The sequence below is a fragment of the Ramlibacter sp. 2FC genome, assembly GCF_005503345.1.
Classification (GTDB): domain Bacteria; phylum Pseudomonadota; class Gammaproteobacteria; order Burkholderiales; family Burkholderiaceae_C; genus SCMQ01.
The window spans coordinates 1-54,691 of sequence record NZ_SCMM01000010.1 but is presented as its reverse complement, the minus strand read 5'-3'; the positions used below and the strand labels follow the sequence as shown (position 1 = coordinate 54,691).

The window sequence follows — 54,691 nt, the reverse complement described above, 5'->3', positions numbered from 1 at the left end:
AACCTGGCGGCCGTCTACATGCTGGTGCTGATCAACGACTGGAACCGGCTGTTCTACGACGCGCTGCAGAACAAGGACCAGGCCGTGTTCTGGACCCAGCTCGGGCGCTTCACCTACCTGGCCTTCGGCTACATCATCATCGCCGTCTACCGCTTCTACCTGACCCAGCTGCTGGAGATGCGCTGGCGCGCCTGGATGACCGAGCATTACCTGCAGCGCTGGCTGGCCAACCAGGCCTTCTACCGGCTGGAACTGGCGCGCTTCACCGCCAGCGGCGAGGGCCGCTCGCCCGACAACCCCGACCAGCGTATCCAGGAAGACCTGCAGCTGTTCACCAACTACTCGGTGGGCCTGAGCATGGGCCTGCTGAACGCCGCGGTCACGCTGGCCAGCTTCGTCGGCATCCTGTGGGGCCTGTCGGGCAGCTTCGCCTTCAGCGCCGGCGATGCCAGCTACAGCATCCCGGGCTTCATGGTCTGGATGGCGGTGCTCTACTGCCTGGCCGGCAGCGTGATCACGCACTACATCGGCCGACCGCAGATCCCGCTCAACTTCCAGCAGCAGCGCCTGGAGGCCGAGTTCCGCCACCACCTGGTGCGCGTGCGCGAGTACAGCGAGGCCATCGCGCTGGACCGCGGCGAGGCCGTGGAGCGCGCCCAGCTGGGCACGCGCTTTTCCAGCGTGCTGGGCAACTACCTGCGCCTGATCAAGGCACAGAAGAACCTGACCTGGTTCACCGTGGGCTTCGGCCAGGCGGCCGTGGTGTTCCCGTTCATCGTGGCGGCGCCGCGCTTTTTCAGCGGGGCGATCCAGCTCGGCGAGCTGATGCAGATCGCCTCGGCCTTCGGCCGGGTACAGGACTCGCTGTCCTGGTTCGTCGACAACTACAGCAGCCTGGCGGCCTGGCGCGCCACCACCGACCGCCTGACCAGCTTCGAGGCCAGCATGGCGCGGCCCGCCCCCACCTTCCCAGTCACCCAGCTGCGCCCGACGCCCAGCCCGGCCGGCACCCTGGAGGCCGAGAGCCTGACGCTGTCGCTGCCCGGCGGCGCGGTGCTGCTGGACCAGGCCCGGCTGCAGGCCGCGCCCGGCGACAGCGTGCTGCTGCAAGGCCCCTCGGGCAGCGGCAAGTCCACGCTGTTCCGCGCCCTGGCCGGCATCTGGCCTTACGCGCGCGGCGCCGTGAGCGTGCCGGCCAACGCCATGTTCATCCCGCAGCGGCCTTATTTCCCGCACGGGCGGCTGCGCGACGCTCTGGCCTACCCCGAGCCCGCCGGCCACTACAGCGACGCCCAGCTGCGCGAGGCGCTGCAGCAGGCCCTGCTGCCGCAGCTGGCGGTGCGCCTGGACGAGGAGGACAACTGGAGCCAGAAGCTCAGCGGCGGCGAGCAGCAGCGCCTGGCCATCGCGCGTGTGCTGCTCAAGCAGCCGGCATGGATCTTTGCCGACGAGGCCACCAGCGCGCTCGACGAGGCGGCCGAACGCCAGCTCTACCAGCGCCTGGCCGATCAGGTGCGGCGCGCCGGCGGCGCCCTGGTCTCGATCGCGCACCGGCCCACGGTCGCGGCATTCCACGGCCGGCGCTGGAACCTGGCCCCGCAGCCCGAAGGCGCGGGTGCGCGCTACCGGTTGGAGACGGGCACGGTGTAGCGGGGATTCAGGGCGAGGGCACGCCGGCCTCCAGCCAGCGCTGGTGGCCGCGCGCGCGCAGCTCGCAGGCCGGGCACTGGCCGCAGCCATAGCCCCAGGGGTGGCGCTGCTGGCGCTCGCCCAGGTAGCAGGTGTGGCTGTGCTCGACGATCAGCTCGACCAGGGCCTGGCCGCCCAGATCGTAGGCCAGCTGCCAGGTCGCGGCCTTGTCTATCCACATCAGCGGGGTCTCGATCAGGAAGCGCCGGTCCATGCCCAGCGAGAGCGCCAGCTGCATGGCCTTCATGGTGTCGTCGCGGCAGTCGGGGTAGCCCGAGAAGTCGGTCTCGCAGACCCCGGTCACGATGACCTGCAGGCCGCGCCGGTAGGCCAGGGCCGCGGCCAGCGTGAGGAACAGCAGATTGCGCCCCGGCACGAAGGTGTTGGGCAGGCCCGAACTCTCCATCTGGAACGCCATGTCGCGCGTCAGCGAGGTCTCGCTGACCTGGCCCAGCACCGCCAGGTCCAGCAGGTGGTCCTCGCCGAGCTTGGCCTCCCAGGCCGGAAACTCGCGCCGCATCTCGGACAGCACGGCCAGGCGGGCCTGCAGTTCCACGCTGTGGCGCTGGCGGTAGTCGAAGGCCACGGTCTCTACGCGCTGGTACTTCGTGAGCGCATGGGCCAGGCAGGTGGTCGAATCCTGGCCGCCGGAAAACAGGACGAGGGCGGTGCTGTGCATGGGCCGATGTTAGGCCATCCTGCGCGCCCGGTCAGCCGCCGCCGAGCACCGACACATAGGCCTCGGGCGCCGGGCGCGCGCGAGCCGGCCGGCGCTCGCGCACCGTGCCGACGCTGATGAAGCACAGCGCCTGCTCCTCGGGCGACAGTCCGAACAGGGAGCGCAGGGCGCGCGAACCCAGGGCCTTGCCGCTGGTCAGCGCCGCGCCGAAGCCCAGGGCATGGGCGGTCAGCAGCATGTTCTGGATCGCGCAGCCGGCCGAGACCAGGCGTTCGCCGGCCTCAATCTCGGGATCGCCGCCCGACAGGCGGCCGATGGCCAGCATCAGCAGCGGCGCGCGGTGCGCCTTCTCGCGCGCCTGGGCCAGTTGCTCGGGCGTGGCCTGGGCGTCGCGCTCCAGCAGCGAGGCGGCGAAGGCCTCGGCCAGGCGCCCGCGCTGGTCCTCGGGCACGATCACGAAGCGCCAGGGCGTGAGCTGGCGGTGGTCGGGCGCGGCCGCCGCGGCCTGCAGAATCATGGCCAGCTGCGCCGCATCCGGGCCCGGAGCCAGCAGGCGCTTGGGCAGCACGGTCTGGCGCGAATGGATCAAGGCCGCCACCCATTCCGCGTGTTCCGCGGCTGCCATGCGGGGCAGGTCCGTGTCAGCCGGCTTGGTCATCGATGCGCGCAGTTCCATGGCCGCCAGCATAGCGCCACCCCAAGCCTTCCCCTCACCCGCAGGTCCCCAGATGCCCGCACTGCGTGCAGTAGTCGCAGCCGTCCTTGCGGATCACGGCATGGGCGCCGCACTCGCTGCATTTCTTGCCGGCCATGACCGGCGGCAGGCCGGCGGGCAGCGGGGCCTCGGCCACCGGCGCCTGGGCGGGTGCGGCCGGGCCGCTGGCGCGGCGCGCGATCAGGTTCTGGATCGCGTAGGCCATGGCCGCGACCTCGGACTCGTGCCACAGCGGCACGCGCGTGCCGTCGGCCTTTTCATAAGTGCCCAGGCGCACAGGGCCGCGGTCCCAGGCCACCTTGCGCATGTCGCTGAGCGCGCGCTCCAGGAAGCCGCCGCGCGCGGCCAGCGAGAGCAGGCGCATGCTGGAGGTGATCCACTGCTGCGACTCGCCGCTCTGGCCCACGGGCATGAAGAACTCGATCGCGCGCTCGCGCGTGCCAGAGCCGTCGGCCGCCGGCACGGGCAGGAAGGAGACCACCAGGTACAGGGTCTTGTGGCCCTCCTGGGTCCAGTACTCGATCTTCTCGGCCACGGCCGACAGGGCGCCCTTGGGCCGGCTCTCTATCACCTGGCGCATCGGGTCCGCGGGCGGGCCCTCGGGCGCCGCCGGGGCCGATGCGGCGGAAGGAGCGGTCCCGGTGTCCAGCACCGCGCCCAGGATGCTGTTGGGCCGGTAGGTCGCCAGGCCCTTGAGGCCGGAGCGCCAGGCCTGCTGGTACAGGCCCTTGAAGTCCTCGTAGGGGTAGTCGGCCGGGATGTTCACGGTCTTGGAGATCGCCGTGTCGACGAAGGGCTGCACCGCCTCCATCATCGCGATGTGGTCGCCGGCCGTCATCGCGAGCGCCGACACGAAGTAATCGGGCAGCGGCTCGGTGCTGCCGCCGAGCTCGCGCCACAGGCGCCAGGCATGGTCCTCGACCTGGTACTCGCTGACGCTGCCGTCGGCCTCGCGCTTCTTGCGCCGGTAGGTCCAGGAGAACGGCGGCTCTATGCCGTTGGAGGCGTTGTCGGCGAAAGCCAGGCTCACGGTGCCGGTGGGCGCGATCGACAGCAGGTGGCTGTTGCGCAGGCCATGGGCACGGATCTGATCCTGCAGTGCCTGCGGCAGGCGGCTGGCGAAGCCGCCCGGTGCGAGATAGGCCGCGGCGTCGAACTTGGGGAAGGCGCCCTTCTCGCGCGCCAGCGCCACCGAGGCCGCGTAAGCCGTGTCGCGCATGCGCTCGGCGATGCGCGCCGCCATGGCGCGCCCGTCCGCCGCGTCGTAGCGCAGGCACAGCATGGCCAGGGCATTGCCCATGCCAGTAAAGCCCACGCCGATGCGGCGCTTGGCCGCCGCCTCTTCGCGCTGCTGCGGCAGCGGCCACCAGGTCAGGTCGAGCACGTTGTCCAGCGCGCGCACCTGCAGCGCGACCGATTTCTCGAAGGCCTCGAAGTCGAAGGCCGGCACGCCGTCGACGCCGAAGGGATGGCGCACGAAGCGCGTGAGGATGATGGGACCGAGGTCGCAGCAGCCGTAGGGAGGCAGGGGCTGCTCCGCACAGGGGTTGGTGGCGGTGATCTGCTCGCAGTAGCGCAGGTTGTTGTCCTCGTTGATGTGGTCGAGGAACAGGATGCCGGGCTCGGCGAAGTCGTAGGCCGAGCGCATCACGGTGTCCCAGAGCTCGCGCGCCGAGACGGTCTGGTAGACCCAGAGGCCGTCGTCGCGCTGGAACGCGCCCTGGTCCAGCAGGGCCGCGCCGGGACGGGCGCGGTGCACCAGCGGCCAGGGCTGGTCGTCCTGCAGGGCCTGCATGAAGGCGTCGGGCACGGCCACCGAGACGTTGAAGTTGTTCCAGCGCCCGGGCTGGCGCTTGGCGGTGATGAAGTCCAGCACGTCGGGGTGGTCCATGCGCAGCACGCCCATCTGGGCGCCGCGCCGCGCGCCCGCGCTCTCCACCGTGGCACAGGACTGGTCGAACACGTTGATGTAGCTGCAGGGGCCGGAGGCCAGCGAGGCCGTGGCCTTGACCTCGGCGCCGCGCGGGCGGATGCGCGAGAAGTCGTAGCCCACGCCGCCGCCGCGCCGCATGGTCTCGGCCGCCTCGCGCAGGGCCTCGTAGATGCCGGGGAAGCCCCCGTCGTCCACGCCCTGGATGCAGTCGCCCACCGGCTGCACGAAGCAGTTGATCAGCGTGGCCTGCAGCTCGGTGCCGGCAGCGCTCATGATGCGGCCCGCGCCTATGGCGCCGGCATGCAGGCTCTCCAGGAACAGCGCCTCGTACCTGGCGCGCAGCGGCTCGGCCTCGACCGAGGCCAGGGCGCGCGCCACGCGGCGGTACAGGTCCTCGACGCCGTTCTCGCCGGGCTTGAGGTATTTCTCGCGCAGCACGTCGAGGCTGATGGGCTGGGTGGCCGTCACGTCCTGTGCGCGGCTGATCGGGTCACGTTTCATGCTGCGGCCTCCATCGCCAGGGCTGCCGGGCGGATACCGCCGAGCAGCCATTGCATCAATTCTTGCACCGACAGTATCCTGTCGCCAAACGGCAGCCGCCCCGCCCCTCTGAAGAACAGGCCCTTGCGCTGGTCGCCGGCCATGGCGTGGCCCAGCTGCTGGTCGATGCAGAACTGGCCCATGGCGGCCTCGCCGTCGCGCAGCCCGCAGCGCGCCAAGCAGTCGAAAGCCATGTTGCAGCGCTCCTTGACATGGGCCACGGCCTTGAGCTTGGGCTCCACGCGCAGGTACTTGTCGAGCCAGGGCGTGCGCACCGCGCGCGCCGGCAGGCCGGCCACGCTGACGAACTCGACCAGGTCCTCGGGCCGCGCCGCGGCCAGCACCTGCTTGAAGGCCGGATCGGCGTCGCATTCCTGGGTCACGGCGAAGGCGGTTCCGAGCTGCACCGCCGAAGCACCGAGCGCCTACAGGCGCAGTATGTCCTCGCGCGAGGCGATGCCGCCCGCCGCGATCAGCGGGATCTCGCGCTCCATGCCTGCGCTGCGGAAGAACTGCAGCACCTGCGGAATCGCGACCTCGAAGTCGAAACCAGCGCGTCGACGCCGCAGGCCAGGGCCCGGCGCACATAGGCCGGGTACTCGCTGAGCGCCTTCATCACGTTCACCGCGATCAGGCCTCGGCCCTCGGAGAGCAGGCGCGCGCGCGCTATCTCGCGCGCCAGCGCCTCGAGGTTGGCCGCGTCGATGCGGGCCTTGGCATCGGCCTCCTTGCACAGCGATTCGGTCTCGGCCATCAGGTCGGGATGCAGGCGCCGCAGGTCCACCGAGGAGATGGTGCCCACACCGCCCAGCCTGGCCACCGCGCCGGCCAGGCCGCCGGCCGAGACCGCCACGCCCATGCCGCCCTGCACCACGGGCACCAGGGTGCGGCTCGCCAGGCGCCAGGGGCGCAGGCCGGAGTCGGCGCAAAGGGTTGCGAGCCGCGCGGCCAGCGCCGCCGCGTCCGCGCCGCCGGCAGGGGCCGGCTCAGTCGGAGAGGATTTGTCCATCGTGTTCCAGATCAGGTGGGGGCCGCTGCGCAAGCCTATCGAAACGCGCCCCTGGCCGCCTTGCCATGGATCAACGCGGCGGCCTGCGCGCTCATTGCACCAGGGGCGAATCAACCCCTTCCAGCGCGACGCCCTCGATCCGCGCCTGGCCGATCACGAACTGCGACTTGTTGGCCTCGTAGTAGCGGCGGTATTCGGACTCGGTCGGCTCGGGCGCGGCCACGGCCTGATCGAGCATCTGCTCGATCACCTGCTGCTGCGCCGGCGTCAGCTCGGGCGCGCGCAGTGACGGACCGGCTCCGCCTCGTGCGCGACGATGGGAATCACCCGCGTGCGCGCATCGGCCCGGAGGTTGCCGCAGGCGCAGGCGCCGGCCAGCAGGCTGGCGCCGATACGGATCAGCTTGGTGGACAGGGAGGCGGATTTCAGCATGGCCCAAGGGTAACCGCTCCGCCGGGCCATCACCACCCGCGCCCCCGCCAAGACTCGGGTTTACCCTCGGGTGTTTTGTGCACCATTTTGTATACACTCCGTTGCCCCAAAAAGGTGCGCAACGTTCATAAGGTATTGCATATGCTGGGTCTGGTCTTGCTCTACGTGGGCGCGGTGCTGTTCATCAACGGCTTGGCCATGCTGGGCAAGATCGCGACCAAGGAGGCCGCGGTGATGAACCTGTTCGCCGGCGGCGTCTCGCTGTTCGCCAGCCTGCACCAGGCCGCCAGCGGCCATGAGCCCCTGATCCGCGCTGCGGCCTTCGGTCTGCTGTTCTCCTTCACCTACCTCTGGGTGGCCTATGCCCACCTGACCGGCCAGGACGGGCGCGGCCTGGGCTGGTTCAGCCTGTTCGTGGCCGTCACCGCCGCCCTGGTGGCGCGCGACGCCTTCGCCACGGCGAGCAGCCTGACCGACCTCTGGCTCGCCGCCTGCTGGGCCGCCTGGACCCTGCTGTGGCTGTGCTTCTTCGTGATCGGCGCCCTGCGTCGCGTGCACTGGACCCGGCCCGTGGCCTGGCTGGCGATCGCCCAGGCGGTGCTGACGGCCTGGCTGCCGGGCTACCTGCTGCTCAGCGGCTACCTGCAGGCCTGACTTCGACCCTACACGGCGCCGCGCGTGTTGACGTAGAGCGCGTAGACCGACTGGCTGGCCGCCATGAACAACCGGTTGCGCCGGGGGCCGCCGAAGCAGAGGTTGGCGCAGCGCTCGGGCAGTTGGATGCGGCCTATGGCCTGGCCCTGGGGCGAAAACACCATCACGCCGTCCAGCTCGGGACTGCCCATGCCCCAGCCGCACCAGAGGTTGCCGTCCTCGTCGCAGCGCAGGCCGTCGGGCGTGCCCGGACCGGCCTCGATCAGCACGCGCTTATGGGTCAGCCGGCGGCCGCCCTCGACGTCGAAGGCCAGGATGTGGCGCGGCTTGGAGCGGCTCTCGACCACGTAGAGGCTCTTCTCGTCGGGCGAGAAGGCCAAGCCGTTGGGCGAGGCGATGTCGGCGCAGGCGACTTCGGTGACGCCGGTTGTCGGGTCGTGGCGGTACAGATGCGTCGGCAATTCCGCCGGGGCGCGGTGGCCCTCGTAGTCGCCCGAGATGCCGAAGGCCGGGTCGCTGAACCAGACCGCGCCATCCGAGGCCACGACCAGGTCGTTGGGCGAGTTCAGGCGCTTGCCCTCGAAGCGGTCGACCAGCACCGTGATGGCGCCGTCGTACTCGGTGCGCGTGACGCGCCGCCCGCCATGCTCGCAGCTGAGCAGCCGGCCCTGGCGGTCGCGCGCGTGGCCGTTGGCGAAATTGGACGGCTTGCGGAACACGCTCACGGCGCCGGTCTCCTCGTCCCAGCGCATGACACGGTCGTTCGGGATGTCGCTCCACAGCAGGAAGCGCCCGTCGCCGAACCAGACCGGTCCCTCGGCCCAGCGCATGCCGGTGGCCAGGCGCTCCACGGCGGCGGAGACCAGCCGGTAGCGCTCGAAGTCGGGGTGCAGGACCTGAACGGCCGGGTCGGGGTAGCGGGGGCTGGGTTGCCAGGACGAGTGTTGCTGCATGGTCTTGATTGGAAACAGGAGACCGGCGGCCGCCCGGCGTCGGCGACACGGGCGGCTCATCAGGAGAACGACGAATGATAGGCGCGGCAGCCAGGGCATAACCGCAGGGGCTCGCAGCAGGTCGCAAAGCCGTCGCCGGAACGATAATCGGACCTGACCACCAAGGACACGCGAAACCGGGCACCGAGGAGGCTTCCGATGGCTGAGAACGGAACAAGAAAGCCTGTTTCCCTGGCCCTGCAGGGCGGCGGCATGCACGGCGCCTTCACCTGGGGCGTGCTCGACCGCCTGCTCGAGCAGGACAGCGGGCTGGAGATCGAGGGCGTGAGCGCGACCAGCGCCGGCGCCATGAACGCGGCCGTGCTGGCCCAAGGCCTGCGGCAGGGCGGCCCGCCGCAGGCGCGCCAGGCGCTGCACGACTTCTGGCGCGCCATCGCGCACTCGGTCGAGAGCTACACCCCCTTCCACCAGGTGCCTTGGATGACCGGCCACCACAGCTTCTGGCTGGACCATTCTCCGCTGCACGCCATGGCCGACATCGTGCTGCGCATCTTCTCGCCCTACCAGTTCAACCCGTACAACCGCAACCCGCTGCGCGAGATCCTGCTCGCGCATGTGGACTTCGACGCGCTGCGCCAGGGCTGCCCGATCCAGCTGTTCCTTTGCGCGACCAATGTAGAGACCGGCAAGATACGCCTGTTCTCGAGCCAGGACATCTGCGTGGAGGCGGTGCTGGCCTCGGCCTGCCTGCCCACGCTGTTCCAGGCAGTGGAGATCGAGGGCGAGCATTACTGGGACGGCGGCTATGTCGGCAACCCGGCGATCTTCCCCCTGATCTACCACTGCCGCACCAGCGACGTGGTGATCGTCCACATCAACCCCATCGTGCGCCGCGGCGTGCCGACCACGGCGGCCGACATCCTCAACCGCGTCAACGAGGTGAGCTTCAACTCCTCGCTGATGCGCGAGATGCGCGCGATCGCCTTCGTCACCTCGCTGATCCAGCGCGGCAAGGTCGAGCGCGGCGAGATGAAGGAGATGTGGATCCACTCGATCCGCTCCGACGAGACCATGGCCGCCCTCGGCGTGTCGACCAAGTACAACGCCGACTGGCATTTCCTCTGCGAGCTGCGCGACAAGGGGCGGGCCGCGACCGAGGCCTGGCTGCGCGACAACTACGCGCACATCGGCCAGCGCTCGAGCATAGACATCGACAAGGAGTTTCTCTGAGCGCCCTCAGAACTCGATGAGCTGGCCGTCCTCGAGCGCCCTGGCCCGGTCGGCGCCCAGGGCGGCGGCGACTTCAGCGAGCGTCAGCGCCCGGTCGCCGGGCTTGAGGTGGGTGATGAAGATCTCCGCGGGAACGCGCAGCTTGCCCAGTTCCTCGGCCAGCAGGCTGGGGCACAGGTGGCTGGCGGCCACGGCGATCGCCTTGTCGCGCTCGCAGAAGGCGGTCTCTATGAGCAGGTAGCGCAGGTTGGCGATGGCGTTGACCTGGTCCCACAGGGCATCGTTGGGGCCGGTGTCGCCGGTGAACACCAGGCTGGCGGCGCCGCTGTCGAGCCAGTAGCCCACGGCGGGCACCCCGTGCTCGACCGCCAGCGCGGTGATCCGGCGTGCGCCCAGCGTGACGGTCTCGCCCGGGACGATCACGCGCCAGCGCAGGTAGGGCGCCTCGGGCCGCGGCAGCCGCGCGAAGTCGGGCCAGATGTTGTCGTTGAACACATGGGCGCGCAGGGCCGCGATCACCGGCGCGATCGCGTGGACGGTCAACGGCGCCTGGCGCTGCGGTCCGACGCTGTCGGCCAGCAGCGGCAGGCTGCACACATGGTCCAGATGGGCGTGGGTGACGAAGACATGGTCGATGCGCCGCATCGCGTCCAGTGCCAGGTCGCCGACACCGGTGCCCGCGTCGATCAGCACATCCTCGTCGAGCAGCAGGGCGCTGGTGCGCAAGCCCGCGCCTATGCCGCCGCTGCACCCCAGCACTCGGACTTTCATTCGGGACCTCCTGATGGTCGCGGGCCCTGGACCCTGGCTGCAAGTATCGTGGCCGCCGCCCCATCCGGCAAGCCGCGTCCCGCCGGGCAGGTGCGCGACGCGACGGCCAGGCCTACAATGAACGCATCGTTCAAGCTCCAGGCCATCCAAGGCAAAGGTGGGCCCCATGCGCTGCATCGGCTGCGGGTTCGAGAATCCGGCAGGCGCCAAGTTCTGCGAGGAATGCGGCGCCGGGCTGGTCCATGTCTGCCCGGCCTGCGGCCACGAGGTCGGCACGAGCGCCAAGTTCTGCAGCGAATGCGGCGCCCCCTTGCGCGGGCACCCCGCCGGAGCGGCGTCCGCTTCCAGCGCCCCGGTCGACTACACCCCGCCCCACCTGGCCGAGCGCATACGCGCCGCGCAGGCCGCGATGCAGGCGCGCGGCGCGGCCGACGGCGAGCGCAAGACCATCACCGCGCTGTTCGCCGACATGGCCGGATCGACCGCCCTGATCCAGGACCTCGACCCCGAGGACGCGCGCCGCCTGATCGACCCGGTGCTGGCCCTGATGATGGACGCCGTGCACCACTACGAGGGCTATGTGGCCAAGTCCATGGGCGACGGCATCCTGGCCCTGTTCGGCGCGCCGATCGCGCACGAGGACCATGCGCAGCGCGCCCTGCTGGCGGCGCTGCGCATGCAGGACGACATGCGCCGCTATGCCGACCAGGTGCGCGTGACCCAGGGCATCGCGCTGCAGATCCGCGTGGGCATCAACTCCGGCGAGGTGGTGGTGCGCGCCATCCGCACCGACGACCTGCACACCGACTACGACCCGGTGGGGCATTCCATCCACATCGCCTCGCGCATGGAGGGCATCGCCGTGCCCGGCTCCATCGTCGCGAGCGAGCACACCCACCACCTGGCCGAGGGCTATTTCGCGTTCAAGGCACTGGGCGCGACGCCGATCAAGGGCCTCACCGAGCCCCTGCCGGTGTTCGAGGTGCTGGGCCTGGGCCCGCTTCGCACCCGGCTGCAGGTCTCGGCCAGCCGCGGGCTGGCGCGCTTCGTCGGCCGCGTGCGCGAGCTCGAGCAGCTGCGCGAGGCCCGCGCGCGCGCGCATGCCGGGCATGGGCAGATCGTCGGCGTGGTCGGCGAGCCCGGGGTCGGCAAGTCGCGCCTGTGCCACGAGTTCAGGCTGCTCGCGCCGCGCGAGGCCCTGGTGCTCGAGACCTTCTCGGTCTCGCACGGCAAGGCCTACCCCTACCTGCCGCTGATCGACCTGCTGAAGAACTACTGCCAGATCACGGCGCAGGACGACGAGCGCCGGCGCGAGGAGAAGCTGACCGGCAAGGTGCTGACCCTGGACCGCGCGCTGGAGGACAGCCTGCCCTACCTGTTCTACCTGCTGGGCATCGCCGAGCCGGACGCGGCGCTGGCCCAGATGCCGCCCCAGGTGCGCCGCCAGCGCACCTTCGAGGCGATCAAGCGGCTGCTGGTGCGCGAGAGCCTGGCCCAGCCGCTGGAGCTGATCGTCGAGGACCTGCAGTGGCTGGACACCGAGACCGAGGCCTTCCTCGGCTTCCTGGCCGAGAGCGTGGCCGGCGCCCGCATGCTGCTGCTGGTCAACTACCGGCCCGAGTACCGCCACGACTGGGGCAACAAGAGCTGCTACACCCAGCTGCACCTGGACCCGCTGGGCGAGGCCGAGGCCCGGGAACTGCTGCGCGACCTGCTGGGCAACGGCCCGCAGCTCGCCCCGCTCGAGCGGCTGATCCTGGCCCAGACCGAGGGCAACCCCTTCTTCATCGAGGAGCTGGTGCAGACCCTGATCGAGGAAGGGGCGCTGCGCGGCGAGCGCGGCCAATACCGGCTCGAGCGCTTCCCCGCCCGCCTGCACATCCCGAGCACGGTGCAGGGCGTGCTCGCCGCGCGCATCGACCGGCTGGGCGCGGCCGAGAAGGCGCTGCTGCAGACCCTGGCCGTGATCGGCAAGAGCTTTGCCTGGAGCCTGATCGCGCGCGTGGTCGACCAGCCCGAGGAGCAGCTCAAGAGCCTGCTCGCGCGGCTGCAGGCCGGCGAGTTCATCTACGAGCAGCCGGCCTTCCCCGAGGTGGAGTACAGCTTCAAGCACGCGCTGACCCAGGAGGTCAGCTACGGCTCGCTGCTGCTCGAGCGGCGCCGCGCGCTGCACGAGTGCACGGGCCAGGCCATCGAGTCGCTGTTCGCGAACCAGCTCGAGGCGCACTGCAACGAGCTGGCCCACCACTTCAGCCGCAGCGGCAACGCGCCCAAGGCCGTGGCCTACCTGCTGAGTGCCGGGCGCCAGGCGGTGCAGCGCTCGGCCGACGCCGAGGCGGTCAACCACCTGACCCAGGCCCTGGCCCTGCTGCCTTCCCTGCCCGACACGCCCGAGCGCGCGCGGCTGGAATTGCAGCTCCACATCAGCCTAGGCCCCGCCCAGATGGCCACGCGCGGCCCGGGCTCCCCGGCGGTCGAGGCGACCTACGCACGGGCCGTGGCGCTGTGCCGCGGGCTCGACGATACCGGCCAGCTCTTCCCTGCCCTGCAGGGGCTGCGCACCTACTACCAGGTCAGCGGCCAGCTGCAGACCGCGCGCGGCCACACCGAGCAGTTGCTCGCGCTGGCCGAGCAGGCCCAGGACCCGGCCTGGCTGGTCACGGCCCACCGGGCCATGGGCGCCAACCTGTTCAGCATGGGTGAACTGCGAGCCGCGCGCACGCACTTCGAGCAGGCCCTGGCCCTCTACGACCCGCAGCGGCACCAGTCGACCGACTACTACTACGGCTCCGAGCCCGGCCTGCTGGGGCTGGCCTTTCTCGCGCTGGACCTGTGGCTGCTCGGCCATCCGGACCAGGCCCTGACGCGCAGCGAGGCCATGCTGGCCCTGGCCCAGACCCTGGGCCACCCGCCCGCCTCGGCCACGGCCCTGATCTTCGCGGCCGAGCTGCGCCTGCGGCGCCGCGAGGTCCACAAGACGCGCGAGCTGACCGACGCCCTGCTTGCCATCGCGGGCGAGCAAGGCCTGCCGTTCGCGCTGACCTGGGGCACCGTGCTGTCGGGCTGGACCCTGGCCGCCCTGGGCCAGCCCGAGCAGGGCATCGAGAAAATGCGGCAGGGCATGGCCGCCTACCGCGCCACCGGCGCCGAGCTCTGGCGCACGCATTTCCTGGGCCTGCTGGCCGATGCTTGCGGCAGGGCAGGCGAGGCCGAGGCCGGGCTGCAGACGCTGGCCGAGGCCATGGCGCAGGTGGAGCGCACGCAGGAGCGCGTCTACGAGGCCGAGCTGTACCGGCTCAAGGGTGAGTTAACGTTGCTGCAGCCAGCCGACGCGGCGCAGCAGGCCAGCCGGCGGGACGAGGCCGAGGCCTGCTTCCTGCAGGCCATCGCGATCGCCCGCCGCCAGGGCGCCAAGTCGCTGGAGCTGCGCGCGGCACTGGGCCTGGGCAGGCTGTGGCGGGAGCAGGGCAAGCCCGTCGAGGCGCGCCAGATGCTGAGCGAGATCTACAACGGGTTCACTGAGGGCTTCGACACCCTGGACCTGCAGGAGGCCAAGGCACTGCTGGATGCGCTGGGCTGAGGCTGGAACAGCCGCCAGCGGAAGCTCGTGGTGCGGGCAAAGACGACGTTGTCGATGAGTGCACCCCGCCTGCCGGCCATCTGCTATCTATGGCCTCACGAGGTGCCCCCAATGCCGCGGGCGCCTGTCTCGGAATCCGAGACGCCGGGCAGTGCTTGACGCGAACCCTATGCCGGCGGAGTGCCACCGACCATGACGCTTTCTTCCAGCGGCGTCAGTTGCGGGCCATCCAGGGTGACGCTCGAGTCATCGTGACGAAACCGCGCAATGACGGGCTTGAGCTCCTCCTTGACGTGCTTTTCGCTGTAGCCGTTGAACAGGTGGCCCAGCAACCCGCGGCGCAGGTCGGTGGTATCCATGAACCAGTCGGCGATCGGGAAGGTGAGGTTCATGTTGTACTTCATCATGATTCCCATGTTGTGGTGCGCCGTATGGTGGCGGCGTATGGTGTTGATGAAGGGCATGTGACGCACGAACCAGTTCTCATGCACGTGGCAGCAGTAATGGAAGGTCTCGTAAACCAGGTATTGCCCGACCATCGTGATGAACACCACATAGCCCAGGTTGGGGCTGAGGAACCTCGAGGCCAGGTAGCCCAGAGGCAAGCCGGCCACGCCCAGCGTGATCAGGACTCGCCACGGGAAGAACACGATGCGGAATTCGCGCGTGGTGTCGATGGTGGGCTCGACGTCGCTGAAGTACTGGTGGTGCTGCCGGGTGTGGCGCTCGTAAATGGCTCGCAGCGCGAACAAGTCGATGCGCTTGTGCATCACATAGCGGTGCATGAACCACTCCACGAAATTGCCGGCGACGAAAACCGGCAAGGCTATCAGCCACTCCCAGCCTGCGTCGCGCAGTTGCCCAACGCAGTACCAGATGGCGGCGATGCCTACCCCGTAGAGCACCGCAATGTGCAGCACCCCGTTGTAAAGGGGGCTGATATCGGCCTTGTACTGCTCGCGGAACGTCCGCTGGCGCTCGGTCATCATCTGCAAACTCCAATTCAACTAATGTCCATCAAATATATCAGTAGCTCTTTTTTTGTCAAGACGAAGCCCGGCCCGGCGCTTGTCATACGATCTAAACTGTTCGAAAAGGAGAAAACTTGACTGCCACCCAGCGTGTTGCCGCGCGCAAGACACGGGCCGCGACCCCGGCGCGCCGGCCTAAGGCCCCGTCGAAGGCGCCACAGATCGTGCCCAAGGCGAGCCTGACGGAACAGGCTTACGAGATGATCGAAGAGGCCATCGTCACGTTGCGCCTCCCGCCGGGCGCCGCCGTGTCCGAGCAGGCCCTGAGCGAAATGACCGGCATAGGCCGCACCCCCGTGCGGGAAGCCATCCAGAGGCTGGCCCGCGAGCACCTCATGCAGGTGCTGCCCCAGCGCGGTCTGCTGGTGTCACACATCGATGTGGCCAAGCAGTTGCGGCTGCTGGAAACGCGTCGCGAGATCGAGCGGCTGATCTGCCGCAGCGCGGCACGCCGAGCCACGAACGATCAAAGGGAACGGTTCGCCGCGCTGGCAGCCGAGTTCATGAAAGCGTCCGCCAAGAATGACGACGTCCGCTTCATTCGCGCCGACCGCGAATTCAATGACCTGTGCCTGGCCGCGGCGCGCAACGAATTCGCCGAAGGCGCCATGCGCATGCTGCATGGCCTGTCGCGCCGCTTCTGGTACCTGCACTACAAGCAGGCGGCCGACATGCCCGAGATGGCCAGGCTGCACGCTGACGTCGCGGTCGCGATCTCCAAGGGTGATTTCGACGGCGCCGGCAAGGCTCTAGACCGTCTGATCGACAACCTGGAGGGCTTCGCTCGCTCGACCGTGCTGGGCTGAGCCTGGGCGCTAGATCGAGCTGGCCAGGCCCTTGCGCCAGGTGATGGCACGCGAGATTCCGCCCAGTTCGCACCACTCGCCGGTGATGCGCCGCGATTCGGCCCAAAGCAGGTTGATCAGGTCCTGTTCACGCGATTCGCTGAACCGCTCCAAGGTGGTGGTGATGCACAGCGAGGCCAAGGGCCGCCAATGCGGGTCGAACACCGGCACCGCGGCCGCAGCCATGCCCTGGTTGCCCAGGTTGCGGCTGGAGGCAAAGCCGCGCGTGCGGGTCAGCCGGACCTGGTCGCGAATGTACTGGGGCGTGATGTCCTTCTGCGCGCCGAGGTAGCGCGAGTTGTGCTCGATGATCGCCTCGACCTCGTCGTCCGGCAGGAAAGCCAGCAAGGCGATGCTGAAGGCGCCTATGCCCAGCGGCCAGCACTCGTTGGCGCGCAGGCGCAGCTCCGGCATCCGGTTCGCGCCCTCGCGCAAGTCCAGGCACAGGCCGTCGTAATGCGTGCGCACGGCGAGGTAGACCGCGTCGCCCGTGGCCTCGGCCAAGCGGTCCAGCACCCCCTTGCCGATGATGCGCAAATCGAACTGCTGGCCCATCACCGCATTGAGCACGGAGATCTGCGCGCCGAGCCGGTAGTTGCGCGAGGCCGCGTCCTGCTCGACGAAGCCCTCGCTCAAGAGCGCGCACAGGATGCGGTGCGCCGTGGCCTTGTGCAGCTTGCTCAGCTGCACGATCTTGGTCAGCGACGCGCCGGTGCGCCCCACGCTGCTCAGCACGTTCAGCACCGTCACGGCACGATGGATGCTGCGCACCCCTTCGGAGGCCGTCTTGCTGGGCCCGTAGGCACCGCCGCCGCCAAGCTGCAGCGGCTTGTCGGCGAAGGTCCAGAGGTTAGAGCCCATGTCCGCCAGGGGAACAGGGCTGCGCCGGAGCGCGGCGGGGCGTGGTGCGAGCATCACATGATTGGCGGCCAGATGCGCACGGCGGGCATGGGCGAGCCCGGCGCGTGGACCAGCTGGTCCATAGGCAGTTGGTGAACCTCGCCCTCGGGCGGCCCCTTGGCCAGGGCCGTTTCCTGCGGCTCGAAACTCCTGGCACGCGCATCGATCGACTCGAATTCATACAGCACCGCGATCTCCGGCCAGCCGCAGAGGCAGGAGTACACCCGGGCCGAAATCGCGCCGGGCATCCCCGCGATCAGCGGGAGCCGGCTGTTAGCGTACCACTTTCCCACGGCGTGTTCAGCCTCCACGTTCTTGATGCGCAGCATGCCCATCTGTATGCCGGGGCCGGGCGTGGTGCCGGGCGGGCGCAGGCGCAGTTCGGGGCCGTTGACGCGGTAGGTCTCGTTGAAGATATAGCTCTGTGGGCCGACGCGAAGATCCAGCATCTGCCGGCTGCGGCCGGTTTCGGCCGCTTCCTGGTCGATCACGCTGGGCGCGAACAGCAGCATCGGGTCCACGGCGCCCACCAGTTGCACGAACTGCGTGCCCGCTCCGGTTTCCGACGCGGCGGGGCGCTCGAACACCTTGTGCACCGAGTTCAGCATCGCCGGCCCGGTGGCATTCCTGTAGTGCGCGACCCAGGCGATGCCGGGCCGCTGCCGGATGGAGGGCAGGTACTCCTGATGCGCCCAGGCCAGATACTCCTCGGTCCTCTCGGCCGGCAGGTCGTACCAGATTGCCCATATTGCTCTGTCCATGCTCTGACTATCCTTTCCTGTGTAAATGACAATGCTTCGCTGCACCGCAGGCAGCGCCTTCAATCCAGCTTGGCCCCGGTCTCGCGCCACAGCCGGGTGATGCCGGCCTCCTGGCCGCCCATGAATTCCCGGAACTCGGCCACCGACATGGCCTCGGGCTCGAGCCCCGCATTCACCAAGGCCTGCGACACGGCCGGGTCCTTGATCGCCTTCGCAAGCGCCTTGTTGACCTGGTCCACCACCGCGGGCGGCGTGCCCGCCGGCGCGTGGATGCCGTACCAGGTCAGCAGGGTCAGCTGCGGCAAGCCCTGCTCGGCCACCGTGGCGACCTCGGGCAGGGCGGCCAGGCGCCGGGTTCCGGTGACGGCGATGGCGCGCAGCCGCCCTTCCTTGATGGCCGAGATCGCCGCCACGGCCGTATAGGTCACCTGGACGCGGGCCGCCATCACGTCGAGCAGCGCCGGCCCCACGCCCTTGTAGGCCACATGGGTGATGTCGGCCTTGCCGTAATGCCTCAGCATCTCGCAGGCCAGGTGCGAACTGCCCCCGATGCCGGCGGACGCGCAGTACACCGATTGCGGCTTGCCGTTGGCATAGGCGATCAGCTCGGGGATGTTCCTGACCGGCAGGCTTGCCGGCACCACCACGATCTGCGGCGCCGTCCCCAGCAGGCCGACCGGCGTGAAGTCACGCCCCATGACGAAGGGCGGAGGGTTGCGCGCCGCCTGGTTCAGCAGGTAGGCCCCGGTCGAATTGAGGAAGGTGTAGCCGTCCGGCTGCGCCTCTTTCACCGTCTTGGCCGCGATGATCCCGCCCGCCGACGGCAGGGGCTCCACGTTCACCTGCTGCTTCCAGCTCTGGGTGAGGAAGTTCGCGACCACGCGCGCCGGCACGTCGGAGCCACCGCCCACCACGAGGCGCACAGGCCGGCCGGGATAGTCAGACGCCGCGGCGCCGTCGGCCAGCACGAGCAAGGCCGGCAGCAGGATGCTGAGAAAAAGCTTGGCTTTCAACATGATCGTCTCCTGTCAATTTTGCGAGTTTGCGATTGCCGATACGGCAGGTCAGTCTTCCACCTTGATGCGGCTGCGCTCGGCGACCGCCTTGTACGCGTCGATGCGGCCTTCGACGAAGGTCCGGAATTCCTCCGGCGAGCTGCTGGTCTGCTGCTGCATGAACAGGCCCTTGTACTGGGCCGCCACTTCCTCGCGGCCCACGGCCTCGACGAACAGCGCGTGGATCTTCTTCAGCAGCTCCGGCTTCATCCTGGCAGGGGCGAACAGACCCACCCAGGTGTTGATCTCGAAATCGTCGGGCAGGCCCACCTCGCGCAGCGTAGGCACCTCGGGAAGTTCCGCAAGCCGGCCGGGACCCGTGACGAACAGCGCGCGGATGTCACCCTTGCGGATCTGCCCGACGAAGCTGGCGAGCGGAACGTAGGCGTAGTGCACCGAGCCCTCGTACATCAGCTGCAGCCCCTCGCTGCCACCCTTGACCGGCACGAACAGCAGGTCCAGGGCCTGCCGCTCGATCAGCTTGGCGAACCAGATGTGGCCGAAGCTGCCGACCCCCGCCGCGAAGTACGCGTACTTGCCCGGGCTGGCCTTCCACAGGGTCACGGCCTCCTTGAAGCTGGCCGGCTGGCTGCGCGCCGCCACCAGCGCGCTGGGGCCATCGGACAGCAGCGTGACCGGCTGTATGGCGGCCTTGACGTCGAAGGCGTACTTCTTCGCGTGCAGGGCCGGCGCCAGCCCGTTCGAGTTGATGTTGCCCACCAGCAGCGTGTAGCCGTCGGCCGCCGTGCGCGCCAGCTCGCTCAGGGCGGGAATGCCGTTGCCCCCCGCCTTGTTCTCCACGACGTAGGACATGCCCGTCTTCTTGCGCAGCTGCTCGGCCACGATGCGGGCGGTCAGGTCGGGCGTGCTGCCCGGCAAGGCGCTGACGATCAGGCGCACGCTCCTCGCGGGGTAGTCCTGGGCGGCGGCCTGGAGGCCGGCCGTCGCCAGCCCCAGCCAGGCCAGGCAGCGCAGCGTGCGCAGCAGAAATCGATTCATGTTTGTCTCCTGATTGGTTGTTCGAGGCGCCGTCGTCAGCTCATGCGGCGCCCCAGGATCGTCACCACGGTCGCGGCCTCCTCGGCGCCGAAGAAGCCGCCGCCGTTTTCCGCCGCCGCGAAGCGGGCCCCTTCGACCTGCCGCTTGCCGGCTTCCCCGCGCAACTGCGTGACCAGCTCGTGGATCTGGATCGCGCCGGTGGCGCCTATGGGGTGGCCCTTGGACACCAGGCCGCCCGAGGTGTTGACCGGCAGGCGGCCACCCAGGCGTGTGTCGCCGCGCTCGGCCATCGCGGCTCCGCCGCCCGGCTCGCAGAAACCCAGGTTCTCCACATGCAGGATCTCGGCGAAGCAGGTGGCGTCGTGCACTTCCGCCAGGTCGATGTCCTCGGGCCCTATGCCGGCCTGCGCGTAGGCGCGCTGGGCCGCCACGCGCCCGAGATGGCGGGACAGGTCGTCGGGATCGCGGCTGGAGCCGCTGACCAGCGCGCTGGCCAGCACTTCGACCGCGCGCTCGCCGCGCAGGCGTCCGAGCGCCCGCTCGCTGCACACCACCAGCGCGCCCGCGCCGTCGCTCAGCGGCGCGCACATCGCCCGCGTGAGCGGCCAGGAGATCAGGCGGTCGGCCAGCACCTGCTCCGTAGACAGCTCTTGCTGGTACTGGGCCAGCGGGTTCAGGGTGGAATGCCAGTGGCTCTTGGCGGCGACGCAGGCGATCTGCCGCTGCGTCGTTCCGTGGAGCCGCATGTGCTGGCGCGCCAGCGCCGCGTAGATGTCCATGAAGACACTGCGCAAACCGCTGTCCGCGGCGGCTTCGGGCGGCATGGGGACGCCTTCGCCCAGCGACAGCAGAAGCCGCGTGGTCTCCGCTTCGTTGTGGACATCCCATCCGCCGCGAAAGGCCTGCAGCATCAGCTCCTTCTTGTCCGGGTAGAACATCTTCTCGGCGCCCACCACCAGGGCGATGTCGACCAGGCCGGCCCTGACATGGGCGAAGGCCTGGTTCAGGCCGGTGGACGAGCTGCAACAGGCGTTCTCCACATTGGTGATGGGAATCGACTCGAAGCCCATGCTGCGCAGCGCGCATTGGCCGCGGATCGAGTTCTGCCCCTCCATCTGGCCCTGCCGCGAATTGGAGAACCAGGCCGCCTCGACCTGCGGCATGGCCAGGCCGGCGTCATCCAGCGCCGCAGCAACGGCCATCCGGGTCAGTTGCTTGACGGACAGATCGGGAAACTTGCCCAGCGGCGTCATCCCGACACCGGCGATGTATACGCGATCCATCAGCGCATCTCCCGCGAGGCCGGCGGCTCGAACAGCTCTTTGACATCGCGCCGCACGACCTTGCCCACCTCGTTGCGCGGCAGGTCGCTCACGATGTGGACGCTTTTGGGCGTCTGGATCGAGCCGAGCTCGTCCTTGACGAACTGGACCAGATCCTGCTCGCCCACCCGGGCACCGCCGCGCAGCACCACCGCCGCCTCCACGCGCTCGCCCCATTTGTCGTCGGCGACGCCGAACACCACGCTCTCGTGCACGCCAGGGTGCCTGGACAGCACGCCCTCCACGTCGGCGGGGTAGACGTTGAAGCCGCCCGAAATGATCATCTCCTTGAGCCGGCCACGGATGGTGAGGAAGCCGTCCTGGTCGAAGGAGCCGGTGTCCCCGGTATGCAACCAGCCGTCGACGATGGTCCGTGCGGTCATCTCGTCGTTGTCGAGGTAGCCCTTCATCAGCAGATCGCCCCTGGCGACCACCTCGCCGATCTCGCCGGGCTGCAGGATCCGGCCTTGCGGATCCATGACCTGCACCTGCACCAGCGGGCCGGCACGCCCCACCGTGCCGATGTAGCGCTCGTCCGCCAGTTCCTCGCGCGTCGCGCCGGTCAGGCACTGCGATGCCTCGGTCTGGCCGTAGGTGACGTCTATCCTGTTGCCGAGCACGGCCTGGGCCTGGCGGATCTTCTCCACCGGCATGGGTGCGGCGCCGTAGGTGATGCTGTGCAGGGCAGCCAGCTTGCGCGGCGCCCTCTCCTGCTCACCGACCAGCTGGTACAGCAAGGTAGGGGCCATGAAGATGCGCGAGACGCCACGCTGCTCGATCGCGTCCAGGATGGCGCCCGCCGCCGGTTTGCGCATCAGAACGTAGCGGCCGCCGATCGCGATGAACGGCAGGATGTAGGTGCCGCCGGCATGCGTGAGGGGCGAGACGGCGAGGCCGGTGTCGCTGCGGCCGAAGCGCCACATCATCCGCATGTGGACCAGGTGCGTCGCGCCGACACGGTAGGCCTGCTGCACCGCCTTGGGGACGCCGCTGGAGCCGCCGGTGAACTTGATGGCCTGCAGGTGGTCCAGCGTGACCCCCTTCCGCTGCGGGCCTTCGCCCATGCAGCGGCGGATTGCCTGCGCAACCTCGGACTCCCCATGCGTATCGGAGCCGACCAGCACCGGCGCCCCGTTGGGGCTGAGCTTGTCCAGGCAGTCCTCGTCCGCGATGAACAGCGCCGGCCGCGTCACCTGGACGATGCGGTCCAGATCGCGCCGGGAGTTCTGCGGGTTCAATGCGACCCAGGTGTTGCCGCTGGCATAGGTCGCGAGGATGGCCAGGTAATGGTTGAGCGTGTTGTAGGCACAGATCGCGATCCGGTTCTGGCAGCCCGGCACCCTGTGCTGGATATGGGCGGCCAGCGCGTCGACGCGCAAGGCGAGCTCGCGGTAGCTCAGCTGCGTGCTGTCGGATTCCACCGCCACGGCATCCGGCTGAAGCCTGGCGGTCTGGTAGAGGTTGTCTATCGGTAGCATGGTCGGCTGTCTAGGCATGGCGCTGGTTGTTGCGGATGATGTGGGAGAGAACCCGGCGCACCGCCTCGACCTCGCCCGCGGGCAGGCCGCTGGTCTGGCGCAGGTCGAAGTCATGCAGGTGGCGCATGATGGCTTCGCGGCAGGCTATGCCCTTGGCTGTGAGCTTCAGCGTCTGGCCGGGCGCGCGCAGCAGCAGCGAGCGGTCCGCCAGGTCGGCAACCGCGTCTTCCACATCGCGCACCCCGAGGTAGGCTCGCCGCACGAGCTCCGCCATGGGCAGTCCGTCCCGGCCCTGGTAGAGCACGGCGAGCACCCGGCTCTGGGCCAGCGTCAGGCCCTCGGCCTTCCTGTGCGCCTCGAACTGCTCGGACAAGGCCTGGTAGGCGAAGAGCAGCAGCACCATCAGCGAGGTGTTCTCCGCCGGGACCACGGCGGCCGCTTCGGGGCTGGCCTTCAGGCCGGGATGGTCGACCGCGACGCCGTAGCGGCCCTGCACGAACAGCAGCGGCTCCTTCTCGAAACGGGAAAAGCGCTTGACGCGACCCACGATCAGCAGATGGTCCCCGCCCTCGTACCTGGCCTCGTTTTCACACTCCAGCGCGGCCAGGACGTTATCCAGCACGGGCGAACCGCATTCGCCCTGCGTCCATGCGACCTGCGCGAACTTGTCCTCGGCGGGGGTCGCAAAGCAGCGCGACACCTCGATCTGGTCCGAGGCGAGGATGTTGACCGTGAAGTGGGAGGCGGCCTCGAACACCGGGCAGCTGCGCGCCTGGCGGTTGATCGCCCACAGGATCAGCGGCGGGTCCAGCGACAGCGAGGAGAACGAGTTGACGGTCACGCCGGCGCGCTCGGTGCCGGCCTGGGCCGTGATCACCGTCACGCCGGTGCCGAACTGCGACAGGCAGCGCCTGAACGCCCTCAGGTCGTCGGCGGGGTTGCCGGACTCGGCCGGCTCGGGTGAACGGATGCTTGTCATGGGAATCTCCGATGAAAGGGAGCGGCGTGCCGCGGCAAGGGCCGTCCCCCCGCGGTTGCGGCACGACGATCCTTGTGAATCAAGGTGGGTTGGCGAGGCGCGAGCCTCGGTACGGCTAGGGGATGTCGACGATGACCGTTCCCAGCTTGTTGCCCGCCTCGACGGCCCGATGGGCTGCCGCGGTAGCGGCCAGCGGATACCTGCCGGCGATGTTGTGAATGCGCTTCCCAGCCTCCAGCCAGCGGGTGATGTCGTGCTGCCCGGCACGGCATATGTCCTGTGGCATCAGCGGCAGGCGCAAGGCATGGATGGTCACGTTCTTGCCCTTGATCAGGTCGAACGGGACCACGGGGTTCGGTTGCCCCGTCGAGGCATAGGCGGCGATGGTGCCGTTGGTCCTGATGGCCTTGAGGCTGGCGGGCAGGTTGGCGCCGAACTCCACCTCGACGATGCGATCCACGCCCCGGCCCTCGGTGATCTCCAGCACGCGCTGCGCCACGTCTTCCGTCTTGTAGTCGATCACGGCGTCGGCGCCGGCTTCGCGGGCGATCTGCGCCTTCGCCGGCGAGCCCACCGTCGCGATCACGCGCGCCCCGCCCCATTTGGCCAGCTGCACCGCATAGTGGCCCACCGCGCCCGCGCCGCCGGTGACCAGCACGGTCTTGCCCTCGATGGCCCCGTCCATGAACAGGCACACCCAGGCCGTCAAGCAGGGAATGCCCAGCGTGGCGCCTTCGGCGAAGCCCACCTGGGACGGCAGAGGCGTCACCAGCCGCTCGTCGATGGCGATGTACTCGGCCGCGGTGCCGAAGGCGCGGCCATTCCTCTGGCCGTTGTAGAGCCAGACGCGCTGGCCGACCACGAAGCGGGTGACTCCCTTGCCGACCTGGTCGATCACGCCCGCGCCATCGCTGTTGGGGATGATGCGCGGCGCCGACAACTGCCACATGCCCCTGCGCAGCACGGTGTCCGCGGGATTCACGCTGGAGTTGTGCAGCTTGATCCTCACTTCGCCCGGCCCCGCCTGCGGCTCGGGCATCTCGCCCAGGGTCAGCACGTCCCCTGCCTCGCCAAAGCGCTCGTACCAGACAGCTTTCATGGCAGTTCTCCTCAGACCTCGGAAGCGAGATAAGGCGAGCCTTCGCGGCCAACGATCTCGCGCAGCAGCCGTACCGCACCGCCGGCCTTGGGCCAGCCCGAATAGTAGGCCGTGGTCAGGATCACCTCGATGAGGGTCGCCGCGGTGATGCCGAGTTTGTGCGCGTTCTCGAAATGCTGGGACAGCGTCTCGGGTGACGAGGCCGCCAGGGTGAGCGCGATCGCCACCAGCTCGCGGTCGCGCAGGCTCAGGCCGGGCCGCGCCCAGAGACCGCCATAGAGATGCTGCATGGAGAACTCGTGGAAGCTCCTGCCGTAGCGCTGGCTGGCGGCCGAGTGGTCGCCCAGATGGTTGTCCCAGCCCAGCCTGGACAGCACCTGCTCCGCACGGGCCATGGGGTTGCCCTGCGGCAGCTCGTCTGTCGCCGGCGTCTCGATCCCACGGTAGGGCGAGTCGGGCTGGGCCGCGATCTCCTCGAACAGCACCATGGCTTCGGCCGCCTTGGGCCAGCCGGCGTACCAGGCCACCATCAGCAGGATTTCCCGCATGGCGTCCGCCGAGAAGCCCAGGTAATGCGCGTTCCTCAGGTGGGGGATGAGGCCCACCTTGCTGGGCGTGGCGGCGATCAGCGCGATCATGATCAGCTCGCGGTCGCGCAGGTTCATCTGCGGGCGCTCCCACAAGCCGCCGACGACATGCTCCAGCGTGTGGTCCCAGAACTGCGCGCTCAGCCCGTAGGGCGCGGCTTCTCCCGGCACATCCAGGAACTCGAACCAGCCGAATTCCCGCAGGATTTCCTGGGTTCTCTCCCGGCCCTCGAAATGTTTTGCATCAGCCATTAGATCTGTCTCCTCGTTGGTTCAAAAGATGGCTTGCCGGCCTCGGCCTCATGCGGCGCCGGGCAGCTGCGCGAGCTTCGGCCACGGCACCTGCGCCAGTTCCGAGGGCACCATCAGCCTGCTCTCCTGGCTGACCAGGTAGCCCGCCGAGGCGCTCTTCTCCAGGAACGCATGCCAGGCCGGGTCCTTGTCCATCAGGGCGCGCCTGCGCGCACGGTCCTCGTAGCTCTCGTACACCCAGATGTGGATGTAGCTGTTGATGTCTCCATCGATGGGCAGAAAGATGCCCAGAGGCTCGCCCACGTACTTCTTCAGCACGGGGTAGCCGAACTCGTTGAACAGCGCCAGCTGCTTGTGCAGGGTGAGCGGCCGCACGCGGTAGGTCCGGTGATCGATCAGCATCTTCTTGCCCTTTCTATGCGGTTCGCTGGTAGACGATGTGCTCGTTGCCCTCGGGGTCCGCGATCGCCACATGGTCGTAGCCCGGGCCGTGGCGAATCTCCGTCAGCACCTGCGCGCCGTTGGCGGTCAGGCGCCTGACCGTGGCGGCCAGGTCCGCCACCTGGAAGTTGGCCATCAGCGCGCCACCGGCAAGTCCTCTGCCATAGGCCGGGCGGTCCGGTCCCTCGATGGCGAAGCGCACCGGCCCCGCCTCGAACATGGCGTACTGCGAGGCTTCGTCGCTGAACTTCTGCTTCAGACCGACGCACTCCCTGTAGTAGCGCACTGTCTCGAGCCAGTTCCTTGCGCGCAGCGTGACGATGCGGATCTCGCCATCAAACATGTTGTTCGTGCTCATCTCGCCTGCTCCACTTCCTGCTCCAGCCACGCCAGCACCGCTTCGACCAACGCGGCCGGGTTCTCGACCATGGGAAAGTGCCCGCATCCGGGCAGAGTGACCAGCGGTGCCTGGGGCAGCCGGCTCTCGTACACCGCGCGCGAGTCGGCGATGGGGGTGGATTCGCCGAACAAGACCAGCGTGGGCAGCGTGAGCCGCTCCAGCGCCGCGAAGCTGTCGTGGCGGCGCATGGCCCACATCACGCTGACCATGGTCTTGGCACCGGCCTTGTGGCGGTCGATGCTCCACTCCAGGTAGCCTTGCGGCGTGAGCCCGAGCACGCGCTTGGCGGCGAACTCGAACGGTTGGGCCACGACGCCGAACAAGGCCTCCATAGCCCCCCAGCGGCTGGCCCAGGCCTCGTCGCTGCGCGCGGGCGTCTCGACGATCACCAGCCTCTCGAACCGCTGCGGGTGATTCGCAGCCAGGTCGATGGCGATGCTTCCGCCCACCGAGCAGCCCAGCAGCGTGACTTGCTCGAGCTCGAGCGCATCGATGAATTCGAGCAGCAGCCGGCTGTAGCGCTCGATGGCGAAATGGTCGCCCAGGGGGAAGGAGTCGCCCTGGCCCGGCAGGTCGACCGCGTAGACGGCGAAGCGGTCCGAGAGGCCGGCGAAGGTTCCCGCGAACTGGCGCCAGGAGCCCCCATTGCTGTGCAGCAGCAGCAAGGCGGGGGCGTCGCGCGGCCCGGTCCTCACATAGTGAAGCTGGCCTTCGGAGGTGCTGACGAAATCGTGTTCCATGTGCATCTGCTTCCCGCCGCGCTCAGGCCGTGGCCGCCTCGAGGGGCTGGGCCGCGGCCGAGCCCCGCTTCATCGCGGGCATCACCTCCCGCGCAAAGGCCCTCAAGCTGTCCAGGTTGCCGCTGGGATCGCTGGCCAGCACATAGCCGACGCCGACCGATTCCAGGGCACGCAGCCTGTCGACGATCTCCGCGGGGCTGCCGAACAGCGGGGCATCGTCCAGCTCCGGGTCGCAGGCCACGGCATCGGGCTGGCGGATCCCGCCTATCGTGCCCAGGATCTCGGCGCGGCGCGCCATCTGGGCCGCCCGTTCCTGCGGCGTCTGTGCCAGGTACAGGCCGCGGGTGACACCGACCATCTCGGGCGTGTAACTCCGACCGACGAGCGCGCACTCCTCGCGGAAGATCCTCAGGCGCTCACCCACTTGCGCGACAGACGCCACCTGGTCCAGCAGCATGTTGTAGCCTTCGCGCGCCGCGCGGCGGATGCCCTCGGGGCTGACGGCACCGAGCCACATCGGCGGGTGAGGCTCCTGCCGCACCGGCGGCTCCACGATGATGTTCTCGTAGTGCCAGCGCTTGCCGTGGTGCGAAAAGCGCTCTTTCGACGTCCAGGACTTGCGGATCACTTCGATGGCCTCGTCGAAGCGCTCCTGCCCTTCCTCGATGGGAATGCCAAAGCTCTCATACTCCGCCTTCCGGTAGCCGCGGCCCACGCCGAAGTCCAGCCGGCCATTCGACAGCAGGTCCAGCGTGGCGGCCTGTTCGGCGACCAGCACGGGGTTGTGCCAGGGCAGCACCACCACGCCCGTGCCGAGACGGATCGTGCTGGTCTTGGCGGCGAGGTAGGCCAGCAGCGACATGGAGGAGGACACCTGCCCGATGCCGGTGAAATGGTGCTCGACCAGGAACAGGCTTTCGAAGCCCAGGCTCTCGGCTTCGAGCACATAGTCGACGAAGGTGTCGTAGCCCTGGCTGTCTGTGCGCGGCCCCTTGTCGCTGACCCGCGCGCCGCCGAACAATCCGAACTTCATATGTCGTCCTCTTGCAGAAATGTTTCAGTGGAATGAATGTTCTTTTCTCGACCGATTTGCGTCAACGCAGCGCCAGCGCTTTCCGTCCCGCCAGATGAACCGGGCCGGGCCTGCGCGTCCAAAGTCCACGTGGCGGGACGAAATCGGCGCGGCAGGAAACGGGAATGGACAGCGGCATGGCCGAGCGCCGGCAACCCGCGTTCGATTCGAGCCGGCCCCACTTGCAGCGAGTGCACGAGGTCCTGGCGGAAACGAGGGCGGGCCGGACGGCCTTGTTGAAGCAAGCCGGTGCGGCCGCTTTCCCTGGCGCGGGCTTAGCGCTGCGAAGCCAGCCAGGCCTCCAGCCCCTGGGCATTCAGCTCGAGGTCGTTGGCCAATAGTTCGGCGGCGCGGGCGCGCGGCAGGTTCACGCCCGCCGTCCCCAGCTCCCTCAAGTACAGGCTCGCCAGGCTTTGCCTGAGCCGGCTGCCCCGGCCGGCACCGTTCGGCAGTGAGCGCGCGATCTGCACCATGCGGTCGGCCTGCCGCAGCACCATGTCGGCGTGCTCGGCCACTCGCGTGATCGCGCCGAAATGGCTCAGGTAGGCGACACGCGGCCCGAGGGCGAGCAGGCGCCCGATCGAGCGGTGCAGGGCTTCGGGATCAAACTGGCTGGGGCTGGTGGAGGGTATGCCGAAATGGCCGCACTCGCCGCGCAACTCGGGGTAGGCGACGCCCAGCGTGTCCCCCGAGAAAATGCCCTCGCTGGCCTCGTCCCAGATGCAATGGTGGTGGCGGGCATGGCCCGGCGTGTCGACGAAGCGAAGGCGCCGGCCGGCGAGCTCCAGCGTCGCGCCGTCCTCGACGACGGTGACGCGGCCCGGGTGCACGGGGACGAGCTCACCATAGTCACGCTGCACCGCCTCGTCCCCGTAGACGGCCCGCACGGCCGCCATCATCTGCGAGGGGTCCACCATGTGCCGCGCACCGCGCGCATGGACCGCCAGCCTGGCCCGCGGCAATTGCCGCATCAGCCGGCCCGCCCCTCCCGCGTGGTCCAGATGCACGTGCGTGAGGATCAGCCAGTCCACGGCATCGGCCGCCAGCCCCTGCGCCGACAGCGCCGCCAGCAGCCTTGGGACGGCCTGGTTCGGCCCGCTGTCCACGAAGGCCGCGCGGCCGTTCTCGACGATCAGATAGCTCGCATCGAAGCCGGGCCGCTGAAAGCCCGTGTCGATGAGCGTGATGCCATGCGAGAGCGGTTCGAACTGCGTCATGGAAGCTTCCCGGTGAGTCCAGAGGTGGGATGAAGCACGCTTGCGGCGCTTAAAATATATCAGTACTATATCAGTTGAATTCAAAATTTTGCCGCCACCTCATGACCGTCGACCTCCTGGAACCCATCCATTTCTGCAGCCCTTCCCGCATCGTGTTCGGCCCGGGGGTGCGGCGCGAACTGCCCGCGCTGCTGCGCCACCTCGGCCTCATGAGCGCGGTGCTCGTGACCGACCGGTTCTTCGCGGCGCCGGGCCGGCCTGGCGCAGAGCTCGCCGACGCCTTGCTCAAGGCGGGCATCCAATGCGCGGTGTTCGATGCTTGCCAGCCGGACCCCAGCCTTGCCCTGTGCGATGCAGCGACGGGCGCGCTGTCCGGCCATGCCCGGCCGCAATGCGTGCTCGCCCTCGGAGGCGGCAGCAACATCGACCTGGCCAAGGTGCTGACGCTCACCCTGGTCAGCGGGGCCCCGGCGGCGTCCTATGTGGGAATCCCCTCGCTGCCGCATGCCCCGCTGCCCTTGATCGCCCTGCCGACTACCTCCGGCACGGCGTCCGAGCTGACCCCGGGCGCCATCCTGGTCGCGGGAGACGGCCAGACCAAGGTGGCCGTGATGGACAACCAGTTGCGCGCGCAGCTGGCCGTGATCGACCCGGAACTGAGCGTATCGTGCCCGCCCCGCGTCACGGCCGATGCCGGTGTGGACGCGCTGGCGCACGCCATCGAGTCGTACATCACGCTGGACGCTTCGCGGTTCGACCGCGAAGGCCAGCCGGACCCCGGCTATTCGGGGCGCAACCCGCTCACGCTCATGTTCGCCCGCGAGTCCATCCGCCTGTGTTTCGCCCACCTGCAAAAGGCCTACGCGGAGCCGGACCACATGACGGCCCGCAGCGGCATGGCGCTGGCCAGCCTGTACGCCGGCCTGTCCTACGGAAGCGCCGGCCTGCATGGCGTGCACGCGCTTGCCTACGGCCTGGCCGCGCTCACGCACGAAACCCACGGCACCACCAACGCAGCCGTGCTGCCGTACGTGATGGCGGAACTCGCGCATGAGCGCATGGACGATCTCTGCGAGATCGCGCGGATGGCGGGGGTGTATTCGGACAGCGCGCCCACGCCCGCGGGCGCCTTGGCCGCGGCGCAGCACGTGCGCTCCCTGATCGCTTCGGTCGGGCTGCCGACCGAGCTGCGGCGCATGGGCCTGAACCGGGACCAGCTGCCGGGACTGGTCGAGGCAGGACTGGGCGTGCGGCGTCTCACCAAGGCCTTTCCCGCAACCAACGCCCCGGCGCGCTATGCGGCGATCGTCCAGGCCGCCTTCCTGGGCCGCCTGCCCGGTGAAGCGCCGCGCCATGCTTGAAGACCATCAGCTCGGCGCCTTCGATCTGCAGTGCGGCTTGCGCACCTGCGGGCTCAGGCTGCGCTACGAGCAGCATGGTCAGCTGAACGCCGAGCGCTCGAACGCCATCCTGTTCCCCACCTGGTTCGCCGGGCGCCACACCGCCAACCGGTGGATCATTGGAAGCGGCCGCGCGCTGGACACCCGCCGGTTCTGCATCATCGTCGTCAACGCCCTGGGCAACGGCGAATCGTCCAGCCCGTCCAACGACGCGCAGCTGCTCCTGGACGCGCAACCTGTCGCCATCAGCCTGTTCGACAACGTCCGTGCGCAGCAAGAGCTGGTCCGCGCGCTGGGGATAGAGAGGCTGCATGCGGTGGTGGGCCGCTCGATGGGCGCCCAGCAGGCGCTGCAGTGGGGTTGCCTCTATCCGCAGAGGGTGAACCGGATCTTCGCCTTCTGCGGGCTGCCGCGCACCACGCCGCACAACCGCCTGCTGCTGGAGGCCATGGCCCAGGCCTTGTCGGCGCAGGAGGATGCGCATGGCGCGGCCGTGGCGCTTGCCGCGCGCATCTATGCCGCATGGTCGCTCTCGCACGAATTCTTCGCCGGCACTATGGCCGATCCTTCATGCCGCAGCGCCGGGGAATGGGTAGACCGCCACCTGGTCGCCGCCTTCCAGGCCTTCCACAGGCTGGACCTGCTGACCCTCGTGCGGACCTGGCAGAGCGCCGACATCTCGGACAATCCGGTGTTCAACGGCAAGCTGCACGCCGCCTTGGCGGCCATCCAGGCCCCTGCCTTGCTGATGCCCATCAGCCACGACCTGATCTTTCCCCCGCAGGATTTCGAGGAGGCGCAGGCGCACATCCCTCGCGCCGAGTCGCACCTGCTTTATTCGCACTGGGGCCACCGCGCGGCCGCCCCTGGCGGCAGCGCGGAGGACATCGCCACACTGGAGCGCACGCTCGATCGTTTCCTGGGCAAGGGCAAGGCTTCAGCGATGGAAAGCCTCTCGCTGCGGCTCGGTCAGGTCTGGCCGTTCTGACTACTCCACCGTGATATTCGCGCTGCTCACAATGTCGCGGTACAGCGTCGCCTGCGGCCTGACGAACGCCCGCAGATCTTGCCCGCTCAAGGGGGCGACCGTAATGCCGGCCTCCCCGAGCTTAGTGCGCACTTCGGGTCGCGCAAGGGCTTCGATCAATGCTTTCTCATAGGCTCTGACTGTCTCTGCCGCAGTTCCCGACTTCATGAACAGTCCTTGCCAGAGCGGCAAGGCCATGCCCTTGAATCCTTCCTCCTCGCCGATGCGCCTGACGTTAGGCAACAGCGGCACGCGGGCGGCATCGGACACCGACAGGGCCTTGATCTTGCCCTCCTTGAGAAACGGCATCGCCGTGGACAGGACCAGCACCGCGCTGTCGATCTGGCCGCCGACGAGGTCGGTGGCGATCTGGGCGCCGCCACGGTATGGCACGTGCAACAGTTCGACCCTCGCCTGCTTCTTGATCAGCGCCCCGTAGAGGTGTTGCATCGTCCCGATACCGGGGGTTGCATAGCTGAAGTTTTCCTTCCCGCTCTTGCGCAGTGCCACCACGAGATCCGAAAACGTCGCATACGGCGAGCTTGAGGGGACGGCCAGGATCATCGGAACGGTGGTCATGCGCCCAACCGGCACGAGATCCTTCTCCCAGTCGAGCTTGACCTTCGCGTTGACCATGGGCACGACGACGGTATCGGTGCCGCCCATGTAAATGATGCTGCCGTCAGCCGGCGCATTGAGCAGCTTCTGCACGGCGAGCATGCCGCTGGCGCCTGCAAGGTTTTCGACGACGACCGGGCGCCCGAGTTGCTTCGACAGTTCGCCACCGACAACGCGGGCGACATAGTCGGCGCTGCCGCCGGCGGAGTATCCGACGACCAGCGAGATCGGCTTGCCCGATTGGGCATGGCCCATGCCGGCCAGCAGCGCGCCGGCACCGAGCACGGCCAGCTTGTTCAACAGTCTGCGTTTCATACGAGGGTTCCTGTTCAGAAGATGTGCGTGACGCCGCGGGCGAACGCGGTGGCGCGGGTCGACCGCCCATGGAGAAGATCGACCGGCAAGTGCCGACCATGTCGACGCCGTTGGCAAATGCAAATTGTATTCATACAATACGCAATGTCAAATACAATACACATACACCCTCAACATTGAAAGACAAGCCATGAGCGCAGGCATGTTCGAATCGTTCTTCACCCGTCACTGGTTCAACGACGAAGCCAAGGCCATCTGGAGCGATGCAGCCACCCTGCAGGCCTGGCTGAGCGTCGAAGCCGCCCTGGCCCGCGCCCAGGCCGAACTGGGCATCATTCCCGGCGACGCCGCGCAGACGATCGCTGCGAAGGCGGATGCCGGCGCCTTCGACCTCGAACGCCTTTCCAGGGACATTGCATTCGCCCAGCACCCGTTCGTTCCCGTGCTGCGCCAATACGAAGAGATTTGCGGAGAGCCGGCAGCCGGCTATATCCATTGGGGTGCCACGACGCAGAACATCTTCGACACAGCCACCTCGCTACAGATGCTCGAATCACACCGGGTGCTGGCCGGGCACCTTGACACGGCGATCGACGCGCTTTGCAAGCTGGCTCAGGAGCACCGAGCCACCGTGCAGCCCGGCCGAACCCATGGCCAGCACGCGCTGCCGATGACCTTCGGCTTCAAGGTCGCCGGCTGGATCGATGAACTGGATCGCGATCGCGCTCGCCTGAATGAACGGCTGGCACCATCGTTCGTCGCGTCCCTGGGCGGGGCCATCGGCAGCTTCGCGGCGATGGGCGACCAGGGCCGCGAGGTCGAGGCGAGAATGGCGGGGCACCTGGGGCTGCAGCCGGCCGGATTGCCGATGCGCTCGTCGTACGACCGCGTCAGCGACTACGTGTCGGCGCTGGGCTTGCTGGCGGGAACTGCGCAAAAAATCGCTCAGGACATCGTCTTCATGCAACGCACCGAGATCGGAGAGGTCGAAGAGGCGTTTCACATGGGGAAGGTGGGCAGTTCGACCATGGCGCAAAAGCGCAATCCGTCGTCGGCGCTGATGCTGACCAGCCTTGCCCGGATGATGCGGGCGCGGGTGCCGCCGGCGCTCGAAGCCATGGTGAGGATGGACGAAGGAGATTCGTCCGCGACCAACGTGACGGACACGCTGCTGCCGGAAACCGCCATCATCGCGGCGTCGATCGCCGAAAGCCTCGGCACGCTGGCTCGCGGAATCGTCGTGCATCCGGAAGCGATGCGGCGCAACCTCGATATTTCGAACGGCCTGATTGCTTCCGAGGCTGCAATGATGCGCCTGACCGAGCTGATGGGACGGCACGAGGCGCACCACCTGCTCTATGAGGCCGCCCAGCGCACGGTGACGGAGAAGCTGCCGTTCATGACGGCCATCCGCGAGCATCCCATGCTGGCGGCGCGGGCCCTTCCGGCCGACTTCGCGCAGTCGCTCGAAGCCGGCGCCTATGTCGGCCAATCGACGGCCATCGCGACCGAGATCGTCGCACGCGTGGCGCGAAAATGACGAGCAGCCGCCCTAGGCTTGAGCGCGGCGCTTGGCTGCCACGCTGACGGCGGGATGCGTAGACCGCCGTGCCGCCCCAGGCGGATTCCCGATCGAAGCCCCCGCTCGCGTGACCACGGGAAGGAAGCGGATGCCATAGGCCCGGAAGGGGTCTGCCCAGCGCGCACCGATCGCCTCGTGCAGGTATTCGATCTGATCGGCGGCATTGCAGCCCACCACATCGAAGAAATCCGCATGCTCATTCGCCAAATCGGCACGCCCCAGCAGCACGACACTCAGTGTCGAAGGTATGGCCAAACCGGCGCGGGACAGCTGCTCGCGGAATCTGGCGCCGTCCTCGATCCCCCACGCCACCAGCGCCGTGAAGGGCAGCCGCCCCGATGCATCGAGGCGCTCCTTCAGCATCGCCACCAGTGCGCCCTCCAGATCCTGTTGCGGAAGGCGAGGCACGGCCACCGACTGCAGATCCACGTCCGTGAGCGTGCCGCGCAACTCCTCCAGGCGGCGCCGAGCGAGCTCGTTGGCCAGGAACGGATGCGACGTCGTCGCAAAAGCGATGCTTCGATGGCCTTGCTTCACGAGCAGGCGAATCGCCGTCGCCAAGGGTTCGCCCCATTCCAGGCCCACTGCATCGACCTCCGCCCCGACCAGGGCGACACCGTCGACGACCACCACATCGGTCTTCTGCCGAACGGCAGCAAGGGTTTCGATGGCAATGCTTTCGAACGACGACTGGATCACGCAGGCGTCGAAACGCGGAAGGCCTTTCAAGACAGCGCGCGCGTGCTCGGAATCCGTGTACGAGACCTCGAGCACGCGATGGCCCTCGGCGGCGAAGCGACGCAGCAAGCCGTCCACCACCACGCGGCCGCGAACGATGCTGACCGAGCGACGAAGCAGGAGGACGGAACGAACCGCAGCAGGCGCCTCGGCAGCACTGGCGTCCAGCGTCTGTCCATGTGCCGTGAAGAAGGTCCCGCGACCGACCTGCGACTCGATCAGCCGTTTCGTCTTGAGACGGTCCAAGGCGTGCTGAACCACGATCTGCGACACGCCGAACCGGCGCATGAGATCGCGCACGGGGGGAACGCGATCCCCGGGCTTGGCGTCTTTGGCCAGCGTATCGAGGAAATGATTCAGGTCGGTCGAAGCTGCGGACATGTACATACAATACAAAACGGAATACAGCAAGCGTATCACCAGAGTCGCAGCTACGCGACAAGCCCTTCTCTCGAGCCCGCCATGAACAGACTGCAATCCGAGTTGCATCGCCTCTACCTCTCGCAGGACCCAGAACGCCAAGACCACGTGCCCCAGGAGTCCGACCTGATCGCCCCCGACGGACGGGTGCGGGCGCTGGTCCTGGAGCTTGCCCGGCCCGCAGACTGGCATGCGCTCTCGGCCGCATGGCAAGGGGTCCAGGCCGAGCTGGAACTGCCCGCCCCCGCGATCGCCGTCTCCGGCGTCGACGGCTGCCAGCTCTGGTTCTCGCTCGCGCAGCCGGTGCCCGTCGCGCAGGCGCTGGGCTTTCTCGAATCCCTGCGCCTGCGCTACCTGGGCAACGTCAAGGCTGGGCGCGTAGGCCTGATGGCCGCCGGGGACGCGGCCATGGTGCCTGCCTTGCAGGAGGCCACGGGCCGTTGGTCGGCTTTCGTGGCCCCGGACCTGGCCGCCTTGTTCGCCGACGAGCCCTGGCTCGACCTGGCCCCCAGCCCTGAGGCCCAGGCGGACCTGCTGTCGCGCCTGCAAAGCATCCCGCCCGCGGACTTCGAGCGGGCCTTGGAGCGGCTGGGGGCTGGCGCGCACCCACCCGCCGCGCCTGCCGAGCCGGCGCACGCCGCATCGGCGCCGGCCGGCGAGCCTCTGGATCCCAAGCGCTTCCTGCTCGGCGTGATGAACGATGCGGCCGTGGCGCTGCCGCTGCGCATCGAGGCGGCGAAGGCGCTTCTGCCCTACTTCGAAGCGCCGCGGGACCGATGAGCCGATCCGCCCTGAAGGCGGCCGGCCATCATTTCTTCGACCGGCTTCGTCGCGCCGGCTTGGCCTCCACCGACGTGCATTTCTGGCTCGCCTGATCGAGCCACAGCAGGGCATCCAGATGCGACAGGAAGCGCCGCAGGTAGTCCGGCGACAGCTGGCGCATCAAGCCCAGCGAACGCAGCACCAGCAGGTGCGAGTTGAGCGGGCCGGCGTTCTCGGGCCCGCGGCCCATGGCCTGGTCCACCTGGTCCTCGGCCGCGATTCGGGACCAGCTCTCCCTGAAGCGAACCACGCTCTTCATGTCAGGCCTTGCCTCGAGCTCGCTGCCCCCCTGCGCGAGCTGGCGGATATGCTGGTTCAGCTCGGCCAGCGGCGCGCAGCCTGTGTCGGCTGCCGCTTGCGCGCCGATCCGGCGCAGGCCCGCGTAGTCGCCCGCCGCGAGCAGGCGGCGCAGCTCGCGGGCCAGGCCGGGATACCTGCCCGACAGGCCAGCCACCTGGTCCTCGGCCGCTTTGCGCGCCTGGCTGAAGCGCTGCTCGTAGTCCTGCAGCGCGGCCTCGAGCTTGCCTTCGAGGATGGGCCGCAGCCCGGCCGGCGCGGCCTGCATGCGCTGCGACAGCCGCTCCAGGTAATGAAAGCGCAGGGGATCGAAGCGCTGGGCACCAACGCTGCGCAGGCGCTCGAGCGGCGACAGTGCCGCTGCGACCAGAACCGACTCACTCATGGGACCAGGGCTTCACATCGGCCGACTTGGGCACCGGCGCCATTTCCACGCGCCGGTTCAAGGCGCGCCCCTTGTCGCTCGCGTTGGAGGCCACCGGCTGCTCGGCGCCGAAGGCCGCGGCAAAGACCCGGGACGAGGGCATGCCCTCCTCGATCAAGGCACGCGTCACCGTGAGCGCGCGCTGGGCCGAGAGCTCCAGGTTGTCCGCAAAGCGCTGGTTGCCCTCCTGGATGCGCTTGTCGTCGGTGAAGCCGCTGACCATCAGCATCTCGTCGCGCTCGCCCAGGTAGACACGCAAGGGCGGCACCAGGCTCTTGAGCAGCAGCCGGCCGTCGGGGCGCAACTGGTCGGAATTCAGCGGGAACAGCACGCTGCCGCTGATGCCTATGCGCCCGTTGTTCAGCGTCACCCTGCCCGTCTGCAGCGGGATGGCCAGGGCCTTCTCCAGGGCCATGCGGCGCTGCTCCTCCATCCGGCGCTTCTGGACCTCGGCTTCCAGGTTGGCCGCCAGGTCCATCTGGACCACCAGCACGCCGATCAGGATCAGCACGAAGGCGCCCACCAGGCCCGACATCAGGTCGCCGAAGACGGCCCAGACCGGCGCGGTCTGCTCGATGCCGTCGCCCCGCTCGTCCAGCTCGCTCATCCGGCGACCCCCTCGGCCAGCGCGGCCTGCCTGCCATGCAGCCGGCGCAGGTCTTCGACGATGCCCTGCTGCGAGGCGATGCTGAGGTCTATGAGCTCGCGCGCCTGCGCCACGTAGTAGGCCAGCTGCTCGTCACTGCGCGCCATGGACCGGTCGATCGAGTTCTCCACGCGCTGCAGGCTTTCGACCAGCTTCTCGTTGCCCGCGCTGAAGAGCTGCACGCCATGGCCGAACGATTCGCCCAGGCTGGACAGCTCGACCGCGCTGCCGGCCACATGCGCCGCCATGTCCGCCGCCCTGCCGGCCTGTGCATCCAGCGTCTGCGAGAGCTGGCTGCCGGCCTGGTCCAGCACGGTCGTCGCCGAGGCCACCAGCGACTCGATCGCCGCCCGCTGCTCGGCAGAAGCCTGGTTGAGGGTCTGGAGCAGCGCACCGATGCGCTCCATCAGGGCCTGGCGCTCCTCGAGCGCGAGATTGTCCCGCTCGGTGAGCCGGGTCATTTCCCCGCGCAACTGCGCTATCACTTCGGCAGCGGCCTGGGGCACCTCGGCGGCCGTTTGCAGCAGCCGGGTCATCGGCGCCTCGAGCGCCGCGCCCAGCGTGGCCAGCTGGCTGGCCAGCGCCGCCTGCAGCTCGCCCAGCCGCTCGACGGCGGCCTGGCCGCGCGCGGCCTCTTGGTCCCTGAGCGCGACCAGCTCGGCGCGCCACAGACTGGCCAACTGATCCATGCGATCGCCCTGCTGCTTCACCCAGAGGGCCTCGGCCTCGATGCGCGAACGAACCAGCGCCTCGGACTGGGCCAGCAGCTGCGCAATGCCCTCCGAGGTCTGGCGCGCATGCGTGCTGGCGCGCCCGGTGATCTCGCCCACGGTCTGCTCCAGCGTCTGGCAGACGGCCTGCTGCTGGGCCAGCGTCTGCGCGCCGGCGCGCTGCCATTCGCCCTGGAGCTGGGCGGCCATGGACTCTAGCGTGCGCGTCCAGGCCGCCAGCCGCTGGCCATCGGCCGAGGCCTGCTCCGATTGCGACCTGGCCGCGGCCTCGTGGACCTGGGCCAGCAGCGCGCTGGAACGCTGCTCGAAGGTCTGCGTGAAGGTCGCCAACGCCCGCTCCAGGCCGCCGGCCAGGCTGTCATTGGTGCGCGCGTGCTGGTCCAGGGCCGTCGCCCAGCCATCGGACACGCTGCGCGCGGTGGCCGCGAACCGGGCCGACAGGCCATCGAGCTGCGCTTGCGCCGCATCGACCTGGCGCTGGTGCATGCGCTGGGACTCCTGAGCGATACCCGACATGGCGGACTCGACCACCGGCTTGAGGCTCTCGCCCGCGATCCTGGCGCTGGCCGAGAGGCTGTCCTTCAGCGAGCTTCCCACGGCCTCGGCCAGCTCGGTGTAGGCGAGCTTCGCCTCGCGGTGGAACTGCGCCTGCTGGCCCAGCGTCTGCTCGTTGAGCTGCTGGCTGCGGCGCTCCAGGCCCTCCATCAGCGCCTGCAGCCGGTCCACCACGCCGGGCAAGGCATGCGACTGCAATTGCAGGGCCTTGAAGGTCTGCTGGCGCTGGTGGCCGAGCGAGAAGGGCCGCAGCACGGTCGCGATGCGGGTGTCCAGCAAGCGCGCCGCTTCCGCCCGCTCGCGGCGGCCGATGGCCGACATCAGGCCCAGCATGGCGGACGCGGCCACCCCGGCCACCGAGGTGCCGAAGGACAGCCCCAGCCCCTTGATCGGCGCCGCCAGCGCCGAGCGTATGGCCTGCAGGTCCGTCGAGCCTTCCAGCGCGAACACGGCGCCCTTGAAGGTCACGACCATGCCCAGGAAGGTGCCCAGCATGCCCAGCATCACCAGCAGCCCCACCAGGTAGGGCGTCAACGCCGGGCCGGGCAAGGCGACGCGTTCGCCCTCGATCCGCAGACGCACGGGGTTCTGCAGGGAGGCAGGCACGCCGTCCAGCCAGGGGCCGAGCTCCGAAAGCGGCTCTCGAATATCGGCCAGCGCCCGCGCCAGCGCGGCCGTGGCGGCGCGGTACTGCCGGAGCTCGAACGCGCCCAGCAGATAGGCTGCGGCGATCGCCGCGCTCATGAGCAGGGCCATGGCGCTCGATCCGACAAAGCCCATGCCCACCCAGGCCACGACCGCCAGGCCGATGGCGAAGGCGGCTGAAAAAACGATCCTGTTCATGCTCATTTCTTGATTTCGTTGCTCAATGCTTCGACCAGTCCCGCGACCGGCTGCAGGCGAAGCTCCAGTTCCGCCAGCAAGACCGCCTGCAACTCCCTGCCGAAGGCTTCCAGCCATACGCCCGGTTGCCGGGTCTTGCGCAGGTGCTCGAAGCGTCTTTCCAGCAGCGCAGGCACCGTCGCCAGCAGCCTTTGCTCGCGGGCGCCCAGCAGCTCCTCCCACGCGGCATCCAGCGCGGCCAGTTGCCTGAGCCCGGGAGAGGCCTTTGACAGGGCTTGCCGGACAAAGTCCCGCAAGGGGCCGATCCTCAACTCCATCTGGCGCTGCTGGTCCTGGTAGCGCTGGCGATACGGCGCATAGTCGGCGTCCGCTTCAACCACTGCCTCTGCGTGAAGATGGGCGGGCTTGGCTTGTTTTCCATGGGCCGGGGATGGGCCGTTCGCCGCGATGGCTTTCTCGAGGGCCGTTCGCACCCGATGAAACTCTTCCTCGACGGCACTGGCTCCGGCCGCCCGCGCCTGCGACGGCCGCGCCTGGGCCACCGCCCCGATCGACTGCTGCGCGGCGTGGAGCTTGATGGCGTCGAACGCGTTCAGCCACAGACTCAGCCGCTCCGCTGAGTCCTGCCTGGACGCATCCACCTCCACCAGGGCCGCCTCACCGAGCAAGCGAACGAGTCTTGAACTGCTGAAGTTCCGGCGCGGAAACACCCCCTCAATCACCATGCCTCCAATCGCTCACTCGACCGTGACCGACTTGGCCAGGTTTCTTGGCTTGTCCACATCCGTCCCCCTGGCGCAAGCCGTGTGGTAGGCCAGCAGCTGCAGCGGCACCACGTGCAGGATGGGCGACAGGGGTCCGTAGTGCTCGGGCATGCGGATCACGTGCAGGCCTTCGCTGCTCTCGATGCGGGTGTCGGCATCGGCCAGCACGTAGAGCACGCCGCCGCGCGCGCGCACCTCCTGCATATTGCTCTTGAGCTTTTCCAGCAGCGCGTCGTTGGGGGCCACCGTGACCACGGGCATGGCGCTGGTGACCAGGGCCAGCGGGCCGTGCTTGAGCTCGCCGGCGGCGTAGGCCTCGGCGTGGATGTAGGTGACCTCCTTGAGTTTGAGCGCGCCTTCCAGCGCGATCGGATAGTGCAGGCCGCGGCCCAGGAACAGGGCGTTTTCCTTGGCCGTGAAGTCTTCCGCCCAGCCGATGATCTGCGGCTCCAGCGCCAGCACGGCCGCAAGGGCGGCCGGCAGGTGGCGCATGGCCTTGAGGTGCTGGGCCTCGTCGGCCTCGCTGAGGCGCCCCTTGACCTGGGCCAGCGCCAGCGTGAGCAGGAACAGGCCCGCCAGCTGGGTGGTGAAGGCCTTGGTCGAGGCCACGCCGATCTCGGCGCCGGCGCGCGTGATGTAGGCCAGGCTGCATTCGCGCACCATGGCCGAGGTGGCGACGTTGCAGATGGTCAGCGTGTGCCTCATGCCCAGGCTCTGGGCGTGGCGCAGCGCGGCCAGGGTGTCGGCGGTCTCGCCGGACTGGCTGATGGTGACCACCAGGGTGCGCGGGTTGGGCACGGAGTCGCGATAACGGTATTCGCTGGCGATCTCCACCTGGGTCGGCACCTTGGCGATGGCCTCCAGCCAGTACTTGGCGGTGCAGCCGCTGTAGTAGCTGGTGCCGCAGGCCAGGATCAGCACCTGGTCGATCTCCTTGAACACCCGGTAGGCGCCGTCGCCGAACAGCTCGGGCACGATGCCCTCCACGCCTTCCAGCGTGTCGGCGATGGCGCGCGGCTGCTCGAAGATCTCCTTCTGCATGTAGTGGCGGTAGGGACCGAGCTCGGCCACGCCGCTGTGCACCTGCACGGTCTTGACGGGGCGCGTGACCGGCTTGTGCTCGCGGTCCACCACCCAGAACTTGCCCAGCTGCAGGTCGACCACGTCGCCCTCCTCGAGGTAGCAGATCTGGTCGGTCACGCCGGCCAGGGCCATGGCGTCGCTGGCCAGGAACAGCTCGCCCCCCTGGGCTGCTGAAACCCCTGCGGTAGTGCCCACGCCCAGCACCAGCGGAGAGCCGGCGCGCGCGCCGACCACGCGCTGCGGCTCGTCCTTGTGGAACACTGCGATCGCATAGGCGCCGTGCAGCTGGCGCACCGCGGCCTTGACGGCCTCGAACAGGTCGCCCTCGTAGAGGCTGTCGACCAGGTGGGCGATGACCTCGGTGTCGGTCTGGCTGGCGAACCGGTAGCCGCGCGCCTGCAGGGCGGCGCGCAGCGCGTCATGGTTCTCGATGATGCCGTTGTGCACCAGGGCCACGCGGCCCGGGCGCTGGGCCGCGTCGGCGCCGGGGCCGTGGCTGAAATGCGGGTGGGCGTTGTGCACCGCCGGCGCGCCATGCGTGGCCCAGCGCGTGTGGGCGATGCCGGTCTGGCCCTCAAGCTGCTCGGCCTCGACCTGGGCCATGAGCTCGGCCACGCGGGCCGTGCTGCGCGCGCGCTTCAGGCCGCCGGCATGGACCGCCACACCGCAGGAGTCGTAGCCGCGGTACTCCAGGCGCTGCAGGCCCTGGACCAGGATGGGAACGATGTTGCGCGTGGAAACCGCGCCGACGATGCCGCACATGGGGATGACTCCTGAACTGAATGCCCGCCATGGTAGACCCTGAGTATGAAAATTTTTAGTGTTTATTTTTTTGTTTTTGAACGAAAATTCCACAAATTCACAACAATGGAATATTAGTTCAATTTTCAAATAAAAATGAAACAACAAGAACTAGACCAGACCGACCTGCAGCTGCTGGACCTGCTGCAGCGCGACGCCAGCCTGAGCAACGTGGCCCTGGCCGAGCGCCTGCACCTGTCGCCGCCGACCTGCCTGCGGCGCGTCAAGCGCCTGCAGCAGGAGGGCTGGATAGAGCGGCACGTGGCGGTGCTGAACGCCGACCGACTGGGCGCCGCGCTCGGCCATGGCCTGTCCGCCATCGTCGAGGTCTCGCTGGACCGCCAGGGCGAGGAGCAGCTGGCGGCCTTCGAGGCGCGCGCCGTGGCGCAGGACGCGGTGCAGCAGTGCTACCGCGTCTCGCCGGGGCCGGATTTCGTGCTGGTGGTGCAGGCAGCCGACATGCCGGACTACCTGGCCCTGGCCCAGCGCTTGTTCACGCAGGACGCGAACGTGCGCAACGTCAAGGCCTTCTTCAGCGTCAAGCGGGCCAAGTTCAGCAGCCTCTGGCCGCTGCGGCGCTGAGGCCTAGAACCAGGGTCAGGCCTTGGCTTTCTTCGTGGGCCGCTGCCAGTTCGCGATGCTGAGCTGCTTGCCGCGCGCCACGCTCAGGGCGCCGGCCGGCGTGTCCTTGGTGATGGTCGAGCCCGCGCCCACGGTGCCGCCCGCGCCCAGGGTTACGGGCGCGACCAGCACGCAGTTGCTGCCGACATGCACGTCGGCCTCGATCACCGTGCGGTGCTTGTTGGCGCCGTCGTAGTTGGCCGTGATGCTGCCGGCGCCGTAGTTCACGCGTTCGCCCACCGTGGCGTCGCCCAGGTAGGCCAGGTGGTTGGCCTTGGCGCCCCGGGCCAGGGTGGCGTTCTTGACCTCGACGAAGTTGCCGATATGCACCTCGGCGCCGAGCCGGGCGCCGGGGCGCAGGCGCGCGAAGGGACCAACGAGCGCGCCTTCGCCCACGCTGACACCCAGCTGCTCGCCGTCGATGTGGGTGAAGGGGTGGATCACGGCGCCGGCTGCGATGCTGGCGTTGGCGATCACGCAGTTCGCGCCTATGCTCACGCCCTCGCCCAGGCTGACGCGGCCCTCGAACACGCAGTTGACGTCGATCTCCACGTCCTGGCCGCAGGCCAGCTCGCCGCGCAGGTCGAAGCGCGCCGGGTCGGCCAGGCGCACGCCCTGCTCCATCAGCCGGCGTGCCTGGCGCAGCTGGTGGGCGCGCTCGAGCTCGGCCAGCTGCAGCGGGCTGTTGACGCCGGCCACCTGCAGGGCGTCGGCGATCTGGTGCGCGAGCACGGGCACGCCGTCGGCCACGGCGAACTTGACGATGTCGGTCAGGTAGTACTCGCCCTGGGCATTGCGGTTGTCCAGCCGCGCCAGCCAGGCCTTGAGCCGGCGCGCCGGCACGGCCATGATGCCGCTGTAGACCTCGCGGATCGCGCGCTGGGCCTCGCTGGCGTCCTTGTGCTCGACGATGGCCTGCACCCGATCGCCGGCGCGCACGATGCGGCCGTAGCCCGTGGGGTCGGCGAAGTCTATGGTCAGCAGCGCCAGGCGCTGGCCCGCGCACAGGGCGATCAGCGCCTGCAGGGTGTCGGCCTGGGTCAGCGGCACGTCGCCCGAAAGCACGACCACGATGCCGTCGTCCGGCAGCACGGGCACGGCCTGCTGCACCGCATGGCCGGTGCCCAGCTGGGGCTGCTGGCGCACGAACTGCAGGGCTGGTGCGCCGGCGCTGGCGTTGGCGGCCAGCGCGGCCTCCACCTGCTCGGCCCCATGGCCGGTGATCACCACGCAGGAACGCGCCGCGAGCGCCGCCGCCGTATCCACCACATGCTGCACCAGCGGCCTGCCCGCCAGGCGGTGCAGGACCTTGGGCCGGCGGCTCTTCATGCGCGTGCCCATGCCGGCGGCCATGATGACCACATCGATTGCTGTCATGTCTATCCCTTGGAAAAACTGTGCGGATTATCGTGGCGCCGCAGGCCAGGTTTCCGCCGCGCGCTGCTTTGCCTATGATTTCCGGAAGGCCGCGCGCCGCGTGGACCAGACAAGAAACAGGGAGTCACCATGCCTTACATGTTGTTGATCATCGAGCCGCCGCAGCAGCGGCGCTCGCGCAGCGAGGCCGAGGGCCGCGCGGTCTACGAGCGCATGCTGCGCTTCGGCGATGGCCTGCGCTCACGCGGCCAGCTGCTGGCCGCCGAGTCGCTGGCCTCGCACGCGACAGCCGCCCGGGTGCAGCGGCGGGACGACCTGGCCCAGGTGCTGGACGGCCCCTTCGCCGAAGCCAAGGAAATGGTGGGCGGCTTCTACCTGATCGACTGCGCCAGCTTCGACGAGGCCATCGCCATCGCGCGCGAATGCCCTGCCGCCGAATGGGCCCAGGTGGAGGTGCGCGCCCTGGCCCCCTGCTACGGCGACAGCGGGGCCCGCCCGGCGCCCTTGGCCCGCGCCACGACCTAGGGTAAATACCTAGGCTCAGCTTGTCGAGAACGCTGCGCGCCATTCGTCGTCCTCACAGAAGCCCCAGGGCTTCGCCGCCAGGCCGGCAGGGTGCCGGGACCGGCGTCACCACAGGAGAGATCCCCCATGCGCTTCATGATCATCGTCCGCTCCACGCCCGAGTTCGAGGCCGAAACCACACCCGCCCCCGACGAAAAGCTGTTCGCCGCCATGGCCGACTACCACGAGCAGCTGGCCCAGGCCGGCGTGCTGCTCGACGCCTCGGGCCTGCAGCCCAGCGCCAAGGGCTGGCGCATACGCTACCAGGGCGAGCGCCGCCAGGTCATCGACGGGCCCTTCGCCGAGACCAAGGAGCTGATCGCGGGCTACACCCTGATCCAGGTGCGCTCGCGCGAGGAGGCGCTGGAATGGTCGCGTCGCTTCCCCAACCCGGTCGGCGAGGGCCAACCCGCCGAGATCGAGGTGCGCCAGCTGTACGAGCTCGAGGACTTTCCGCCCAGCGAGGGCGTGGACCGCTTCAAGCGCATGGGCGTGGGCTGACCCGGCCCGCACCACCCACACCACAGGAGCACCGCATGAGCACAGACCGCCCTGCCGCCGCAGCGCCCGACCCGCGAGAGATCTTCAGCAGCCGCCTGCTGGACTGGCCACCGGCCCAGGTGTTCCAGGCTTGCGCCCAGCCCGAGCGGCTGGCGCGCTGGTGGGGCCCGAGCGGCTTTCGCAGCAGCTTCCACGCCTTCGACTTCCGCCCCGGCGGCGACTGGCGCTTCACCATGCACGGACCGGACGGCACCGACTACCCCAACCACAACCGCTTCGTCGAGATCCAGGCGCCCGAGCGCATCGTGATCGAGCACCTGGCGCAGCCGCACCACTTCGTCCTGACCCTCACGCTGGAGGCCGAGGGCCAGGACCAGACCCGCCTGGGCTTTCGCCAGCGCTTCGACGACGCCGCGGAGCGCGAGCGCGTGGCCGCCTTCGCCATCCCCGCCAACGAGCAGAACCTGGACCGCCTGCAGGCCGAACTGGCCAGAAACTGAAAGGAAACCCATGAAACGCCAGATCTACGTCAACCTGCCGATCAAGGACATGGCGCGCAGCCAGGCCTTCTTCCGCAGCCTGGGCTTCGACTTCAACCCGCAGTTCACCAACGAGCAGGGCGCCTGCATGGTGGTGGCCGACGACATCTACGTGATGCTGCTGGTCGAGCCCTTCTTCCAGACCTTTACCAAGAAGCCCGTGGCCGACGCCACCAAGAGCACCGAGGTGCTGGTCTGCCTGTCCTGCGCCAGCCGCGCCGAGGTCGACGAGACGGTCGCCAAGGCGCGGGCCGCCGGCGCCGCGGTGCCCAATGCGCCGCAGGACCATGGCTTCATGTACGGCCACGGCTTCGAGGACCTCGACGGCCATGTCTGGGAGCTGGCCTACATGGACATGTCCGCCGCCCCGCCCCACCCCTGATGCACTCGGCCACCCACCAGGCGATCGCCGCGGTCTGGCGCATCGAGTCGGCGCGCATCGTGGCCGGCGTCGCGCGCCTGGTGCGCGACATCGGGCTGGCCGAGGAGCTGGCGCAGGACGCCCTGGTGGCGGCGCTCGAGCACTGGCCGACGCAGGGCGTGCCCCAGAATCCGGGGGCCTGGCTGATGACCACCGCGAAGAATCGCGCGCTCGACCGGCTGCGCCGCGACAAGGCCTTGCAGGCGCGGATCGAGCAGATCGGCCAGGACCTCGAGGCGCAGGAGGCGCTGGTCGTGCCCGACTTCGTCGATGCGCTCGATGCCGCGCGCCAGGACGAGATCGGCGACGACCTGCTGCGCCTGATCTTCACCGCCTGCCACCCGGCGCTGCCGGCCGAGGCCCGCGTGGCGCTCACGCTCAGGCTGCTGGGCGGCCTCAGCACGCACGAGATCGCGCGCGCCTACCTTGTCCCGGAGCCCACCATCGCCCAGCGCATCTGGCGCGCCAAGCGCAGCCTGAACGAGGCGCGCCTGCCCTTCGAGCTGCCGCGCGGCGCGGCCCTGAAGGAAAGGCTGGCCTCGGTGCTCGAAGTGGTCTACCTGATCTTCAACGAGGGCTATACCGCGACCGCGGGCGAGGACTGGATGCGCCCCGCGCTCTGCGACGAGGCCCTGCGCCTGGCCCGCATGCTGACCGGGCTGATGCCCGAGGAGGCCGAGGCCCAAGGCCTGGCCGCGCTGCTGGAGCTGCAGGCCTCGCGCACGCCGGCCCGCGTTGATGCGGCGGGGCGCCCGGTGCTGTTGCTGGAACAGGACCGCAGCCGCTGGGACCGCCTGCTGATACGCCGCGGCCTCGCGGCGCTGGCGCGCGCCGAAGCGCTGGGTGGGCAGCTCGGCCCCTATGCGCTGCAGGCGGCGATCGCGGCCTGCCATGCCCGTGCCCACCAGTCCGGTGACACGGACTGGGCACGCATCGCCACGCTCTACGCCGCCCTGGCCCGGGTCACGCCCTCACCCGTGATCGAGCTCAACCGCGCAGTGGCCGTCGCCATGGCGCAAGGGCCGGCCGCCGGCCTGGCCATCGTCGATGCGCTGCGCGGCGACCAGGCCCTGCAGGCCTACCAGTGGCTGCCCAGCGTGCGTGGCGACCTGCTGGACAAGCTGGGGCGGCAAGACGAGGCGCGCGCCGAGTTCGAGCAGGCGGCCGCTCTGGCGCGCAATGCGCGCGAGCGCGAGCTGCTGCTGGCGCGCGCGCGGGCGCTGGCCGCGCCGCCGCCATGACGGCTGCAGGGATCAGCCCTGCAGCGCGTCCCACATCTCCTTGTCGCGCTCGGCGGTCCAGATGCGCGGGTTCTTGATGCCTTTGGCCTCGTCGTAGGCGCGGCTCACGTCGAAGGGCAGGCAGTGCTCGTAGATGAAGACATGGCCGAACACCGGGTCCATGCTCTTGCGCGCGTGGGCCATGGCGGCCTTGAGGTCCATGCCGGCGGCCGCGGCTTCCTTGCCGGCCTGGTACAGGGTCTGGACCCAGCGCTGGGTGTAGTCCAGCGCCTTGTTGACGTTGGCGTTGCCCTTCATGGCCTCGCCGCGGCCCGGCACGATGTACTCGGCCTGGAGCGCGCGCAGCGCCTCCAGCGTGGCGGGCCATTCCTCGAGCTGGGCGTCGCCGGTGTAGACGCCGGCCTCGTACTCGACCAGGTCGCCCGAGTACAGCACCTTCTCCTCCTCGACCCAGGCGATGGTGTCGCCGCGCGTGTGGCCGGGGCCCGGGTGCCAGATCTGGACCTTGACGCCGCCCAGGTCCAGGGTCAGCTTGCCCGGCACCTCGCCGCGCGCCGGCTCGCCGCCGCCCAGCACCAGGGTCGGCCAGGTCAGGCCCGGCACGCCGTCGGCGCCGCGGAACAGGCGCGGGAAGCGCTCCATCTCGCTCTGCATGTCCTGGGCGCCGCGCTCGACGATCAGCTCATAGGTGCCCTGGCTGGCGATGACCTCGGTCGCGCCCTCGGCGAAGTAGGCGCTCGCGCCCAGCACGCGCACCGCATGGTAGTGGGTCAGCAGCACGTACTTGATCGGCTTGTCGCTGACCTTGCGGATCTCGCGGATCAGGTCGCGCGCCATGTCGGGCGTGGCCGTGGTGTCGCTGACCAGGATGTACTTGTCGCCGATGATGACGCCCGAGTTCGGGTCGCCCTCGGCGGTATAGGCCCAGCAATGGGGGCTGAGCTGTTCGAACGTGATCTTCTTGTCGGCCAGATCGGCCTGCGAGGCAAAGGCTTTGGACATGGGGTCTCCTGAGGAAGACAGAATTTTACCTAATCGTAATCAGTTACGCATAGATAAATATGACTTCAGGGTCTTTCGGCCAGGCCATGCTCGAGCATGGCGATCACCTCCTCGGCGAAATCCGCATAGCGCATGGGCCCGCCGGGGCGCAGCCAGGTGAAGGTCCAGTTGATCATGCCGAACAGCATCATGGTCACGGCGGTCTGGTTCTGCGGCGTCAGGCGCTTGGGGTAGGCGCGGCACAGAAAGCGCGTGACCGCGGCCACCACGTCGCGCTGGCGGTTCAGGATCAGCGCGCGCTGCGCCTCGCCGAGGAACTTGGTGTCGCCCAGCAGGGCCACATGGCGCGTGGCCGAGGTCTCGTATTCCTCGAGGAAGCGGCGGATCAGCTCGTGCAGCGCGGCGTGCTCGTTCAGGTTGCGGCGCTGGGCCGTGGCCTCGGTCTCGGCGATCAGGGCCAGCAGGCGCTGGGTGTAGCGGTCCAGCAGGTCGAACAGGATCGCTTCCTTGCTGTCGTAGTAATGGTAGAGCCTGGCCTTGGAAGCGCCGATCGCGGCAGCGATCTCGTTCATGCTGGCCGCCGGGTAGCTGCGGTCGGCGAAGCACTGGGCGGCGATGTCGAGGATCTCCTCGCGCTTGAGGTCGTGGGTGGCGGATTTGGGGCGGGCCATGGCATTGGATTATCTTCGGCACATGGAGCGCCAACCCGACCGAGAATTCGCCGAGCACTGCTGCGAGCTGCTGGCCGCCGCCGGCCCCTGCACGGCGCGGCGCATGTTCGGCGGCTGGGGCATTTCGACCGAGGGTCTCAACATCGCGATCATCGCCTGGGACCAGCTGTACCTGAAGGCGAACGAGGAAACGCGCGCGCGCTTCCTCGAGGCCGGCTGCCGTCCGTTCAGTTACCAGGCGCGCGGCCGGACCATGCAGCTCGATTACTACACGGCCCCCGAGCAGGCCATGGACTCGCCTCAGCCCATGGCGCCCTGGGCGCGGCTCGCGCTGGATGCAGCCCTGAAGGCGCGCGCGGCCCCGGCCAAGCGGCCACGCAAGGCGCGCCAGGCCGGCGCCAGCCCGGTCAAGCCGGCCGCCAGCCGCAGCAGCGCGCCGGCCGCGCCGCGCAAGGCCAAGCGCAGCTCCGATGCGGGCTGAGCCACCTCGCGCCGCCAGGATGCCTGCCCGGCGCCCACGGCCTCGGGCGTCCAGCTGAACCAGGCACCTGCCTGGGCGTGGCGCGGCTCTATCACCAGGTGCTGGCCGGCCGGCACGCGCAGGCTGTCGCCGGCGGCCAGGAACATGTCGCCCTCGCGCCAGCCATGCGGCCCGTCCATCGTGGCCCAGACCTGGCCCTGGCAGACCTGCAGCAGCCCGGCCTGACGCGGGCGCAGGCTCAGGGCGCGGCCGGCCGGCAGGCGCCAGCTGGCAGTGAGTGCGGTGTCGTCGAAGAGGTCGTTCATGGCAGGCTCCTGCGTCGTTTCGGGAATGAATCTTCGTTGGCATTCCATTGACAGTCCAATGAATTCGCGGCAGGCTATTGATGCCCATATCGCATCAATCAAGCCACCCCTCCGCATGCAGCACCCGCAGACCCCATTGCGCACCCGGCCGGTCTCGGCCGGCCATTTGCGCGCCTTCGAAGCCGTGGCCCGGCAGCTGAACTTCCGCGCCGCCGCCGAGGAACTGGCCCTGACCCAGTCGGCCGTGAGCCGCCAGATCCAGGCCCTGGAGGACGAGGTCGGCGTGCCCCTGTTCCTGCGCCACACGCGGGCCGTGGAGCTGACCGGCGCGGGCGCGCAGCTGCTGCGGGCCGTGGTGCCGGCGCTGGAGCGGCTGGACGGCACGGTGCGGCAGATCCGCCAGTCCGCGGGACGCAAGAGCGTGGCCATCACGACCTGGGCCTCGTTCGCCTCGATGTGGCTGATCCCGCGCCTGGAGGCCTTCCAGCGCGAACACCCCGACATCGACATCCGCATCGACGCCAGCGACGCCGCGGTCGACCTGGAGACGGCCGACGTGGACCTGGCGCTGCGCTATGCCGTTCCGAGCAGCGTGCCGGCCGGCGCCGTGCGCCTGTTCGGCGAGCAGCTCACGCCGGTGGCCAGCCCCTGGCTGCTCAAGAGCGGGCCGCGCCTGCAGCGGCCGCAGGACCTGGCGCAGTTCGCACTGATCGAGGCCGGCGACGCCCACCGCACGCGCTTTCTCGAGTGGCTGAGCTGGGGGCGCTGGTTCGCCGAGCGCTCGCTGCCCCCGGTCGAGCCCAAGCGCTGGCTCTATTTCAACTACGCGCACCAGATCGCACAGGCCGCGCTCACCGGCCAGGGCGTGGCGCTGGCGCGGCGCCCCCTGGTCGCCGACAGCCTGGCCAGCGGCGAGCTGGTCGAGGTGCTGCCGCAGCAGCGCATGGACTCGCCCCTGGCCTACTGGCTGCTGGTCGGCCCGCGCAGCGCGGCCCGGCCCGAGGTGCGCGCCTTCTGCGACTGGCTGCTGACCCAGGCCCGGGCCACGCGCGAGGCGCTGGACGAGGAGACGGAAGCGCTGCAGTCCAGCGGCACGCCAGCCTGAGCAGGCCGTTCACACCGGCGCCGGGCCGCCCCAAGCCGGTCTGGGCCCCCTCGGGGCCGGGCCGCAGCGTGATGCCTCGGCACGTGCATAGCGCAGGCCCGGCATGGGCTCGCTGCGCTGTACAGCTTCGCGCACGGACGCTGCGCGAGCCCAGCGAGGACACGAAGTGCCGAGCGTGGGGGCCGTTCAGACCGGCGCCGGGCCGCCCCAAGCCGGTCTGGGCCCCCTCGGGGGGCAGCGAGGACACGCAGTGCCGAGCGTGGGGGCCATTCACACCGGCCAGACCACCCCGTTGTCGTTGAGGATGGCGTCCAGCGGCTGGTCGTGGTCCTCGGGCTCGAAATCGTCCAGATAGCCCTGGGTGAAACCCAGGCCCACGGTGAAGGGCCGGGGCTGGAGCGAGGCCAGGGTGCGGTCGTAGAAGCCACCACCGTAGCCCAGGCGGTAGCCGCCGGGCCCGTAGCCCACGCAGGGAACGAACAGCAGGGTGGGCACGATCACCTCAGTGTCCTTGGGCTTGGGGATGCGGTAGGCGTCCTCCTCCAGGGGGCAGCCCGGGTACCAGGCGTGGAAGCTCAACATGCGCGTCTGCTTGTCCACCACCGGCAGGCCGATGCGGCGCAGCTGCAGCTCGCCCTGCAACTCGCCGTCCTCCTTCCAGCGGTGCAGAGCCGGCAGGGGATCGAACTCGCCCTGGATAGGCCAGTAGGCGCCGATCACCGTGTCGGGCCGCCCCACCAGCCAGATCCGCATCACGCGCTGCAGCATATCGACGCGTTGCAGGCGGTCGGGCAGATTCAACCGCTCTTCGATCAGGGCCTTTCTCAAGGCTTTCTTTTCGTCCGCTTTGTCCATAATTACCCTATGCAGATAAGAAAGATTCTGACACCTATGTTGTCGGCCCTGCTCGCGCTGGGCTGTACAGCCGTTGCGCTGGCGCAAAACCGGGGCGATACGGTGCTGCTCGACATGCAGCAGGCCTTCCGCAAGGGCGACAAGAAGCAGCTCGCGGCCCTGCTGCCGCAGGCGCGTGGCCATGCGCTCGAGCCCTGGGCGGCCTACTGGGAGTTGCGCGCCCGGCTGGACGAGGCCCAGCCCCAGGAGGTCCAGGCCTTCTTCACGCGCTACGCGGGCAGCTACCAGGAGGACCGGCTGCGCAACGACTGGCTGCTGCTGCTGGGCCAGCGGCGCGACTGGTCGGCCTTCACGGACGAGCTGCCGAATTACCGCATGAACGACGACCGCGAGCTGCGCTGCTACGCCCTGGCCGTCGAGCACCTGAAGACCGGCGCCGAAGTGGCGGCCGAGGTGCGCGGCCTCTGGCATGCCCAGCGCGAGGCGGACGACGGCTGCAGCTTCGCGGCCGACCGGCTCTTTGCGGCGGGCCAGTTGCCGGCCCTGGAGGTCTGGCGCAAGGCGCGCCTGGCCATGGAGGCCAACCGCCCGCGCGCGGCGCGCAACGCGGTGGAGATCGTCTCGCCCGAGAACAGCCCGCTGGTGGCCGAGGTCCAGGCCAACCCGGCGAAATACCTGGCCGGCCGCTCCGTCGCCGGCTCGCGCGTGCGCAAGGAGATGGTGGTGCTGGCCCTGGTGAGGATCGCCGCCAGCGACCCGGCCGTGGCGGCCGAGCTGCTGAGCAGCAAGTGGGACGACCAGCTCACCGCCGAAGAGCGCAACTGGGCCTGGGGCGCGATCGGCCGCCAGGCCGCGATGCGGCTCTCGGACAGCGCCGGCGACTACTTCGCCCGCGTCACGCGCGAGCACGACCTGCCCGACGACATGCTGGCCTGGAAGGCCCGCGCCGCCCTGCGCCAGGGCCAGTGGCGCGCCGTGTCCTCGGCCATCGACGCCATGAACGAGGGCGCCCGCTCCGAACCCACCTGGGTCTACTGGAAGGCGCGCGCCCTGCTGGCCCGCGCGCGCAGCGAGGAAAGCCGCGCCGAGGCACAGCGCCTGCTGCAGGGCATCGCCGGCCTGCGCGGCTTCTACGAGAAACTGGCGCTCGAGGAGCTGGGCCAGTCCATCGTGATACCGCCCGAGCGCCCCGCCCCGCCGACCGCCGAGGAGAAGGAGGCCGCGCGCCGCAACCCGGGCCTGGCGCGCGCCCTGCAGGCGATCGCGATCGGCCTGCGCAGCGAGGGCGTGCGCGAGTGGAACTACACGACCAACCTGCACCAGCGCGGCGGCATGGGCGACCGCGAGTTGCTGGCCGCGGCGCAGCTGGCCTGCGACCACGCGGTCTGGGACCGTTGCATCAACACCAGCGAGCGCACCAAGTCCTTCACCGACTACGAGCAGCGCTTTCCCACGCCTTACCGCGAGGCCGTGCTGCGGCGCGCGCGCGAGATCGGCCTGGAGCCGGCCTATGTCTACGGCCTGATCCGCCAGGAAAGCCGCTTCGTGAGCGACGCGCGCTCGGGCGTGGGCGCCTCGGGCCTGATGCAGGTCATGCCGGCCACGGCGCGCTGGACCGCGCGCAAGATCGGCCTGCCGGGCTTCAGCGTGGACCAGCTGACCGACCGCGAGGTCAACATCGCGATCGGCACCGGCTACCTCAAGCTGGTGCTGGACGACTTCGCCGGCTCCATGGCCCTGGCGGCCGCAGCCTACAACGCCGGCCCCAACCGCCCGCGCGCCTGGCGCATGGGCCCGCAGGTCGAGGCCGCGATCTGGGCCGAGAACGTGCCGTTCAGCGAGACGCGCGACTACGTCAAGAAGGTGCTGTCGAACACCACGCTCTACGCCGCCCTGCTGAGCGGCCAGCCGCAGTCGCTCAAGGCCCGGCTGGGCATGGTGGGCCCGCGCGAGACCAGCGCGCCGGCGGAGAACCGTGAACTGCCCTGAGTAGCGGCCCTCAAAGTCAAGCCTTGAGGTCGTCGACGTCATGGCCTTCCGCCGCCGTCGTCGATGGCGACGCCATTTGTCTTGCGTATGTCCATGGACCACGCATCGTGAAACTCTGTTTCTGATTGGCGCGGAAAACCAATCTGTTTATACTGATTCGATCACATCGAGCCTCATAGGGAGGGACCTATGTTCGCTGATCGGCGCGAAGCGATCATTCCCGCGCTATGGCTGGCCATGGGGCTTTGGCTGGGCGGCGGGAGCGCGGATGCATCCGCGGCGGCGGCGAACGAGGCTTCCGGCAAGCTTCTCATCGCGGGCTCGAGCACGATGGCTCCGATGATCGCCGAGATTGGCAAGCGCTTCCAGGCGCAGCACCCCGAAGTGCAAGTCGAAGTGCAAATGGGAGGGTCTGGACGCGGCGTCAGCGACACCCTGCAGGGCAAAGCCGACATCGGGATGGCATCGCGCGCCCTGAGAGGGTGTAGACGAAATGATCTACGTCGCCAGTCTAGTCGCGAGCATACGCGCTTCGGCCAACCAGACCCATGCGAGCGGCGCCCAGTCCGATCGATCGTGGTGTGCCATGA

Annotated in this window: 53 protein-coding genes and 2 pseudogenes (1 of these 55 cut by a window edge); 19 read left to right on the top strand and 36 right to left on the bottom strand. The window is 69.1% G+C overall.

The features are described from left to right. Positions 1-1,650, top strand: partial view of an ABC transporter ATP-binding protein/permease gene (locus FFS10_RS06655; RefSeq protein ID WP_137892830.1) — the 3' portion only. The gene continues 129 nt to the left of window position 1, outside the view; only the last 1,650 of its 1,779 coding nucleotides appear in the window; its start codon lies beyond the left edge, outside the window; the stop codon is at positions 1,648-1,650. A 7-nt stretch (positions 1,651-1,657) separates the two neighbouring features. Here the strand turns inward: FFS10_RS06655 and queC are convergent, their stop codons facing one another. From queC to FFS10_RS22930, 7 genes are all read right to left on the bottom strand, one after another. Continuing rightward, complete coding sequence (queC, locus tag FFS10_RS06650; protein ID WP_137892828.1) at positions 1,658-2,368, bottom strand: 7-cyano-7-deazaguanine synthase QueC; 711 nt, start codon at positions 2,366-2,368, stop codon at positions 1,658-1,660. Between the two features lie 31 nt (positions 2,369-2,399). After that, the gene (locus FFS10_RS06645) at positions 2,400-3,044 is read right to left on the bottom strand and encodes a nitroreductase family protein (RefSeq protein WP_502702676.1); all 645 of its coding nucleotides are present in this window, start codon (positions 3,042-3,044) and stop codon (positions 2,400-2,402) included. Between the two features lie 34 nt (positions 3,045-3,078). Continuing rightward, positions 3,079-5,517 carry an adenosylcobalamin-dependent ribonucleoside-diphosphate reductase gene (locus tag FFS10_RS06640; RefSeq protein WP_137892824.1) on the bottom strand — a complete coding sequence of 813 codons (2,439 nt, stop codon included), beginning with the start codon at positions 5,515-5,517 and terminating at the stop codon, positions 3,079-3,081. Beyond that, positions 5,514-5,963 (bottom strand): nitronate monooxygenase, encoded by a 450-nt coding sequence (locus FFS10_RS23770; RefSeq protein ID WP_349654578.1) that lies wholly within the window; start codon positions 5,961-5,963, stop codon positions 5,514-5,516. The genes FFS10_RS06640 and FFS10_RS23770 overlap by 4 nt, the downstream gene beginning before the upstream one ends. Before the next feature lie 65 nt (positions 5,964-6,028). Continuing rightward, a complete protein-coding gene (locus FFS10_RS23765; protein ID WP_349654577.1) occupies positions 6,029-6,565 on the bottom strand; it encodes a nitronate monooxygenase family protein in 537 nt (178 codons plus the stop codon). Between the two features lie 91 nt (positions 6,566-6,656). Further along, entirely contained in the window at positions 6,657-6,815 is a 159-nt protein-coding gene (locus tag FFS10_RS22935; RefSeq protein WP_171016090.1) for a hypothetical protein, read from the bottom strand. A gap of 17 nt (positions 6,816-6,832) precedes the next feature. After that, on the bottom strand, positions 6,833-6,997 hold the full coding sequence (locus FFS10_RS22930; RefSeq protein WP_171016084.1) for a hypothetical protein: 165 nt from the start codon (positions 6,995-6,997) through the stop codon (positions 6,833-6,835). 141 nt (positions 6,998-7,138) lie between these two features. On the opposite strand from FFS10_RS22930, the gene FFS10_RS06630 reads away from it, so the two are divergent. Next, positions 7,139-7,651, top strand: coding sequence for an AmiS/UreI family transporter (locus FFS10_RS06630; RefSeq protein WP_137892822.1), 513 nt, complete (start codon positions 7,139-7,141; stop codon positions 7,649-7,651). Positions 7,652-7,659: 8 nt separating this feature from the next. Here the strand turns inward: FFS10_RS06630 and FFS10_RS06625 are convergent, their stop codons facing one another. Next, positions 7,660-8,604 carry an SMP-30/gluconolactonase/LRE family protein gene (locus tag FFS10_RS06625; RefSeq protein WP_137892820.1) on the bottom strand — a complete coding sequence of 315 codons (945 nt, stop codon included), beginning with the start codon at positions 8,602-8,604 and terminating at the stop codon, positions 7,660-7,662. Between the two features lie 198 nt (positions 8,605-8,802). Between FFS10_RS06625 and FFS10_RS06620 the strand changes: the two genes are divergently transcribed. Next, positions 8,803-9,834, top strand: coding sequence for a patatin-like phospholipase family protein (locus FFS10_RS06620; protein ID WP_137892818.1), 1,032 nt, complete (start codon positions 8,803-8,805; stop codon positions 9,832-9,834). Positions 9,835-9,840: 6 nt separating this feature from the next. Here the strand turns inward: FFS10_RS06620 and FFS10_RS06615 are convergent, their stop codons facing one another. Then, on the bottom strand, positions 9,841-10,605 hold the full coding sequence (locus FFS10_RS06615) for a 3',5'-cyclic-nucleotide phosphodiesterase (RefSeq protein WP_137892816.1): 765 nt from the start codon (positions 10,603-10,605) through the stop codon (positions 9,841-9,843). A gap of 166 nt (positions 10,606-10,771) precedes the next feature. Between FFS10_RS06615 and FFS10_RS06610 the strand changes: the two genes are divergently transcribed. Next, on the top strand, positions 10,772-14,185 hold the full coding sequence (locus FFS10_RS06610; RefSeq protein ID WP_137892814.1) for an adenylate/guanylate cyclase domain-containing protein: 3,414 nt from the start codon (positions 10,772-10,774) through the stop codon (positions 14,183-14,185). Between the two features lie 167 nt (positions 14,186-14,352). Here the strand turns inward: FFS10_RS06610 and FFS10_RS06605 are convergent, their stop codons facing one another. Next, positions 14,353-15,174 carry a sterol desaturase family protein gene (locus tag FFS10_RS06605; protein ID WP_137892812.1) on the bottom strand — a complete coding sequence of 274 codons (822 nt, stop codon included), beginning with the start codon at positions 15,172-15,174 and terminating at the stop codon, positions 14,353-14,355. 116 nt (positions 15,175-15,290) lie between these two features. Between FFS10_RS06605 and FFS10_RS06600 the strand changes: the two genes are divergently transcribed. Beyond that, positions 15,291-16,022 carry a GntR family transcriptional regulator gene (locus FFS10_RS06600; protein ID WP_502702673.1) on the top strand — a complete coding sequence of 244 codons (732 nt, stop codon included), beginning with the start codon at positions 15,291-15,293 and terminating at the stop codon, positions 16,020-16,022. 9 nt (positions 16,023-16,031) lie between these two features. Here FFS10_RS06600 and FFS10_RS06595 read toward each other — a convergent pair whose 3' ends face one another. The 14 genes from FFS10_RS06595 to FFS10_RS06530 all read right to left on the bottom strand — a co-directional run bounded on the left by FFS10_RS06595 (position 16,032) and on the right by FFS10_RS06530 (position 29,363). Beyond that, positions 16,032-16,922 (bottom strand): IclR family transcriptional regulator, encoded by an 891-nt coding sequence (locus FFS10_RS06595; RefSeq protein WP_171016089.1) that lies wholly within the window; start codon positions 16,920-16,922, stop codon positions 16,032-16,034. A 53-nt stretch (positions 16,923-16,975) separates the two neighbouring features. Next, positions 16,976-17,722 (bottom strand): hypothetical protein, encoded by a 747-nt coding sequence (locus FFS10_RS06590; protein WP_137892808.1) that lies wholly within the window; start codon positions 17,720-17,722, stop codon positions 16,976-16,978. A gap of 59 nt (positions 17,723-17,781) precedes the next feature. Further along, complete coding sequence (locus FFS10_RS06585) at positions 17,782-18,738, bottom strand: Bug family tripartite tricarboxylate transporter substrate binding protein (protein ID WP_137892806.1); 957 nt, start codon at positions 18,736-18,738, stop codon at positions 17,782-17,784. 48 nt (positions 18,739-18,786) lie between these two features. Further along, positions 18,787-19,776: a Bug family tripartite tricarboxylate transporter substrate binding protein gene (locus FFS10_RS06580; protein ID WP_137892804.1), complete on the bottom strand. Its 990-nt coding sequence runs from the start codon at positions 19,774-19,776 to the stop codon at positions 18,787-18,789. A 35-nt stretch (positions 19,777-19,811) separates the two neighbouring features. Next, positions 19,812-21,059, bottom strand: coding sequence for a thiolase family protein (locus FFS10_RS06575; RefSeq protein WP_137892802.1), 1,248 nt, complete (start codon positions 21,057-21,059; stop codon positions 19,812-19,814). Then, entirely contained in the window at positions 21,059-22,576 is a 1,518-nt protein-coding gene (locus FFS10_RS06570) for a class I adenylate-forming enzyme family protein (RefSeq protein ID WP_171016088.1), read from the bottom strand. Before FFS10_RS06570 ends, FFS10_RS06575 begins: the two co-directional genes overlap by 1 nt. A gap of 10 nt (positions 22,577-22,586) precedes the next feature. Beyond that, on the bottom strand, positions 22,587-23,555 hold the full coding sequence (locus FFS10_RS06565; protein ID WP_137892798.1) for a flavin reductase: 969 nt from the start codon (positions 23,553-23,555) through the stop codon (positions 22,587-22,589). Positions 23,556-23,670: 115 nt separating this feature from the next. After that, the gene (locus tag FFS10_RS06560) at positions 23,671-24,654 is read right to left on the bottom strand and encodes an NADPH:quinone reductase (protein ID WP_137892796.1); all 984 of its coding nucleotides are present in this window, start codon (positions 24,652-24,654) and stop codon (positions 23,671-23,673) included. Positions 24,655-24,665: 11 nt separating this feature from the next. Beyond that, positions 24,666-25,493, bottom strand: coding sequence for a carboxymuconolactone decarboxylase family protein (locus tag FFS10_RS06555; protein ID WP_137892794.1), 828 nt, complete (start codon positions 25,491-25,493; stop codon positions 24,666-24,668). Between the two features lie 48 nt (positions 25,494-25,541). Then, positions 25,542-25,895 carry an NIPSNAP family protein gene (locus FFS10_RS06550; protein WP_137892792.1) on the bottom strand — a complete coding sequence of 118 codons (354 nt, stop codon included), beginning with the start codon at positions 25,893-25,895 and terminating at the stop codon, positions 25,542-25,544. 13 nt (positions 25,896-25,908) lie between these two features. Next, positions 25,909-26,292, bottom strand: a complete 384-nt coding sequence (locus FFS10_RS06545; RefSeq protein ID WP_171016087.1) for a VOC family protein — start codon at positions 26,290-26,292, stop codon at positions 25,909-25,911. Then, entirely contained in the window at positions 26,289-27,074 is a 786-nt protein-coding gene (locus FFS10_RS06540) for an alpha/beta fold hydrolase (protein WP_171016086.1), read from the bottom strand. The genes FFS10_RS06545 and FFS10_RS06540 overlap by 4 nt, the downstream gene beginning before the upstream one ends. 22 nt (positions 27,075-27,096) lie before the next feature. Next, positions 27,097-28,107 (bottom strand): LLM class flavin-dependent oxidoreductase, encoded by a 1,011-nt coding sequence (locus FFS10_RS06535; RefSeq protein WP_137892787.1) that lies wholly within the window; start codon positions 28,105-28,107, stop codon positions 27,097-27,099. Between the two features lie 314 nt (positions 28,108-28,421). Further along, entirely contained in the window at positions 28,422-29,363 is a 942-nt protein-coding gene (locus tag FFS10_RS06530) for an MBL fold metallo-hydrolase (protein WP_137892785.1), read from the bottom strand. A 101-nt stretch (positions 29,364-29,464) separates the two neighbouring features. Here FFS10_RS06530 and FFS10_RS06525 point away from each other — a divergent pair, with 101 nt between their 5' ends. Together FFS10_RS06525 and FFS10_RS06520 are read left to right on the top strand one after the other, a co-directional pair. Then, complete coding sequence (locus FFS10_RS06525) at positions 29,465-30,724, top strand: iron-containing alcohol dehydrogenase (RefSeq protein WP_137892783.1); 1,260 nt, start codon at positions 29,465-29,467, stop codon at positions 30,722-30,724. Further along, positions 30,717-31,751, top strand: a complete 1,035-nt coding sequence (locus FFS10_RS06520) for an alpha/beta fold hydrolase (protein ID WP_171016085.1) — start codon at positions 30,717-30,719, stop codon at positions 31,749-31,751. Before FFS10_RS06525 ends, FFS10_RS06520 begins: the two co-directional genes overlap by 8 nt. Here FFS10_RS06520 and FFS10_RS06515 read toward each other — a convergent pair whose 3' ends face one another. Further along, positions 31,752-32,723, bottom strand: a complete 972-nt coding sequence (locus tag FFS10_RS06515; RefSeq protein ID WP_137892779.1) for a Bug family tripartite tricarboxylate transporter substrate binding protein — start codon at positions 32,721-32,723, stop codon at positions 31,752-31,754. A 202-nt stretch (positions 32,724-32,925) separates the two neighbouring features. Between FFS10_RS06515 and FFS10_RS06510 the strand changes: the two genes are divergently transcribed. After that, the gene (locus FFS10_RS06510; protein WP_249931187.1) at positions 32,926-34,263 is read left to right on the top strand and encodes a class-II fumarase/aspartase family protein; all 1,338 of its coding nucleotides are present in this window, start codon (positions 32,926-32,928) and stop codon (positions 34,261-34,263) included. Between the two features lie 12 nt (positions 34,264-34,275). Here FFS10_RS06510 and FFS10_RS06505 read toward each other — a convergent pair whose 3' ends face one another. Continuing rightward, the gene (locus FFS10_RS06505) at positions 34,276-35,430 is read right to left on the bottom strand and encodes a GntR family transcriptional regulator (protein ID WP_137892775.1); all 1,155 of its coding nucleotides are present in this window, start codon (positions 35,428-35,430) and stop codon (positions 34,276-34,278) included. Positions 35,431-35,505: 75 nt separating this feature from the next. On the opposite strand from FFS10_RS06505, the gene FFS10_RS06500 reads away from it, so the two are divergent. After that, entirely contained in the window at positions 35,506-36,243 is a 738-nt protein-coding gene (locus FFS10_RS06500) for a hypothetical protein (protein ID WP_137892773.1), read from the top strand. 28 nt (positions 36,244-36,271) lie between these two features. On the opposite strand, the gene FFS10_RS06495 is transcribed toward FFS10_RS06500, so the two are convergent. From FFS10_RS06495 to glmS, 5 genes are read right to left on the bottom strand one after another with little or no spacing between them, the layout of a single operon-like run. Further along, a complete protein-coding gene (locus FFS10_RS06495) occupies positions 36,272-36,967 on the bottom strand; it encodes a DUF2894 domain-containing protein (RefSeq protein ID WP_137892771.1) in 696 nt (231 codons plus the stop codon). Then, complete coding sequence (locus FFS10_RS06490) at positions 36,960-37,613, bottom strand: OmpA family protein (RefSeq protein WP_137892769.1); 654 nt, start codon at positions 37,611-37,613, stop codon at positions 36,960-36,962. The genes FFS10_RS06495 and FFS10_RS06490 overlap by 8 nt, the downstream gene beginning before the upstream one ends. After that, the gene (locus FFS10_RS06485) at positions 37,610-39,781 is read right to left on the bottom strand and encodes a DUF802 domain-containing protein (protein WP_137892767.1); all 2,172 of its coding nucleotides are present in this window, start codon (positions 39,779-39,781) and stop codon (positions 37,610-37,612) included. The genes FFS10_RS06490 and FFS10_RS06485 overlap by 4 nt, the downstream gene beginning before the upstream one ends. 2 nt (positions 39,782-39,783) lie before the next feature. Continuing rightward, positions 39,784-40,506: a DUF3348 family protein gene (locus FFS10_RS06480; protein ID WP_137892765.1), complete on the bottom strand. Its 723-nt coding sequence runs from the start codon at positions 40,504-40,506 to the stop codon at positions 39,784-39,786. A gap of 12 nt (positions 40,507-40,518) precedes the next feature. Further along, positions 40,519-42,390: a glutamine--fructose-6-phosphate transaminase (isomerizing) gene (gene glmS, locus FFS10_RS06475; protein ID WP_137892763.1), complete on the bottom strand. Its 1,872-nt coding sequence runs from the start codon at positions 42,388-42,390 to the stop codon at positions 40,519-40,521. A gap of 135 nt (positions 42,391-42,525) precedes the next feature. On the opposite strand from glmS, the gene FFS10_RS06470 reads away from it, so the two are divergent. Next, complete coding sequence (locus FFS10_RS06470) at positions 42,526-43,011, top strand: Lrp/AsnC family transcriptional regulator (protein ID WP_137892761.1); 486 nt, start codon at positions 42,526-42,528, stop codon at positions 43,009-43,011. A 15-nt stretch (positions 43,012-43,026) separates the two neighbouring features. Here the strand turns inward: FFS10_RS06470 and glmU are convergent, their stop codons facing one another. After that, on the bottom strand, positions 43,027-44,427 hold the full coding sequence (glmU, locus tag FFS10_RS06465) for a bifunctional UDP-N-acetylglucosamine diphosphorylase/glucosamine-1-phosphate N-acetyltransferase GlmU (RefSeq protein ID WP_137892759.1): 1,401 nt from the start codon (positions 44,425-44,427) through the stop codon (positions 43,027-43,029). A gap of 129 nt (positions 44,428-44,556) precedes the next feature. Here glmU and FFS10_RS06460 point away from each other — a divergent pair, with 129 nt between their 5' ends. From FFS10_RS06460 to FFS10_RS06440, 5 genes are all read left to right on the top strand, one after another. Continuing rightward, positions 44,557-44,952 (top strand): YciI family protein, encoded by a 396-nt coding sequence (locus tag FFS10_RS06460; RefSeq protein WP_137892757.1) that lies wholly within the window; start codon positions 44,557-44,559, stop codon positions 44,950-44,952. A gap of 126 nt (positions 44,953-45,078) precedes the next feature. Further along, the gene (locus tag FFS10_RS06455; protein ID WP_137892755.1) at positions 45,079-45,492 is read left to right on the top strand and encodes a YciI family protein; all 414 of its coding nucleotides are present in this window, start codon (positions 45,079-45,081) and stop codon (positions 45,490-45,492) included. 35 nt (positions 45,493-45,527) lie between these two features. Continuing rightward, positions 45,528-45,992 (top strand): SRPBCC family protein, encoded by a 465-nt coding sequence (locus tag FFS10_RS06450; protein WP_137892753.1) that lies wholly within the window; start codon positions 45,528-45,530, stop codon positions 45,990-45,992. Between the two features lie 10 nt (positions 45,993-46,002). Next, on the top strand, positions 46,003-46,413 hold the full coding sequence (locus FFS10_RS06445; RefSeq protein ID WP_137892751.1) for a VOC family protein: 411 nt from the start codon (positions 46,003-46,005) through the stop codon (positions 46,411-46,413). Further along, positions 46,413-47,693 (top strand): RNA polymerase sigma factor, encoded by a 1,281-nt coding sequence (locus FFS10_RS06440; protein ID WP_137892749.1) that lies wholly within the window; start codon positions 46,413-46,415, stop codon positions 47,691-47,693. Before FFS10_RS06445 ends, FFS10_RS06440 begins: the two co-directional genes overlap by 1 nt. 12 nt (positions 47,694-47,705) lie before the next feature. On the opposite strand, the gene FFS10_RS06435 is transcribed toward FFS10_RS06440, so the two are convergent. Both FFS10_RS06435 and FFS10_RS06430 read right to left on the bottom strand, forming a co-directional pair. After that, positions 47,706-48,695: an MBL fold metallo-hydrolase gene (locus tag FFS10_RS06435; protein WP_137892747.1), complete on the bottom strand. Its 990-nt coding sequence runs from the start codon at positions 48,693-48,695 to the stop codon at positions 47,706-47,708. Between the two features lie 65 nt (positions 48,696-48,760). Then, on the bottom strand, positions 48,761-49,366 hold the full coding sequence (locus tag FFS10_RS06430) for a TetR/AcrR family transcriptional regulator (RefSeq protein ID WP_137892745.1): 606 nt from the start codon (positions 49,364-49,366) through the stop codon (positions 48,761-48,763). On the opposite strand from FFS10_RS06430, the pseudogene FFS10_RS23760 reads away from it, so the two are divergent. Continuing rightward, positions 49,311-49,649, top strand: a pseudogene (locus FFS10_RS23760) (TfoX/Sxy family protein); the annotation flags it as partial. The gene FFS10_RS06430 and the pseudogene FFS10_RS23760 overlap by 56 nt on opposite strands. Positions 49,650-49,666: 17 nt before the next feature. Here the strand turns inward: FFS10_RS23760 and FFS10_RS23390 are convergent. After that, positions 49,667-50,152 (bottom strand): DUF2917 domain-containing protein, encoded by a 486-nt coding sequence (locus FFS10_RS23390; RefSeq protein ID WP_249931186.1) that lies wholly within the window; start codon positions 50,150-50,152, stop codon positions 49,667-49,669. A 115-nt stretch (positions 50,153-50,267) separates the two neighbouring features. Here FFS10_RS23390 and FFS10_RS06415 point away from each other — a divergent pair, with 115 nt between their 5' ends. Further along, the gene (locus tag FFS10_RS06415; protein WP_137892741.1) at positions 50,268-51,257 is read left to right on the top strand and encodes a LysR substrate-binding domain-containing protein; all 990 of its coding nucleotides are present in this window, start codon (positions 50,268-50,270) and stop codon (positions 51,255-51,257) included. A gap of 270 nt (positions 51,258-51,527) precedes the next feature. Here FFS10_RS06415 and FFS10_RS06405 read toward each other — a convergent pair whose 3' ends face one another. Then, a complete protein-coding gene (locus tag FFS10_RS06405; protein ID WP_137892736.1) occupies positions 51,528-52,112 on the bottom strand; it encodes a 5-formyltetrahydrofolate cyclo-ligase in 585 nt (194 codons plus the stop codon). Positions 52,113-52,121: 9 nt separating this feature from the next. Between FFS10_RS06405 and FFS10_RS06400 the strand changes: the two genes are divergently transcribed. Both FFS10_RS06400 and FFS10_RS23755 read left to right on the top strand, forming a co-directional pair. Next, positions 52,122-54,101, top strand: a complete 1,980-nt coding sequence (locus FFS10_RS06400; protein ID WP_137892734.1) for a lytic transglycosylase domain-containing protein — start codon at positions 52,122-52,124, stop codon at positions 54,099-54,101. 189 nt (positions 54,102-54,290) lie between these two features. Then, a pseudogene (locus FFS10_RS23755) lies at positions 54,291-54,539 on the top strand (substrate-binding domain-containing protein); the annotation flags it as partial. Positions 54,540-54,691: the final 152 nt, after the last annotated feature.

Coding starts and splice junctions, on each gene's coding strand:
- queC (WP_137892828.1), bottom strand. CDS start 2,368: ATGCACAGCACCGCCCTCGTCCTGTTTTCCGGCGGCCAGGATTCGACC.
- FFS10_RS06645 (WP_502702676.1), bottom strand. CDS start 3,044: ATGGAACTGCGCGCATCGATGACCAAGCCGGCTGACACGGACCTGCCC.
- FFS10_RS06640 (WP_137892824.1), bottom strand. CDS start 5,517: ATGAAACGTGACCCGATCAGCCGCGCACAGGACGTGACGGCCACCCAG.
- FFS10_RS23765 (WP_349654577.1), bottom strand. CDS start 6,565: ATGGACAAATCCTCTCCGACTGAGCCGGCCCCTGCCGGCGGCGCGGAC.
- FFS10_RS22930 (WP_171016084.1), bottom strand. CDS start 6,997: ATGCTGAAATCCGCCTCCCTGTCCACCAAGCTGATCCGTATCGGCGCC.
- FFS10_RS06630 (WP_137892822.1), top strand. CDS start 7,139: ATGCTGGGTCTGGTCTTGCTCTACGTGGGCGCGGTGCTGTTCATCAAC.
- FFS10_RS06625 (WP_137892820.1), bottom strand. CDS start 8,604: ATGCAGCAACACTCGTCCTGGCAACCCAGCCCCCGCTACCCCGACCCG.
- FFS10_RS06620 (WP_137892818.1), top strand. CDS start 8,803: ATGGCTGAGAACGGAACAAGAAAGCCTGTTTCCCTGGCCCTGCAGGGC.
- FFS10_RS06615 (WP_137892816.1), bottom strand. CDS start 10,605: ATGAAAGTCCGAGTGCTGGGGTGCAGCGGCGGCATAGGCGCGGGCTTG.
- FFS10_RS06610 (WP_137892814.1), top strand. CDS start 10,772: ATGCGCTGCATCGGCTGCGGGTTCGAGAATCCGGCAGGCGCCAAGTTC.
- FFS10_RS06605 (WP_137892812.1), bottom strand. CDS start 15,174: ATGATGACCGAGCGCCAGCGGACGTTCCGCGAGCAGTACAAGGCCGAT.
- FFS10_RS06595 (WP_171016089.1), bottom strand. CDS start 16,922: ATGGGCTCTAACCTCTGGACCTTCGCCGACAAGCCGCTGCAGCTTGGC.
- FFS10_RS06590 (WP_137892808.1), bottom strand. CDS start 17,722: ATGGACAGAGCAATATGGGCAATCTGGTACGACCTGCCGGCCGAGAGG.
- FFS10_RS06585 (WP_137892806.1), bottom strand. CDS start 18,738: ATGTTGAAAGCCAAGCTTTTTCTCAGCATCCTGCTGCCGGCCTTGCTC.
- FFS10_RS06580 (WP_137892804.1), bottom strand. CDS start 19,776: ATGAATCGATTTCTGCTGCGCACGCTGCGCTGCCTGGCCTGGCTGGGG.
- FFS10_RS06575 (WP_137892802.1), bottom strand. CDS start 21,059: ATGGATCGCGTATACATCGCCGGTGTCGGGATGACGCCGCTGGGCAAG.
- FFS10_RS06570 (WP_171016088.1), bottom strand. CDS start 22,576: ATGCTACCGATAGACAACCTCTACCAGACCGCCAGGCTTCAGCCGGAT.
- FFS10_RS06565 (WP_137892798.1), bottom strand. CDS start 23,555: ATGACAAGCATCCGTTCACCCGAGCCGGCCGAGTCCGGCAACCCCGCC.
- FFS10_RS06560 (WP_137892796.1), bottom strand. CDS start 24,654: ATGAAAGCTGTCTGGTACGAGCGCTTTGGCGAGGCAGGGGACGTGCTG.
- FFS10_RS06555 (WP_137892794.1), bottom strand. CDS start 25,493: ATGGCTGATGCAAAACATTTCGAGGGCCGGGAGAGAACCCAGGAAATC.
- FFS10_RS06550 (WP_137892792.1), bottom strand. CDS start 25,895: ATGCTGATCGATCACCGGACCTACCGCGTGCGGCCGCTCACCCTGCAC.
- FFS10_RS06545 (WP_171016087.1), bottom strand. CDS start 26,292: ATGAGCACGAACAACATGTTTGATGGCGAGATCCGCATCGTCACGCTG.
- FFS10_RS06540 (WP_171016086.1), bottom strand. CDS start 27,074: ATGGAACACGATTTCGTCAGCACCTCCGAAGGCCAGCTTCACTATGTG.
- FFS10_RS06535 (WP_137892787.1), bottom strand. CDS start 28,107: ATGAAGTTCGGATTGTTCGGCGGCGCGCGGGTCAGCGACAAGGGGCCG.
- FFS10_RS06530 (WP_137892785.1), bottom strand. CDS start 29,363: ATGACGCAGTTCGAACCGCTCTCGCATGGCATCACGCTCATCGACACG.
- FFS10_RS06525 (WP_137892783.1), top strand. CDS start 29,465: ATGACCGTCGACCTCCTGGAACCCATCCATTTCTGCAGCCCTTCCCGC.
- FFS10_RS06520 (WP_171016085.1), top strand. CDS start 30,717: ATGCTTGAAGACCATCAGCTCGGCGCCTTCGATCTGCAGTGCGGCTTG.
- FFS10_RS06515 (WP_137892779.1), bottom strand. CDS start 32,723: ATGAAACGCAGACTGTTGAACAAGCTGGCCGTGCTCGGTGCCGGCGCG.
- FFS10_RS06510 (WP_249931187.1), top strand. CDS start 32,926: ATGTTCGAATCGTTCTTCACCCGTCACTGGTTCAACGACGAAGCCAAG.
- FFS10_RS06505 (WP_137892775.1), bottom strand. CDS start 35,430: ATGTACATGTCCGCAGCTTCGACCGACCTGAATCATTTCCTCGATACG.
- FFS10_RS06500 (WP_137892773.1), top strand. CDS start 35,506: ATGAACAGACTGCAATCCGAGTTGCATCGCCTCTACCTCTCGCAGGAC.
- FFS10_RS06495 (WP_137892771.1), bottom strand. CDS start 36,967: ATGAGTGAGTCGGTTCTGGTCGCAGCGGCACTGTCGCCGCTCGAGCGC.
- FFS10_RS06490 (WP_137892769.1), bottom strand. CDS start 37,613: ATGAGCGAGCTGGACGAGCGGGGCGACGGCATCGAGCAGACCGCGCCG.
- FFS10_RS06485 (WP_137892767.1), bottom strand. CDS start 39,781: ATGAACAGGATCGTTTTTTCAGCCGCCTTCGCCATCGGCCTGGCGGTC.
- FFS10_RS06480 (WP_137892765.1), bottom strand. CDS start 40,506: ATGGTGATTGAGGGGGTGTTTCCGCGCCGGAACTTCAGCAGTTCAAGA.
- glmS (WP_137892763.1), bottom strand. CDS start 42,390: ATGTGCGGCATCGTCGGCGCGGTTTCCACGCGCAACATCGTTCCCATC.
- FFS10_RS06470 (WP_137892761.1), top strand. CDS start 42,526: ATGAAACAACAAGAACTAGACCAGACCGACCTGCAGCTGCTGGACCTG.
- glmU (WP_137892759.1), bottom strand. CDS start 44,427: ATGACAGCAATCGATGTGGTCATCATGGCCGCCGGCATGGGCACGCGC.
- FFS10_RS06460 (WP_137892757.1), top strand. CDS start 44,557: ATGCCTTACATGTTGTTGATCATCGAGCCGCCGCAGCAGCGGCGCTCG.
- FFS10_RS06455 (WP_137892755.1), top strand. CDS start 45,079: ATGCGCTTCATGATCATCGTCCGCTCCACGCCCGAGTTCGAGGCCGAA.
- FFS10_RS06450 (WP_137892753.1), top strand. CDS start 45,528: ATGAGCACAGACCGCCCTGCCGCCGCAGCGCCCGACCCGCGAGAGATC.
- FFS10_RS06445 (WP_137892751.1), top strand. CDS start 46,003: ATGAAACGCCAGATCTACGTCAACCTGCCGATCAAGGACATGGCGCGC.
- FFS10_RS06440 (WP_137892749.1), top strand. CDS start 46,413: ATGCACTCGGCCACCCACCAGGCGATCGCCGCGGTCTGGCGCATCGAG.
- FFS10_RS06435 (WP_137892747.1), bottom strand. CDS start 48,695: ATGTCCAAAGCCTTTGCCTCGCAGGCCGATCTGGCCGACAAGAAGATC.
- FFS10_RS06430 (WP_137892745.1), bottom strand. CDS start 49,366: ATGGCCCGCCCCAAATCCGCCACCCACGACCTCAAGCGCGAGGAGATC.
- FFS10_RS23390 (WP_249931186.1), bottom strand. CDS start 50,152: ATGAACGACCTCTTCGACGACACCGCACTCACTGCCAGCTGGCGCCTG.
- FFS10_RS06415 (WP_137892741.1), top strand. CDS start 50,268: ATGCAGCACCCGCAGACCCCATTGCGCACCCGGCCGGTCTCGGCCGGC.
- FFS10_RS06405 (WP_137892736.1), bottom strand. CDS start 52,112: ATGGACAAAGCGGACGAAAAGAAAGCCTTGAGAAAGGCCCTGATCGAA.
- FFS10_RS06400 (WP_137892734.1), top strand. CDS start 52,122: ATGCAGATAAGAAAGATTCTGACACCTATGTTGTCGGCCCTGCTCGCG.